Annotated in this window: 51 protein-coding genes, 4 tRNA genes and 1 other RNA gene (2 of these 56 running past the window's edge); 40 read left to right on the plus strand and 16 right to left on the minus strand. The window is 43.6% G+C overall.

What is annotated here, in order from left to right; translation table 11 throughout:
- The 28 genes from OCV57_RS04135 to OCV57_RS04270 all read left to right on the plus strand — a co-directional run.
- On the plus strand, positions 1-17 hold the end of the coding sequence (locus tag OCV57_RS04135; protein WP_046441495.1) for an NPXTG-anchored protein. It extends 862 nt beyond the left edge of the window; only the last 17 of its 879 coding nucleotides appear in the window; its start codon lies off the left edge, out of view; it ends in the stop codon at positions 15-17.
- A 176-nt stretch (positions 18-193) separates the two neighbouring features.
- Entirely contained in the window at positions 194-748 is a 555-nt protein-coding gene (gene rsmD / locus OCV57_RS04140) for a 16S rRNA (guanine(966)-N(2))-methyltransferase RsmD (protein ID WP_195519474.1), read from the plus strand.
- Positions 748-1251, plus strand: coding sequence for a pantetheine-phosphate adenylyltransferase (gene coaD / locus OCV57_RS04145; protein WP_046441497.1), 504 nt, complete (start codon positions 748-750; stop codon positions 1249-1251). The genes rsmD and coaD overlap by 1 nt, the downstream gene beginning before the upstream one ends.
- 16 nt (positions 1252-1267) lie before the next feature.
- Positions 1268-1759 (plus strand): cell envelope integrity TolA family protein, encoded by a 492-nt coding sequence (locus OCV57_RS04150; RefSeq protein WP_022288084.1) that lies wholly within the window; start codon positions 1268-1270, stop codon positions 1757-1759.
- A 197-nt stretch (positions 1760-1956) separates the two neighbouring features.
- Positions 1957-3315 carry a hemolysin family protein gene (locus tag OCV57_RS04155; protein ID WP_267300539.1) on the plus strand — a complete coding sequence of 453 codons (1359 nt, stop codon included), beginning with the start codon at positions 1957-1959 and terminating at the stop codon, positions 3313-3315.
- Between the two features lie 48 nt (positions 3316-3363).
- On the plus strand, positions 3364-4617 hold the full coding sequence (locus OCV57_RS04160; protein WP_267300540.1) for a transglutaminase domain-containing protein: 1254 nt from the start codon (positions 3364-3366) through the stop codon (positions 4615-4617).
- A 127-nt stretch (positions 4618-4744) separates the two neighbouring features.
- Entirely contained in the window at positions 4745-5767 is a 1023-nt protein-coding gene (locus OCV57_RS04165; RefSeq protein WP_267300541.1) for a hypothetical protein, read from the plus strand.
- Between the two features lie 273 nt (positions 5768-6040).
- A tRNA-Val gene (locus tag OCV57_RS04170) sits at positions 6041-6116 on the plus strand.
- Between the two features lie 101 nt (positions 6117-6217).
- Positions 6218-6294: transfer RNA gene (locus OCV57_RS04175), tRNA-Asp, on the plus strand.
- Between the two features lie 7 nt (positions 6295-6301).
- Positions 6302-6377 (plus strand) — tRNA-Phe (locus OCV57_RS04180).
- A gap of 3 nt (positions 6378-6380) precedes the next feature.
- Positions 6381-6456 (plus strand) — tRNA-Gly (locus OCV57_RS04185).
- Positions 6457-6776: 320 nt separating this feature from the next.
- A complete protein-coding gene (locus OCV57_RS04190) occupies positions 6777-7790 on the plus strand; it encodes a helix-turn-helix domain-containing protein (RefSeq protein ID WP_267300543.1) in 1014 nt (337 codons plus the stop codon).
- A gap of 270 nt (positions 7791-8060) precedes the next feature.
- Positions 8061-8729, plus strand: coding sequence for a M23 family metallopeptidase (locus tag OCV57_RS04195; RefSeq protein WP_267300544.1), 669 nt, complete (start codon positions 8061-8063; stop codon positions 8727-8729).
- A gap of 256 nt (positions 8730-8985) precedes the next feature.
- The gene (locus OCV57_RS04200) at positions 8986-10212 is read left to right on the plus strand and encodes a class I SAM-dependent rRNA methyltransferase (RefSeq protein ID WP_267300545.1); all 1227 of its coding nucleotides are present in this window, start codon (positions 8986-8988) and stop codon (positions 10210-10212) included.
- A 588-nt stretch (positions 10213-10800) separates the two neighbouring features.
- Complete coding sequence (gene ppdK, locus OCV57_RS04205; protein ID WP_022288531.1) at positions 10801-13431, plus strand: pyruvate, phosphate dikinase; 2631 nt, start codon at positions 10801-10803, stop codon at positions 13429-13431.
- A gap of 245 nt (positions 13432-13676) precedes the next feature.
- The gene (speB, locus tag OCV57_RS04210; protein WP_267300546.1) at positions 13677-14639 is read left to right on the plus strand and encodes an agmatinase; all 963 of its coding nucleotides are present in this window, start codon (positions 13677-13679) and stop codon (positions 14637-14639) included.
- Positions 14632-15594, plus strand: a complete 963-nt coding sequence (speB, locus tag OCV57_RS04215; RefSeq protein ID WP_267300547.1) for an agmatinase — start codon at positions 14632-14634, stop codon at positions 15592-15594. Before speB (OCV57_RS04210) ends, speB (OCV57_RS04215) begins: the two co-directional genes overlap by 8 nt.
- 21 nt (positions 15595-15615) lie before the next feature.
- Complete coding sequence (locus OCV57_RS04220) at positions 15616-16530, plus strand: arginase family protein (protein WP_267300548.1); 915 nt, start codon at positions 15616-15618, stop codon at positions 16528-16530.
- A gap of 32 nt (positions 16531-16562) precedes the next feature.
- The gene (locus OCV57_RS04225) at positions 16563-17960 is read left to right on the plus strand and encodes an MATE family efflux transporter (RefSeq protein ID WP_267300549.1); all 1398 of its coding nucleotides are present in this window, start codon (positions 16563-16565) and stop codon (positions 17958-17960) included.
- A 379-nt stretch (positions 17961-18339) separates the two neighbouring features.
- The gene (locus OCV57_RS04230) at positions 18340-19284 is read left to right on the plus strand and encodes an ABC transporter permease (protein ID WP_117864256.1); all 945 of its coding nucleotides are present in this window, start codon (positions 18340-18342) and stop codon (positions 19282-19284) included.
- Between the two features lie 13 nt (positions 19285-19297).
- A complete protein-coding gene (locus tag OCV57_RS04235) occupies positions 19298-20200 on the plus strand; it encodes an ABC transporter permease (RefSeq protein WP_267300551.1) in 903 nt (300 codons plus the stop codon).
- A gap of 19 nt (positions 20201-20219) precedes the next feature.
- Complete coding sequence (locus tag OCV57_RS04240; protein WP_117923398.1) at positions 20220-21221, plus strand: ABC transporter ATP-binding protein; 1002 nt, start codon at positions 20220-20222, stop codon at positions 21219-21221.
- The gene (locus OCV57_RS04245; RefSeq protein WP_117864262.1) at positions 21214-22209 is read left to right on the plus strand and encodes an ABC transporter ATP-binding protein; all 996 of its coding nucleotides are present in this window, start codon (positions 21214-21216) and stop codon (positions 22207-22209) included. Before OCV57_RS04240 ends, OCV57_RS04245 begins: the two co-directional genes overlap by 8 nt.
- A 32-nt stretch (positions 22210-22241) precedes the next feature.
- Entirely contained in the window at positions 22242-23414 is a 1173-nt protein-coding gene (locus OCV57_RS04250; RefSeq protein WP_267300554.1) for an ABC transporter substrate-binding protein, read from the plus strand.
- 3 nt (positions 23415-23417) lie between these two features.
- Positions 23418-23864 carry a periplasmic substrate-binding domain-containing protein gene (locus OCV57_RS04255; protein WP_267300555.1) on the plus strand — a complete coding sequence of 149 codons (447 nt, stop codon included), beginning with the start codon at positions 23418-23420 and terminating at the stop codon, positions 23862-23864.
- 78 nt (positions 23865-23942) lie between these two features.
- Positions 23943-25604: an ammonium transporter gene (locus tag OCV57_RS04260; protein ID WP_267300556.1), complete on the plus strand. Its 1662-nt coding sequence runs from the start codon at positions 23943-23945 to the stop codon at positions 25602-25604.
- 29 nt (positions 25605-25633) lie between these two features.
- Positions 25634-25831 (plus strand): MerR family DNA-binding transcriptional regulator, encoded by a 198-nt coding sequence (locus tag OCV57_RS04265; protein WP_267300557.1) that lies wholly within the window; start codon positions 25634-25636, stop codon positions 25829-25831.
- A complete protein-coding gene (locus OCV57_RS04270) occupies positions 25779-26387 on the plus strand; it encodes a hypothetical protein (protein WP_267300558.1) in 609 nt (202 codons plus the stop codon). The genes OCV57_RS04265 and OCV57_RS04270 overlap by 53 nt, the downstream gene beginning before the upstream one ends.
- Here the strand turns inward: OCV57_RS04270 and OCV57_RS04275 are convergent.
- The 4 genes from OCV57_RS04275 to OCV57_RS04290 form a co-directional block, all read right to left on the minus strand.
- Entirely contained in the window at positions 26362-26637 is a 276-nt protein-coding gene (locus OCV57_RS04275) for a hypothetical protein (RefSeq protein ID WP_117859521.1), read from the minus strand. The genes OCV57_RS04270 and OCV57_RS04275 overlap by 26 nt on opposite strands.
- Before the next feature lie 103 nt (positions 26638-26740).
- Entirely contained in the window at positions 26741-29470 is a 2730-nt protein-coding gene (locus OCV57_RS04280; protein WP_267300559.1) for a glycosyl hydrolase, read from the minus strand.
- A 138-nt stretch (positions 29471-29608) separates the two neighbouring features.
- Entirely contained in the window at positions 29609-30385 is a 777-nt protein-coding gene (locus OCV57_RS04285; RefSeq protein ID WP_267300560.1) for a hypothetical protein, read from the minus strand.
- A gap of 12 nt (positions 30386-30397) precedes the next feature.
- Positions 30398-30622, minus strand: coding sequence for a hypothetical protein (locus OCV57_RS04290; protein WP_267300561.1), 225 nt, complete (start codon positions 30620-30622; stop codon positions 30398-30400).
- 154 nt (positions 30623-30776) lie between these two features.
- On the opposite strand from OCV57_RS04290, the gene rnpB reads away from it, so the two are divergent.
- The 3 genes from rnpB (at position 30777) to OCV57_RS04305 (ending at position 35627) form a co-directional block, all read left to right on the plus strand.
- An RNA gene (rnpB, locus tag OCV57_RS04295) (RNase P RNA component class A) lies at positions 30777-31123 on the plus strand.
- A gap of 180 nt (positions 31124-31303) precedes the next feature.
- Positions 31304-33466: a putative bifunctional diguanylate cyclase/phosphodiesterase gene (locus OCV57_RS04300; protein ID WP_267300562.1), complete on the plus strand. Its 2163-nt coding sequence runs from the start codon at positions 31304-31306 to the stop codon at positions 33464-33466.
- 211 nt (positions 33467-33677) lie between these two features.
- Positions 33678-35627, plus strand: coding sequence for a cellulase family glycosylhydrolase (locus OCV57_RS04305; protein WP_267300563.1), 1950 nt, complete (start codon positions 33678-33680; stop codon positions 35625-35627).
- Positions 35628-35688: 61 nt separating this feature from the next.
- Here OCV57_RS04305 and OCV57_RS04310 read toward each other — a convergent pair whose 3' ends face one another.
- Together OCV57_RS04310 and OCV57_RS04315 are read right to left on the minus strand one after the other, a co-directional pair.
- A complete protein-coding gene (locus tag OCV57_RS04310; RefSeq protein ID WP_267300565.1) occupies positions 35689-36558 on the minus strand; it encodes a DegV family protein in 870 nt (289 codons plus the stop codon).
- Between the two features lie 99 nt (positions 36559-36657).
- On the minus strand, positions 36658-39012 hold the full coding sequence (locus OCV57_RS04315) for an ATP-dependent Clp protease ATP-binding subunit (protein WP_267300566.1): 2355 nt from the start codon (positions 39010-39012) through the stop codon (positions 36658-36660).
- A gap of 231 nt (positions 39013-39243) precedes the next feature.
- On the opposite strand from OCV57_RS04315, the gene OCV57_RS04320 reads away from it, so the two are divergent.
- Entirely contained in the window at positions 39244-39399 is a 156-nt protein-coding gene (locus tag OCV57_RS04320) for a hypothetical protein (RefSeq protein ID WP_181982793.1), read from the plus strand.
- A 49-nt stretch (positions 39400-39448) separates the two neighbouring features.
- On the opposite strand, the gene pap is transcribed toward OCV57_RS04320, so the two are convergent.
- On the minus strand, positions 39449-40960 hold the full coding sequence (gene pap / locus OCV57_RS04325; RefSeq protein ID WP_267300567.1) for a polyphosphate:AMP phosphotransferase: 1512 nt from the start codon (positions 40958-40960) through the stop codon (positions 39449-39451).
- Between the two features lie 197 nt (positions 40961-41157).
- On the opposite strand from pap, the gene OCV57_RS04330 reads away from it, so the two are divergent.
- The gene (locus tag OCV57_RS04330) at positions 41158-42192 is read left to right on the plus strand and encodes a hypothetical protein (protein ID WP_117923386.1); all 1035 of its coding nucleotides are present in this window, start codon (positions 41158-41160) and stop codon (positions 42190-42192) included.
- A gap of 101 nt (positions 42193-42293) precedes the next feature.
- On the opposite strand, the gene OCV57_RS04335 is transcribed toward OCV57_RS04330, so the two are convergent.
- The 3 genes from OCV57_RS04335 to OCV57_RS04345 all read right to left on the minus strand — a co-directional run bounded on the left by OCV57_RS04335 (position 42294) and on the right by OCV57_RS04345 (position 45108).
- Complete coding sequence (locus OCV57_RS04335; protein WP_243271198.1) at positions 42294-43274, minus strand: M15 family metallopeptidase; 981 nt, start codon at positions 43272-43274, stop codon at positions 42294-42296.
- 93 nt (positions 43275-43367) lie between these two features.
- Complete coding sequence (locus OCV57_RS04340; RefSeq protein WP_267300568.1) at positions 43368-44363, minus strand: zinc ribbon domain-containing protein; 996 nt, start codon at positions 44361-44363, stop codon at positions 43368-43370.
- Positions 44347-45108, minus strand: a complete 762-nt coding sequence (locus tag OCV57_RS04345; protein ID WP_267300569.1) for a serine/threonine-protein kinase — start codon at positions 45106-45108, stop codon at positions 44347-44349. Before OCV57_RS04345 ends, OCV57_RS04340 begins: the two co-directional genes overlap by 17 nt.
- 60 nt (positions 45109-45168) lie before the next feature.
- Between OCV57_RS04345 and OCV57_RS04350 the strand changes: the two genes are divergently transcribed.
- Positions 45169-45588 carry a hypothetical protein gene (locus tag OCV57_RS04350; RefSeq protein ID WP_022288517.1) on the plus strand — a complete coding sequence of 140 codons (420 nt, stop codon included), beginning with the start codon at positions 45169-45171 and terminating at the stop codon, positions 45586-45588.
- A gap of 155 nt (positions 45589-45743) precedes the next feature.
- Here the strand turns inward: OCV57_RS04350 and OCV57_RS04355 are convergent, their stop codons facing one another.
- The 3 genes from OCV57_RS04355 to OCV57_RS04365 form a co-directional block, all read right to left on the minus strand.
- Positions 45744-47783 carry a zinc ribbon domain-containing protein gene (locus tag OCV57_RS04355; protein ID WP_267300570.1) on the minus strand — a complete coding sequence of 680 codons (2040 nt, stop codon included), beginning with the start codon at positions 47781-47783 and terminating at the stop codon, positions 45744-45746.
- A 203-nt stretch (positions 47784-47986) separates the two neighbouring features.
- Positions 47987-48361 (minus strand): DUF4363 family protein, encoded by a 375-nt coding sequence (locus OCV57_RS04360; RefSeq protein ID WP_267300571.1) that lies wholly within the window; start codon positions 48359-48361, stop codon positions 47987-47989.
- Positions 48362-48374: 13 nt separating this feature from the next.
- Complete coding sequence (locus OCV57_RS04365; RefSeq protein ID WP_038670770.1) at positions 48375-49061, minus strand: DUF421 domain-containing protein; 687 nt, start codon at positions 49059-49061, stop codon at positions 48375-48377.
- Between the two features lie 110 nt (positions 49062-49171).
- On the opposite strand from OCV57_RS04365, the gene OCV57_RS04370 reads away from it, so the two are divergent.
- From OCV57_RS04370 to OCV57_RS04380, 3 genes are read left to right on the plus strand one after another with little or no spacing between them, the layout of a single operon-like run.
- Entirely contained in the window at positions 49172-50671 is a 1500-nt protein-coding gene (locus tag OCV57_RS04370; protein WP_267300572.1) for a spore germination protein, read from the plus strand.
- On the plus strand, positions 50668-51735 hold the full coding sequence (locus OCV57_RS04375; RefSeq protein ID WP_267300573.1) for a spore germination protein: 1068 nt from the start codon (positions 50668-50670) through the stop codon (positions 51733-51735). Before OCV57_RS04370 ends, OCV57_RS04375 begins: the two co-directional genes overlap by 4 nt.
- Positions 51722-52867, plus strand: a complete 1146-nt coding sequence (locus OCV57_RS04380) for a Ger(x)C family spore germination protein (RefSeq protein ID WP_267300574.1) — start codon at positions 51722-51724, stop codon at positions 52865-52867. The genes OCV57_RS04375 and OCV57_RS04380 overlap by 14 nt, the downstream gene beginning before the upstream one ends.
- Here the strand turns inward: OCV57_RS04380 and OCV57_RS04385 are convergent.
- From OCV57_RS04385 to OCV57_RS04395, 3 genes are read right to left on the minus strand one after another with little or no spacing between them, the layout of a single operon-like run.
- Entirely contained in the window at positions 52848-53693 is an 846-nt protein-coding gene (locus OCV57_RS04385; protein WP_242989477.1) for an RluA family pseudouridine synthase, read from the minus strand. The two genes, OCV57_RS04380 and OCV57_RS04385, sit on opposite strands and share 20 nt — an antisense overlap.
- Positions 53690-54523, minus strand: coding sequence for a DUF975 family protein (locus tag OCV57_RS04390; protein WP_117923377.1), 834 nt, complete (start codon positions 54521-54523; stop codon positions 53690-53692). The genes OCV57_RS04385 and OCV57_RS04390 overlap by 4 nt, the downstream gene beginning before the upstream one ends.
- Positions 54524-54567: 44 nt before the next feature.
- Positions 54568-55227, minus strand: a complete 660-nt coding sequence (locus OCV57_RS04395) for a histidine phosphatase family protein (RefSeq protein ID WP_267300575.1) — start codon at positions 55225-55227, stop codon at positions 54568-54570.
- A gap of 173 nt (positions 55228-55400) precedes the next feature.
- On the opposite strand from OCV57_RS04395, the gene OCV57_RS04400 reads away from it, so the two are divergent.
- The 3 genes from OCV57_RS04400 to rsxC all read left to right on the plus strand — a co-directional run.
- Positions 55401-55994 carry a helix-turn-helix transcriptional regulator gene (locus tag OCV57_RS04400; protein WP_117927711.1) on the plus strand — a complete coding sequence of 198 codons (594 nt, stop codon included), beginning with the start codon at positions 55401-55403 and terminating at the stop codon, positions 55992-55994.
- Positions 55995-56069: 75 nt separating this feature from the next.
- Positions 56070-57068, plus strand: coding sequence for an FAD:protein FMN transferase (locus tag OCV57_RS04405; RefSeq protein ID WP_267300576.1), 999 nt, complete (start codon positions 56070-56072; stop codon positions 57066-57068).
- A gap of 27 nt (positions 57069-57095) precedes the next feature.
- On the plus strand, positions 57096-57671 hold the beginning of the coding sequence (gene rsxC / locus OCV57_RS04410; protein WP_117891283.1) for an electron transport complex subunit RsxC. The gene runs 729 nt beyond the window's last position; only the first 576 of its 1305 coding nucleotides appear in the window; its start codon is at positions 57096-57098; its stop codon lies beyond the right edge, outside the window.

The following is a 57671-nucleotide window of genomic DNA, read 5'->3' on the forward strand; positions in this document are numbered from 1 at the left end:
TTTCTAAGAGAAAGTAATCTTAACTGAGGACTTGTTTCTTAAAGTACGTAATTAAAATAACTAAAGGGACTTCCACTGTGAAGTCCCTTTTTGTGTGTGGTATAAAAAATAAAAAAATATCGGCGAATAGTCTAGACAAATGGTAATTAATATAGTATAATGATTGTATACTTTTATTTTGGAGTTATTTTTTATGAGAGTTATTACAGGTTCATGCAGAGGAAAAAAGCTTAAAACTTTGGAGTCGTTGGATACAAGACCAACTACAGATATGGTAAAAGAGGCTGTTTTTTCCATTATTCAGTTTGATGTACCAGCAAGCTCGGTGCTTGACCTTTTTGCAGGCAGCGGTCAAATGGGTATAGAGGCTCTCAGCCGTGGGGCTAGTCACTGCGTTTTCGTGGACAGCAATCCTGAGGCTGTGGCTATCGTCAAGGATAATGTGGATTCATGCGGTTTCAATAAGGAATCCCGTGTGCTTTGCATGGATAGTCTGGAATATCTTAAAGTTGCCAAAGCCGGGCTTGATATAGTTTTTATCGACCCGCCTTACAGAATGGGCATAGTTGAAAAGGCTTTGGAGCTTGTGGAGAGCAAGCTCAATGATGGTGCTATCGTTGTGTGCGAGCATGAAAAGGAGCTTGAGCTTGGAGAAAGCTACGGCAGACTTAAGCTTCATAAGAGATATAAATACGGTAAGACCGCTCTTACGGTCTATAAGATACCAATGAAAGAAGTGGACTATTGATGCGTATCGCTGTTTGCCCGGGAAGCTTTGACCCTGTTACGCTGGGTCATCTGGATATAATCGACAGAGCTTCAAAGCTTTTCGATAAGGTGATAGTACTGGTGTCCTTTAATGCTAATAAATCAAGGGCTGCTTTCACACCTACAGAAAGAATGGAAATGATAATTGAAGCCACGAAGCACCTTGATAATGTGGTGGTGGATTGTTATAACGGTCTGCTGGCGGATTATCTGCAAAAAACAGGAGCTAATGCTATCGTAAAGGGACTTAGGGCTGTGTCTGACTTTGAGTATGAGTTCCAAATGGCTCTTGCAAATAAAAAGCTTTACAATGACGCTGAAACGGTGTTTCTAACCACTACGGGAGAGAATATGTTCCTTTCGTCAAGCGTTGTAAAGGAGATCGCAAGCTTCGGTGGAGATATCACAGGCTTCGTGCCGAAACAGATACAGAGCAAGATCACTGACAGGCTCTATAAGCCTGCCAATAATATAGATCAGTAATGAAAGGGTGTTTAAAATGACGGTAGAGGAAATACTTGAACTTATGGACGAACTGCTTGACAAGTCTTCAAGCGTACCGTTTTCACAGAAAAAAATGATCGATGTTGAGCAGATGCGTGAATACATCGACAGCATAAGACTTAACCTTCCGGGTGAGATAAAGCGTGCAAAGGATATGACAAGAGATAAGAAAAATATCCTTACTGAAGCCAACAAGGAAGCCGAGGAGATCGTAAAGAAGGCTAAGGACGAGGCTAAGAAGCTTGTGGCTCAGGAGGAGATCATCAAGCAGGCGGCTGACTATGCAAAGCAGATAGCTGCAGAGGCTAACAAGCAGGCGGCTGATATCGTTGAGCAGGCTAAGGCTAAGGACAAGGCTATCCGTGAGGCACTTTCTGAAAATCTTAACAAGTCGCTTTCTGAGGCGGCTGAGGTGCTTACAAAGAGCCTTAAGGACGTAAACACTACTAGGGACGCAGTTTCCAAGATAGGTGCGGCAGAGAAATAATATTGTTTGATGTAAGCAGATGGGCTTTGCGGCTCGTCTGCTTTTTTCATAACTAAAATTGTCCATATGAAATTCAGGCAGAATGTGAAAAATTGTGACAATATCTATTGACAAAGGAGCATATGTTGCCTATAATAAATAGTATATGATAAAAAGGCGAGCTTTTTCGCCTATGTGAAAGGGACGGTATTTTTTTTATGGACGATGTCGGGCGACTGTGGACGGGAATAGGTGTTTGTGCGGCGGTAATATTGCTTATGGCTTTTCTTACCTTGTGCGAAAATGCGGCTGTGGAGTTCAATGACGCAAAGCTAAAGAAAATGGCTGAGGAGGACAAAGACCCGAAGGCAATAAGGCTTGCGGCTTTGCTTGGCAGAACGGGCAGGGTAGTTGCGACAAACCTCATTGCACGTTCTATTATGATAATCGCAGTTTCTGTGGTGGGAGCGATCTACTTTTATGCACCGCTTTCAAATAAGCTTCACAAGCTTTTTGATGTATATACTCAGGCTTCGTATTATATTATCGGCATATGTTCATTTGTTATAATAAGCTGTCTGCTTGCCCTTGTTATATGCACTTTTGGCGTAGGCATACCAAAAAAACTATGCATTTCAGGCAAGGTGGGCGAGAGATTTATTCTAAATAGCTGTGTGGCTTACAAGGCACTTTTGGCGGTGTTCAGCCCATTGGCGATAGTGAGCGGAGCGGTATCCGCAGGGATATTAAGGCTGTTTGGTGTTAAGTCAACAAACAAGGCGGATGCTGTCACTGAGGAAGAGATCCTCATGATGGTGGACGCTGTAAACGAAACTGGCGGTATCGAGGAAAGTCAGGCGGAAATGATAAGCAACATTTTTGATTTTGACGATATCGAAGTTCGTGAAGTTATGACACACCGCACAGAAATGGTTGCCATAGAAGAAAATTCCACGCTTTCGGAGGCTGTGAAGCTTGTTATAGGCGAGGGCTTTTCGAGAATACCTGTTTACTGCGACAATGCCGACAACATAAGCGGTGTTATATTCGCAAAGGACTTGCTCAGGCTGGTGTTTGAAGAGGATAAAAAAGAACGTCCTGTAAAGGAGTTCATGAGAGATATAACCTTTGTGCCTGAAAGCAACAAGTGTGGTGAGCTTTTCAAAGAGTTCACTGAAGATAAGACACAGATAGCAGTTGTGGTGGACGATTACGGCGGAACAGCCGGTATCATTACTATGGAGGATCTGCTTGAAACTATTGTGGGTAGTATTCAGGACGAATATGATGATGAAACGGAGGAGATACAGAAAGTATCTTCTGATTGCTATGATATGGTAGGCACAGCAGCGTTTGACGACGTTATGGAGGCTCTTGGCAAGGAGTATCACGGCGAGGTGGATTATGACACTATAGGCGGATTCGTTATGGACCTGCTGGGCCATGTGCCTGAGGATAACGAAAAGGTGACAGTGCATTGGGAAAACGTGGAGTTCAAGGTGCTGTCAATACATGAAAAGAAAATAGAACGGCTCAGGGCTGTGATAAAAAGAGATAATGAAGAGATCGCGGACTAAGGGCTGAAAGATACAGACAGAATTTTGTGTAAAAATCGAGGACAAAAATTGAAAAAAAAGAAAATGGTCGCCGCACTCACAGCGGCAGTGCTTATCTGCACATCGGGGTGCAGTTTAGGCGGAACGGGAGAGAAAAATAAAAACCGTTCAAAAAATACTTTTGTGAACACTCATGCGTATGTTGAAGCCAGTTCGGAAAGACATACTGAAACAGGGCTTGACAGCAGAAACGAGAGCTTTACAGCACTTGAGATACCTGACACGGCAGAGTATATCGCCGATTTTCTTTGTACTGACGAAAAACGTGTGTTTTCACAGCTTTACAAAGGGCTGAGCGAATTTGAAAGCTCTGTGGAGCTGGCTGAGGGAGTTATAAGCAAGGACGATATCGGTGCGTTTATCTCCATGCTTACTTCGGCATGTCCTTATATCGACTATATGGGTTCACAGTATACTATCTGTATTGACGGAGATGGATATGTGACATCTGTGGAGGTCACATATGACAAGACCGCTGAGGAAGCGCAGGCTGAGAAAGAAAAGCTGGATAAAAAGGTCGGGGAGATACTTGCAGGCATTGAGCAGGGCTGGTCGGATTATGACAAGGTGCTGTATTTCCATGACAGCATAATTCTTGAGTGTAACTATGACGATACAGCAAAAAATTGCTATTCTGCATATGGCTGTCTTGTAGAGGGTAAGGCTGTGTGCGAGGGGTATGCAAAGGCAATGCAGATACTTTGCACTAAGGCAGGTATAAAGTGTATACCAGTGGCAGGCAAAGCCTATGACGGCGGAGCTGTTCAGCCACATTTGTGGAACAAGGTCATGATAGACGGTGAATGGACGAACGTTGACCTCACTTGGGACGATCCTGTGACAGATGCAGGGGAGGACTATATCCGCTATGACTATTTTGGCATCACTGACGCCGAGTGTGCAAAAGACCATACAGCGGACGATAACAAGTTTTTGAACTATCCTGAGGCATTTTCCTCGGGGGCAAATTATTACAGAAGAAACGGTCTGTATGCTCAAAGCGGTGATGATGTCGTTCAGATGATGTGCCGTTCTGTGGCGGAAGCAATGGCTGACCGTGGATATGCAAGGCTAAAATGTGCTGACAGTGAAATGTATGACAAGGCTGTGGATACTCTCTTTGATGAGAATAGCGGTGTTATCTTTGATGTGCTGAGGCGTGCATACAGTCAGGCTGGGGGAGATTGGTCTACCTCGAAATATGCGGTCATAAAAAATGACGAACTGTGTACTGTCACGATAATACTTTACAAAAATGAATAATTTTCTCAAAAGCAAAAAATATGCTCAAATGTGTTGAAATTTGCGGTACTTTGTGATATAATAAATGTATTAGTGCGATAAAATATGATATTTTGGATATATCTTGGAAAGGAATGTTATTTTTAGTATGAGCAGTGCTACTAAGCAGAAGTCATCAGCAGGCAAGAACGTGCTGATATTCTTTATTGTTTTTATTATTCTGGAAATGCTTATAGTTGTGGGAGTGGGACGTGTTTTCAAAAACAAGAACGTTACACCGAGCATTGCAGGCTACAGCCTGTACATAATGAATGGTGACGGCATGGGTGACAGAGTTCCTGACGGCGCACTTGTTATCACATCGAACATGACCCCTAGCACAGACAAGATAGGTGAGGCAGTTGTGTGCGAGAACGTGCCTGATATTGGAACAAGCGTGTTCTGGCTTTATGACATCACTTCAACTGACGATAACAACGGCGTTGTTTACACTGTTTATCAGGAAAAAGACCCTGCAAAGCTTTATGAGATAAGCTCAAAGAACGTTGTGGGCGTAGCTTCTACATATTATATGACAGCAGGCAAGGTGCTTACGTTCATGTCGTCAACATTCGGCATGATAGTGTGCGCTGTTGTTCCTATATTCCTGCTCGTTGTTATCGAGCTTATTATTGCTATCGCTACTCATTCTTCAGATGATGAGGAAGAGGACGATGACGAGGAAGAACCTGCAGAGAGCGTTACTCTTGACGATTTCCTGTTCGGCGGCGAGAACGAGGGCGAGCAGATCGCAAAACATCGCAAGCACGTTGACGACGAGATAGCTTCTCACCACAAGGCTGAGCCTGAGGGCAAAAAGAAGGCTGAAACGGAGGAAGTTATCGAGGAAGTAGAAGAGGTCGAGGAAACTATATTTGAAAGACCTGCGGAAAAGGAAGAGCGTGCTGAGATAGACCGTTCTTACTACGAGAGAGCGTCACAGCTTCTTGACGAGGCGACTTCAACTGAGGGTACTGTAGCCCCTGAGCCTGAGAAGAAGCCTGCGCCAAAGGCAAGACCTGCGGCAAAGCCTGCACAGCAGACAAAGACGGCTTCGGCTTCTTTGGAGGATCTTATGAAGCTTATGGAGCAGGAGCAGGAAAAGCTCAAAAAACAGCTTGATAAGAAATAATATTTGAAAAATTTTATCCGTCGGGCGTGTGGCTCGGCGGATTTTTTTGGGGGGGAAGTCTGATGAAAAAAGCCCATTTCAAGGCAAAAAGTGCGGTTTTGATGTGGCAAATGCACATAAGTTTTTAAAAATATTGGGCAAGCATTGTAAAATGATACAAAACATAAAAAATATCAAAAAAAGTGTTGACAAACAGGGTGGGATAGTGTATAATAGATACTGTTGTGAGGGACACAACAAAACATAGTCCTGAAGACAACAAACCAGCTAAAAGGGAGCATAGCTCAGCTGGGAGAGCATCTGCCTTACAAGCAGAGGGTCACAGGTTCGAGCCCTGTTGTTCCCACCAATTATTTCGTGACAGGTAAAGAGATTTGCCTGTCAACGATAATAATTATTCTTCATTCTCGGAGAGCTGAACTCGAAAAGTTTGAAGTTATTTTTTTCAATGGCCGGGTAGTTCAGCTGGTTAGAACGCTAGCCTGTCACGCTAGAGGTCGTGGGTTCGAGCCCCATTCCGGTCGCCATTGTTTTGCTTCTGTAGCTCAGTCGGTAGAGCAGAGGACTGAAAATCCTCGTGTCGATGGTTCGATTCCGTCCGGAAGCACCAAATGCGGATTTAGCTCATCTGGTAGAGCGCCACCTTGCCAAGGTGGAGGTAGCGAGTTCGAGCCTCGTAATCCGCTCCAAAAAAGTCCTTACGATGAGTAAGGACTTCATATTTTTTGCGGGTTTATTTCAATTACTAGAATACTTTTCTTCCTGAAAGGAGATGGAGGTGCGATCCCTCTGACCCGCTCCAGCAACGCCTTGCTTTTTAGCAGGGCGATTTTTTATGCTGTTTTGTGTGCGTGGATAGGGCAGTGATAAGATGAAAAAGATGCGAAAAAGTGCGTAAATAGGCGGCTTGACTGACAGTCCAGCTCGATTTTGTTGACTTTTTCAAAGCCGTGGGCTATAATGTTGACCATAGAGAGTGCACTCCGAACAAATTGAAAGGTGATATGCTATGGAAGATAAAATTACTCTTGGAAAATTCATTCAATCAAAAAGAAAAGAACTGGGGCTTTCTCAAAAAGACCTTGCTAAGGAGCTTTATGTTACTGAGTCGGCAGTGAGCAAGTGGGAGAGAGGGGTATCATATCCTGATATAACGATGATATCGGGACTTTGCAGGGTGCTGGGCATTTCTGAGCACGAGCTTTGCACGGCGAGCGAGGACAATCAGCAGAGAGAGGCTGAGTTTATGGCGCGAAGTTATAAAAGCTTTGTTCGGGGGTACACTATCATAACTGGGATAGGCTATCTTGCGGCGATAATACCGAGCTTTATTTATAATGTGGCTCATGGCGGTATAGGTTGGTTCATGGTGCTTATCACGTCGCTGATGCTAACGTTTTCTTTCATCAATGTGCCTGTGCTTGTGAAGAAAAACAGGGCGTTATGGACATTAGGTTCTGCGACGGTCTCGCTTATGCTTCTTTACGCCGCAGGGTGCGTTTATTCACACGGGGATTGGTTTGTAATGGCGGTGCTTGGAACGCTCCTTGGGGAGGCTATCGTATTTTTGCCTTTTGTGCTGAGAAGTGAACAGTTTGAAAAGTATGTGAGAAACAGCAAGGGGCTTGTGTGCATGGCGGCGGATTCGGTACTGACTTTTGCCTGCGTTGTTTATGGTACGCTGAAATACGGTGACGTGGTAGACCTTCGTGACGGCATGCTTGCAACGGTGACTTGTGTGGCATTGGTGTGGGCTGTGTTCCTTATTATAAGGTATCTAAAGGTGAACGGCTTTTTCAAGGGTGCACTTTGCTTTGTGGCATCTGCGGTATGGGTAGTGGCAATGACTGTGCTGAGTAATGCGTGGAACGGAATGAAACTGTCTGACATAATTTCACTGAAGGGTGCTGATAACGATCGCTATGATGTTATAGTCTGCCTTTGTCTGGCAGGAGTTGCGGCGGTGCTTGCTATTGCAGGGGTTGTGTATAAGTTTGTGAGGAAAAAACCGCAGGATAGGTAAGGCTGAGAGGACAAAAGAAAGATACCAAACGGATAGGGACAATTTGGACTTTGTGGGACGTCGAGGACACCGTCTCCTACATAAATGTGATCGGAAATAGGAAATACTGCACTTGGGTGAAAGCTTGGGTGCGGTATTTTTATTTTGCTGTGAATATTTTACCCGTATATGTCAAAAATAATGCCAGAGGACTTATGCCGCCGATAGCATAAGACTGCCGTGGGCGCAACAGTGGCTGCGGAAATCATATCGGAGAAAGGTTTTGTGTGTATGAAAAAATTCAGTATCAGAAATTCACACGCAGGCAAGGCTCTGGGAGCGAAGGGTGTTTACATTACACTTGCGGCGTGTCTGCTGGCTCTTGGCGGTGCGGGTATAGCTGCATATAACAAGGCTATGGAGGATATCACCGACAATCTGACTATTTCGAGCGTTGACAGCACTGCACCAAAGCAGGCTGATAACAAGAAAACGGACGTTAAAAAGGACGAAAGCTCCAAGCCGGATGTGGACATTCAGACGCAGCCAAATGTTATGCCTGTGAACGGTGAGATATTAGAGCCGTTTTCTAATGGCGAGCTTGTGAAGTCGGAAACTCTCGGCTATTGGAAAACCCATGACGGCGTTGATATCAAAGCTGACCTTGGCGAGCCTGTCAAGGCGATGAACAAGGGCACTGTTACAAAGATATGGGACGACCCTCTGTGGGGCAACTGCATGACTATCGACCATGGAAACGGCATTGTAGGACATTACTATAATCTGTCAAATGAAATGTCCGTCAAGGAGGGTGACGAGGTGAATGCAGGGGAGGTCATAGGTGCTGTGGGTGACACTGCTCAGGCGGAAGTGGCAGAGCTTTCTCATCTGCACTTTGGCTTGAAAAAGAACGGTCAGTGGATAGACCCTATCGAGTTTATTGACCCTGCGGACAAATAAGCTTTCTTCATTTTGGCGCTTTGTAATACAAAGTGCTGATGTTATAATCCCCCATATAACGCCGCATCTGAAAATTTTCGGGTGCGGCGATACATATGTATTGCAGAATAGAGAGAATTGTGCTATAATTATACTTTAAGGCAATATTGCTGATGTTTTTACACAGAACATAGAGTGGTGGGACGCCGAGGGCGTCGTCCCCTACGGTCTGTTTTATATTGTGTGGATAATGTATAAATTATTGTGAGGTATAATAATGAAAAGCAAAAGAATCTATCCTGCGTTCACTATATCGAAAAAAGGGGAAATGTCCCTGAAAAACGGTCACCCATGGGTGTATTGTGACGAACTGAGAAACGAGCCTGAGGGCTTGAAAAACGGTGAGCTTTGCGATGTTTTCTCTGAAAAAGGCTCTTATCTTGGAACGGGTTTTCTCAGCCTTAACAGCAAGATAAGGATAAGGATCTTATCTGACAACGCAAACGAAAATTTCTCGGAAAACTTTTTCCGCAGACGTATCCGCTATGCTATAGATTACAGAAAAACTGTTATGGGGGACGATTTTTCGGCTTGCAGGCTTATTTTTGGTGAGGCTGACGGCATGCCGGGGCTTACTATCGACAAGTATGGAGATATACTTGTTTCGCAGGTGCTTTCCTACGGCATGGATATGATAAAGGATATGATATTCAGGCTTCTTGTTGAAGAGCTTGAAAAGGACGGAGTTAAAGTTTCGGGCATAATGGAGCGTAACGATGTCGCTATCAGAAAGCTGGAGGGATTGGAGCAGTACAAGGGCTGGTATAGGGCTGAATTTCTCCCTGAGCCACCGCCAAATATCACTGAGATAACGGAGAATGGCATACGCTATGAGGTCGATGTTGAGAACGGTCAGAAAACTGGATTTTTCCTCGACCAGAAATATAACCGCCTTGCGGTGTCGAAGATAGCAAAGGGCAAGAAGGTCCTTGACTGCTTTACCCACACAGGTTCGTTCGCACTCAATGCGGCAATGGGCGGTGCAAGGCATGTTACGGCGGTGGATGTTTCACAGTTCGCTGTTGATACGGCTAGGGAGAATGCTGAGAGAAACGGTCTGACTGACAGAATGGATTTTCTTTGTGCAGACGTTTTTGACCTGCTACCTAAACTTCTTGAGGAAAAGGCGGATTACGACATGATAATCCTTGACCCGCCTGCGTTCACGAAAAGCAGAAAGACCGTGGGCAGTGCAGAGAGAGGCTACAAGGAGATAAATTATAGAGCCATGAGGCTGCTGCCTAGGGGCGGATATCTTGCGACCTGCTCATGCTCACATTTTATGGAGAACAGGCTGTTCGTGAAAATGGTCATGAGTGCGGCAAAGGACGCAGGCGTTCAGCTCAAGCTTATTGAAGCAAGACAGCAAGCCCCTGACCACCCGATACTTCTCAATGTGCCTGAAACGGATTATCTGAAATTTTATCTTTTTCAGGTGGTATAGGGTTGACAAATGCTTGCGGATATGCTATAATATAACTGTCGAAAGACCCAATATATTTCAGCGAGTCTGCTGAGTTCGGACATAAGTAGCTTATTTTTCCGCAGTTATGCGGCTGCTTCCAGCCGACGAAATAGACGTTTCAGCCCTGTTGTTTTTCAGCAGGGCTTTTTATTTGCATTTTGGTGTTGACAAATGCTTGCGGATATGGTATGATATAGGTGGCTTAGAGATAAGCGTGGCGCACCCCGTTCAGCGCATTATAAATGTACGGCATATCGTATATTGCCGTTTGTCTGCGGTATCGGACATAAGTAGGTATTTTCTGCAGAGGCAGCTGCTTCCACCGACAAAATAGACGTTTTAGCCCTGTTGTTTTTCAGCAGGGCTTTTTTATGTGTTGATATTTAAAAACTGTCATATTGCACATAAAAAGCGAGCAAATATTGTATAAGATTTTATGTATAAAAGTGAGAAAAACCTATGGTAATTTGGCTTTAAATCTGTTATAATATATATGTAACCGTGGGCGACGGGATAATTGTGTCCGCACGCTTCGGAATTCAAAAAATTTTTGGAGGTAAAAAACCAATGGCAAAGAAGTATTGTTATCTTTTCTCTGAGGGTAATGCCAACATGAGAGAGCTTCTCGGCGGTAAGGGTGCTAACCTTGCTGAGATGACAAATATCGGTCTCCCTGTTCCTCAGGGCTTTACGATCACAACGGAAGCTTGTACTCAGTATTATGAGGACAACCGTGAGATCAATCCTGAGATCATGGCAGAGATCAACGAGTACATTGTAAAGATGGAAGAGATCACAGGCAAGAAGTTCGGTGACAAGGAGAACCCACTCCTCGTTTCTGTACGTTCAGGTGCTAGAGCATCAATGCCTGGTATGATGGATACAATCCTTAACCTCGGTCTTAACGAAGAAGTTGTTGAGACTATCGCTGCTCAGTCTGGTAACCCAAGATGGGCTTGGGACTGCTACAGAAGATTCATTCAGATGTATTCTGACGTAGTTATGGAAGTTGGTAAGAAGTATTTTGAAGAGCTTATCGACGAGATGAAGGCTAAGAAGGGCGTTAAGCAGGACGTTGAGCTGAACGCTGAGGATCTTAAGGAACTTGCTAACCAGTTCAAGGCTGAGTACAAGTCTAAGATCGGTTCTGACTTCCCAACTGATCCTAAGGAGCAGCTCATGGGCGCTATCAAGGCTGTATTCCGTTCATGGGATAACCCAAGAGCTAACGTATACAGAAGAGATAACGATATCCCTTATTCATGGGGTACAGCAGTAAACGTTCAGTCCATGGCATTCGGTAACATGGGTGACGACTGCGGTACAGGTGTTGCATTCACAAGAGACCCAGCTACAGGTGCTAAGGGTCTGTTCGGTGAGTTCCTTACAAACGCACAGGGCGAGGACGTTGTTGCTGGTGTTCGTACACCAATGCACATCTCTGAAATGGAGCAGAAGTTCCCAGAGGCATTCGCTGAGTTCAACAAGGTTTGTAAGACACTTGAAGATCACTACAGAGATATGCAGGATATGGAGTTCACTGTTGAGCACGGTAAGCTTTATATGCTTCAGACAAGAAATGGTAAGAGAACTGCACAGGCTGCTCTTAAGATCGCTTGTGACCTCGTTGATGAGGGCATGAGAACTGAGGAAGAGGCTGTTGCAATGATCGACCCAAGAAACCTCGATACACTTCTTCACCCACAGTTCGACGCAAAGGCACTCAAGGCTGCTACTCCTATGGGCAAGGGTCTTGGCGCTTCTCCAGGAGCTGCTTGTGGTAAGATCGTATTCACAGCTGATGACGCTGAGGCTTGGAACGAGAGAGGCGAGAAGGTCGTTCTCGTAAGACTTGAGACATCACCTGAGGACATCACAGGTATGAAGGCTTCACAGGGTATCCTTACAGTTAGAGGCGGTATGACATCACACGCTGCCGTTGTTGCTCGTGGTATGGGTACATGCTGCGTATCTGGCTGCTCAGATATCGTTATGGACGAGGCTAACAAGAAGTTCACACTCGCAGGCAAGGAGTTCCACGAGGGTGACTATATTTCAATCGACGGTTCAACAGGTAATATCTACGATGGTATTATCCCAACTGTTGACGCTACAATCGCTGGCGAGTTCGGCAGAATCATGGGCTGGGCTGACAAGTTCAGAACAATGAAGGTTAGAACAAACGCAGATACTCCTGCTGACGCTAAGAAGGCAAGAGAGCTGGGTGCTGAGGGTATCGGTCTTTGCCGTACAGAGCACATGTTCTTTGATCCTGAGAGAATCGCTGCATTCAGAGAGATGATCTGCTCAGACACAGTTGAAGAGAGAGAAGCTGCTCTTGCTAAGATCGAGCCAATGCAGCAGGCTGACTTCGAGGCTCTTTATGAGGCACTTGAGGGTAACCCTGTTACTATCAGATTCCTTGACCCACCACTTCACGAGTTCGTACCAACAGAAGAGGCTGATATCGAGGCTCTTGCTAAGGCACAGAACAAGCCTGTTGAGACTATCAAGGCTATCATCGCTTCACTCCACGAGTTCAACCCAATGATGGGTCACCGTGGCTGCCGTCTTGCAGTAACATATCCTGAGATCGCTAAGATGCAGACAAAGGCTGTTATCAAGGCTGCAATCAACGTTAAGAAGAATCACCCAGACTGGACAGTTAAGCCTGAGATCATGATCCCACTGGTAAATGATATCAAGGAGCTTAAGTATGTTAAGAAGTTCGTTGTTGAGACTGCTGACGCTGAGATCAAGGCTGCTGGTTCTGACCTTGAGTACGAGGTTGGTACAATGATCGAGATCCCAAGAGCTGCTCTTACAGCTGACGAGATCGCTAAGGAAGCTGACTTCTTCTGCTTCGGTACAAACGACCTTACACAGATGACATTCGGTTTCTCAAGAGATGACGCTGGTAAGTTCCTCAATGCTTACTATGATGCAAAGATCTACGAGAACGATCCATTTGCTAAGCTCGACCAGAACGGCGTAGGCAAGCTTATGGAAATGGCTCTTGAACTTGGTAAGCCAGTTAATCCAAAGCTCCACTGCGGTATCTGCGGTGAGCACGGCGGCGACCCGACATCTGTTGAGTTCTGCAACAAGATCGGTCTTGACTATGTATCTTGCTCACCATTCAGAGTTCCAATTGCTAGACTTGCTGCTGCACAGGCTGCTATTGCACAGAAGAAGTAATTCTTGCAAAGTTTAGGATATCTGAATAGATAACAAAAATTTCACCCCGTGTCTTATGATACGGGGTGTTTTTTGCCATTAATAATATGATATGTGCTTTAGACGTTTAGTTTGCAGAAAATAAAGAACGCTTTAGGATAATCTGTTGCCATAGAATTAATTTTTTCTTTACAAATGAGCATTGACTTTACTGTAACTGTATAGCGTAAAATGAAATCAACAAATTAAGAAAGGAAAGTGATTCTATGAACGCAATAAATACTGATAAAAAGGTGCAGCTTACATATGGAGGTTTGAAAAGTTCAACTGACACATCTGGGGCGGATTACACTATTATAGGTATTCCATTTGATATCCGAACAACATATCGTCCGGGAACGAGGTTTGGTCCTGATGGGATTCGCAGAGCCTTTTCCACAGACAGCGTGAACGAGGCTGTCGGCATTGATACGAGTAAATATGTAAAGGGCGTTGATTATGGAGATCTTGATATGTGGAACGCTGAGAAAGCTTATCTTGGTTCGATACCACAGGAAATGAAAGCTATTTTGGGAACAGGTACAATTCCAATCGTTCTGGGCGGTGATCATTCTATTACTTTTCCTGAACTGCTGGCTTATAAGGATGTTTACGGGCCTGTTTCGATAATACACTTTGATTCGCATACAGATACATGGGGCAGCGATACTGATAAAGAACATCACGACCACTCTACCCCTTTCAGAAGAGCGATCGAATATGACTGCATTGACCCGAAAACATCTATACAGGTAGGTATGAGAGGCGGACTTTTTGACGAGAGCGACTTCGATTTTGCAAATGATGCAGGCCTTGAGCATATCTATGCTGTTGATATACATCATATGGGCATTGAGAAAACCGCTGAACTTATTCGTAAAAAGGTCGGAAATAATAAGGTCATGGTCACGTTTGACATTGATTTTGTTGATCCTGCTTTTGCTCCCGGTACAGGCACTCCCGTTTCCTGTGGATTTACTTCAAGACAAGCTCTTAAACTTATTCGTCATGCGCTTATCGGTCTTGATATTGTTGGCTTTGACCTTGTTGAAGTCGCACCGAACTATGACGCAGGGGGAATAACTTCAATTCTTGCCAGCCGTATCGTAAAAGAATTTATTACCTGTGTGGCTTGCAAAAAGGCGGGCATCAAAGAATATGCTAAGAAAGGAATGATCGAAAATGTTTGATAAAAATATTTCAGAAGAGACACGAAGCAACATTGCAAAGCGCAGAGGAAATAATATCAAGACGCTTTTCGGGCTTCCATATAAGCCGGATATCGATGGCGAAGATTTTGTTGTTTTGGGCGTGCCCTATGATACCAGCGTGACAAACAGGACAGGCTGTCGTTTTGGCCCTAGAGCGATAAGAAATGCTTATGGTGCAGGCAGATTGTCATATGAACAGGATAACTCATATAAGGTCGCTAACCTAAAAGGCATGGATATGGGCGATATCGGCGTTGTGCTTGGTTATGTCGAAGAAACAATGGAGCTTATCAGGGAATCGGTCAGAAAGGTACTCGACGCAGGTGCAGTGCCTATCGTTCTGGGCGGCGATCACCTTATTGCATATGCTGAACTTAAAGCTTACAGCGAAAAGTATGGCAAGGTCGCAATGGTGCATTTCGATACCCACGAAGATACATGGGATTATGGCGACAGGATAAAATATAATCATGGAACGCCTTTCAGAAATGCTATTGAGGACGATATTCTTGATACTGAACATTCTATTCAGGTCGGTATAAGAAGCGGCGGAGATACTTATCGCATCAAGTACGCTCAAGATCACGGAATGAAGGTCATCACGGCGAGAGAGCTTCATAAGATCGGAATAAAGGAAACTTGCCGCAGAATAAAGGAACAGGTGGGAGACGCTAAGGTTTTCATCACTTTCGATATTGACTTTCTTGACCCTGTATATGCGCCGGGTACAGGCACTCCAATGCCGGGAGGATTTTCTACATATGAAGCCTGTGAGATAATCAGAAATGGTCTTGCGGGGCTGGATATCGTAGGTTTTGATCTGGTGGAGGTAATGGAAAATTACGATCCCGCAGGCATAACTGCGATAAATGCAGTGGCGATACTAAAGCAGTTTGTTATTTTGCTTTCAAAGAAAAAAGCGGAGCAGGAATAATAGGAAAGGTCGGTGTTAGATATGGTAAAATGTCCATTTAAACTAAACTTTGATGATCTGAGAGATCTGGGGCCAACAGGTTTTTTGGAAACGCCTATGGTCGATGATATAAATGGTTATGATATTCTTTTTGCAGCATTACCATATGAGTGTGATGAAACTGCAAAGCCTGGTTCAAGAAAAGGTTCTGCATATTTCAGACGTGATATTTTTGGCTTCGGTTTTTGCGATCAGGGACTTGACATTAATATGGCGCATAGCGTAAAGAGCGGAGATTGCGGTGACCTTATCATCGACGACTCTTCAAAGGCGGCAGCTGAGAAATGTATATATACGGCTGAAAAAGCGATAGCTTCCACGGGAGCTTGCAGCTTTATGATCGGCGGAGATGATAAGACATCTTATGGGCAGATAAAAGCTTGCTATGAAAAGTATGGCAAAATGGCTGTTATCCACTTCGGCGGTTCGGTAAGTTCTGCGCTTGTTAGAGTGGCAGAAGAGGATATGTGCGACAATGCTTCTTCTCTTGAAGTTGGAATAAGAAACGGAATGTCACAATACGGTGGCAGGCTAGAAAAGCTGGGTATAGATGTGCTGACAGCTTCTGACATGGATTATATGAAGTTTTCAGACGTGGGTTCTGCAATAAAAAAGAATGTATCAGGAAAACCTGTTTTTGTGATCTTTGATATGAACTTTTATGATCCTGCTTTTGTGACATCTGCGGCAAGACCTTATGCAGGAGGATTTGCTTCTCATGAGGTCGTTGAGATAATGGAAACGGGGCTTGTTGGTCTTGACATAAAGGGCATTTCAGTATGCGGTATGCTTGATTATAATGATCCTGGAGAAACTTCGCTCAATAATCTTGCGGAATGTGCGGGCAAGCTATATGCAGTTGCGGCATACAACATAGCATCTGAAAGGGAACTGTAACGGCTTTGTAAATGATGAGAGGGATGATTCATATGCTGTCGGAAAGCGTTGACCTTAAAGCTGAGAAGAAGGAGTTTAACAGGAAATTTCTCAGTATCATAATGCCGCTGCTTGTTTCTTCAATATTCAGCCAATGTCTCACTTTCATAGATCAGTGGATGGTCAGCACCTTAGGAAGCACAGCTATTGCGGCGGTAGGAGTATCTACAAATTTTTTCAGCGTTTATTTTACTTTCCTATATGGCTGTAATACTGGCGCAGGAATATATCTGACACGTTATTGGGGTCAAAAAAATATCAAAGATTTTCAGCGCATAATTTGGACAGCCGTAACGGTCACGTTTACTGTTGGTCTTGTGATGTGTTTGGCGGCAATGATATTTCCTGATATCATAATAAGGCTTTTTAACAGAGACCCTCTTGTTATAGAGAAGGCAAAGCCATATATGCGTATCGTGGCGGTATCATATTTGCTTGACGCCATATGCTATGCTGTGAGCTTTTGTTTTAGAAATATAGGCAATGTCAAGATACCGATGATACAGGGCATAGGAAGTATGATGTTCAATATGCTTTTTAACTATATGTTTATCTTTGGAAAGCTTGGTTCGCCGAAGCTTGGAGTGACAGGAGCTGCGCTTGGAACGCTTGCTGCAAGAATTGTTGAGTTGATAGGACTTTTGCTATATTTCTTTCTTTCAGATAATCCGATAAGGAAAAACCTTTTTAAGGCATTGAAAACATTAAATGTTGGATTATACAAAGAGTATCTTAAAACTTCGCTTCCGTTGTGTGCGAACGATATGCTTTGGTCTCTGGGTCTTTCGTTTTACTATATGGTATATGGAACAAGAGGCACGGAAGTATATGCAGGAATGAGTATACTGAACACCATGGAGATGTTTGCGAAGCTTGCGATAATGGGCTTTGCGGGGGCATGTACTATTATGCTGGGCATTGAGATGGGTTCTGCCGATATGCCAAAAGTTTATCGCTATGCTGATCGATTCAATAGGGTTTCTATCATAGCTGGTCTTTTATCATGTAGTATCATTGTTGCTCTTATGTTGCCTGTTCAGCATATTTATGGAATAAAGGGTACCCTTGAGGGCGAATGTGTTAGAAACTGCATGTGCGTACTTGCTATATACTGCATACCTAATGCGGTGAACTGTATTAAGGTAGAGGGCATTTTTAGAAGCGGCGGAGATGTAAAGTATCTTACGCTAATGGACGCAGGCAGCATATGGATGATAGGAATGCCGCTTACGCTAATTCTCGGGCTTATCTTTAAGGTCGATATTTGGTATGTTTATGCTGCTCACATAGCTATAGAGCTGTTTAAGCTTCCTCTCGGTCAAAGACGACTGAGATCACGCAAATGGTATCACAATGTTACTGAAGCTGTAAGCAGCGTTGAAAACAACTGATAAAAGCCGTCTGATATTCTTTTGGGCAAAGATGCCTGAAAGAATATCGATGATGAAAATAGGGTCATACAAGGACGTTTGATAAATCAGACGTCCTTTCTTATTATTGCTTTTTGCAATATTATATTAACAAAATTGCATTTTAGAAATGGTCGCATTCTTTTGCATGTGTATTGCTTGCCACGAATGCCATATTTTTAAGATGAAATAATATACAAAATCAACGATAAAGTGCTTATATCACAGCGAATTTTGTTGTTTTAAACAAAATTACTGCTAACATATTGACTTTACAGTAGCTGTAAAGTATATAATATAATCAAGATAAATTTGAAGGATTTAAAATTCAAAAATTCATTTTATGGAAAAGGGTGTTATTATGGCTTATGTAAAATACATTCTGAAAAAATTGATACAGATAGTTGTTATAACCTTTCTGGTTTCGTTGTTGGTGTTTTTTTCGTTAAGACTTAATCCAACATCTCCGCTGACTGTTATCATAGGTAACAAGCAGTCAACACCTGAACTTCAGCAACAGTATACAGAGCAGTTCGACCTTGATGAGCCGCTGCTGAAGCAGTATATTATTTGGCTCAAAGGCATTGCACATGGTGATCTTGGAATTGATTACGTTCAAAAGCAGCCGATACTCAACCAGATAATAGACAGGATACCGATAACAATAGGTCTTGTTCTTTTCTCAACGATATTAGGAACAGTGATAGCTATTCTGATAGGTGTTCTGGCGGCGATGAAGCGAGGAACATGGATAGATTCAGCGTTGTCGACTCTTATGCTGGTGATCTCAAGTATACCGACGTTTGTGCTAAGCATTCTTGCTATTCTGTTTCTTTCAAAATATGTACCTGGATACAGTTTCATAGGAACATATTCTAATACAGCGGAGTTTATATCAAGAATATCTGTTCCGGGTATCATAATGGCGGTTGGACTTGTTGCAACACTGGGAAGAGTTACACGAAGCAGCATGATATCCCAACTTCAAGCACCATATATGATAACCGCAAAGGCAAAGGGTCTCGGCAAGTTCAATAAAACATTCAAACATGCTTTTCATAACGCTGTGATACCTGTCCTTACAGTAGCAGGATATATGTTTGCTGGAGCTATAGGTTCAACTGTTCTTATTGAACAGATATTCTCGCTTCCTGGTATCGGTGGTATGCTGGTAACAGGTATCCAGCAAAACAACTATCCGATAGTACAGGTGCTTGTGCTTGTAATGCTTGTTTCATATCTTATAATGAGTTTTGTTGTAGATATTCTCTATGCAGTGGTTGACCCTCGTGTTGAGATGAAGTAGGGAGGAATGGATAATGGCTAAACGTTCAAAGGTGGGAAAGTTTTTTACTCCAAAAACGGTTATTTCAGACATAGTGATACTTATAGCAATAGCTGTTGCTATTGGTGCAAATGTCATTGTTCCTTATGATCCAAATGAAGTTGATCCACGATCCTGTTTTCTTCCTGCTTTCTCAAAAGGACATATTTTAGGAACGGACAAGCTTGGACGTGACCTTTTATCAAGGCTTATAATGGGTGCAAAAAGCTCTATGCTCAATGCTTTCCTCATAGTTGCCTTTGAGGTGGTCATCGGCGTACCTATCGGTCTTATATGCGGATATTACGGAGGAAAGATCGACGCAGTTATAATGAGAATCTGGGACGTTGTCTGTTCAATACCGTCTCTGCTTCTTTCATTCATACTTATCGCAATTTTCGGCAGAGGAAATTTCACAGGCGTTATGTCCATTGGTATCGCATTTATACCGCTGACAGCAAAAATGGCGCGTTCGCTTATCATAACGGAAAAGAAAGCGGTTTATGTTGAAGCCTGCAAGTCAATGGGATATTCGGATATGAAGATAATCTTTTTTCACATTCTTCCAAATGTTATCACCACAATGATCGCTCAGTTCACAATGGATATCGGTGCGGCTATAGTAGCGATGGCAACTCTCAGCTATTTAGGTCTTGGTATTCAGCCGCCTGACGCAGATTGGGGAACTCTTCTTGAAAATGGTATGCAGAATTTCTATAACAATTATGTGCTTCTTGCTGCCCCTGCAATAATTATAATGCTTGTGACCGTAGCGGTTAATATTTTCAGCGACTGTATTCAAGAGTATATCGATCCGTCGCAGAGAAAGCTTCCGACATTCAAACAGTATGAAAAGAGACTTATCCATATCCAGCGCCGTCAAAAGGCAGCAATATAAAAAGTAAGTAGGTGTTCTTATGAACGAGCATAATGTAATTGAAATAAAAGATCTGTCTGTAGATTTTATGACGGTCAGAGGTATAGTTTACGCTGTTCAGGGAGTAGACCTTAGCGTAAAGGAGGGCGAGATCCATGGCGTTGTGGGTGAAAGCGGCTGTGGAAAGAGCGTTTCCACTAAATCTATTATGCGGCTCCATGATGAAAAGCATACGAGATATTCGGGCCAGATCCTTTTCAAGAACGGCGAGGGCAAAGAAGTTGATGTGCTTTCGCTGTCGGAGAAGCAGATGCAGACTATTCAGGGAAAAGATATTGCAATGATATTTCAGGACCCTATGACATCTCTTGACCCAATAATGAAAGCAGGCGAGCAGATCGCTGAGCTTGTGCGCAAAAAGTTGAAAATGAAAAAGTCAGAGGCAAAGGAATATGTGCTTACTTTGTTTGAAAAAGTAGGAATACTTCCTGCTGAACAGCGGTATGAACAGTATCCATTTGAAATGAGTGGAGGAATGCTCCAAAGAGTAATGATAGCAATGGCGCTCTCCTGTAAACCTAGACTTCTTATAGCGGATGAGCCGACAACAGCTCTTGATGTTACGATACAAGCACAGATACTCAAACTTATCAAGGAACTTGCGGCAGAAAATAACACCTCGGTAATATTTATCACTCATAACCTTGGAGTTGTGGCTGAAATATGTGACAGCATTTCAGTAATGTATGCTGGAAGGATATGCGAAACGGGTTCTGTGCTTGATATTTTTGATAATGCGGCTCACCCATACACAAGGGCGCTTCTGAACAGCAATCCTAAAGAGGCTGATACAGGAAAGTATATGGCAACTATCCCTGGAGCGCCGCCGCTTTTGTATAACAAGTTCACTCATTGTCCGTTTGCGGAGAGATGTGATAAATGTATGGATAAATGCCGCAAAGAATTTCCAACGCTGAAAACTATCAGGGCAGGTCACGAAGCATCGTGCTTCCTGTCGGACGGAGGTGAAAAGAATGGCTGAAAATATTCTTGAGGTAAGACACTTGAAGAAATGGTTCAAGATCGGAAATCCCGCGATCAAAAAGGTTGGTGTAAGCTACCTCCATGCCTGCGATGATGTCAGCTTTGAAATAAGAAAAGGCGAGATATTTGGCATTATCGGAGAGAGCGGATCAGGAAAATCGACGATAGGCAAATGCGTTCTTAATCTGCAGAGCAGCGATTCTGGTGAGATAGTTTTCGACGGACAGGATATTTTCGGATATTCGCAGAAGAAAATGAAGCTACTGAGAAAGGATATGCAAATGGTCTTTCAAAATCCGCTTGCATCTTTCAACCCAAAGAAGCGGCTTGGAAAGACGTTTGCGGAATATGGAAAGTTTCTGGACATGACCGATGAACAGTATCAGAATAGGATGAAGGGGCTTTTAAAGTATATCAAGCTTTCTGATGATGTACTTTCAAGACTGCCAAAGGAACTCTCTGGAGGTCAGCTTCAGCGTCTTGCCATTGCAAGGGCGCTGATGTCAGAGCCAAAGTTTGTGTTGGCTGACGAGCCTGTTTCGGCACTTGATGTTTCTGTTCAAGCTCAGATACTTAATCTGATGATAGACCTTAAAGAAAATCTTGGTCAGACTATGCTTTTTATTTCACATGACTTGAATGTTGTCCGTCATCTTTGTGACAGAGTAGCTGTTGTGTATCTTGGCGTTATCGTTGAAATGGGTCCTATAGATGAGGTGTATTCAAACGTTATGCACCCATATACGCAGGCGCTTATTTCGGCAAAGCCAAAGGAACATCCGCTTCAGCAAAAGGAGCAGATAATCCTTAAAGGTGATATCCCTACTGCCATAGACGTGCCTGAGGGTTGTCGGTTTGCTTCAAGGTGCAGCCGTTACAAGCATGGTTTGTGCGACCACAGAACACCAAAACTCAAGGATATGGGCAACGGACACTTTGTTGCCTGCCATTATCCAAAAGGTCATAACTCTGATGAAGAGGATTGATATAGAAGTTTATATGAAAAGGAGAATTTATCATGAAAAACTACAGGAAACTTTTAGCAGGTTCGTTGGCGTTGTTTCTCGCTGTAGGTATCACAGGCTGTAGCAATACTTCAGGAGGCGGAACAGGTGTTGCAAATGAAGACGGACTTGTTGTTTTGAATGTTGCGTCAACAGGTCAGCCTGTATCCTTTGATCCTGCTGACGCAAACCTTGTTGTAAATGAATACACCGAGTATGATTGCTACGATACGCTCCTTGATTTTAATCAGGACGGCACAGATGTTGTACCTGCACTTGCAGAAAGCTGGGAACAGGTGGACGATCTTACATATACTTATAAGATCCGTGAGGGTGTAAAGTTCTCCGACGGCTCCGATCTTACAATGGACGATGTGTTGTATTCTCTAAATCGTGTGCGTGAGGACGCTTATGGAATGAGCTATCTTTTTGAGCACGTCGACAGCTTTGAGGTAGATGAGAAAACAAGAACGCTCACTGTTCACCTTACTCAGCCTGACAGCACATGGAAGTATGTTCCTGCAACAACGCCATGTCAGATCTTGAAGAAGTCTGTTGTGGAAGCTGAAGGTGACGCTTATGGAACAAATGAAGGCTCAGTAGTGGGTACAGGTCCATATAAGTTCGTATCATGGGCTGCTGACTCACAGATAGTTCTTGAGAAGAATGAATATTGGTGGGGCGGTGCAGATAATCTTGCTATCGACAAGATCAACTTCTATGTTATGAAAGACGCCAGCACTATCGCATTGGCAGTAAAGTCAGGAACTATCGATTTTGCACCTGGAATTACAAATGATGTTCTTCCGACTTACGAGTCGCTGAGTAATTATAATATCATTCACGATTTTGAGACTTCTACGGTTTTTGTCGCCTTAAACACACAGGTTGCACCGTTTGATGATGTTAACGCAAGAAAGGCGCTTGCTTACTGTATAGACTCTTCCCTTGTTCAGCAATCCATTGGCGGAGGGTATTCGGCAAAGCTTGATGTTACTTGTTTATCCGATAATATGTATTATATGGATCCTGACAAGTGGCACACTGCAGTGGGCGAAATTGAGGATTACACAGTTCAGGATTATGATAAGGCAAAGGAGTATCTTGCTAAGTCAAAGTATCCTGACGGATTTGAGTTCGATTTTTACACTTTATCTGCCAATGTTCCGGAAGCTGAGCTTATTTAATCTATGGTTGGTGAGATCGGTATCAAAATGAATATCAAGGAGATACTTTCAGCAGATATGTTCAGCTATTTGTACGGCTTTAATGAAGATGAAAACGGCAACAGACCATATCAGGCGTTTGGCTCTAGCTGGGTATCTGACTATCTCGACCCTGTGGGCAATCTGAAAACAATGTTCCACAGCTCAAATACAGTGCCTGGATGTGCAAATCAGGCAATGTGGAAGAATGCAGACTTTGACGCACTTATTGATAAATCTTACGAAACAACTGACGATAGTAAGAGAGTGGAATACTTTATTGAAGCTTCAAAGATAGCTGCTGATGATTGTGCTTATATCCCACTTTATGTGCCCGAGTCGGTTTACGCTGTCAGCGATAAGTTTACATTTACTCCAAGTCCTCAGTCATTCTGGAACTTCTCTTATACTGATTTTCAGGTAAACAAATGATCTGAACAATTAAAATAATACACGCTGCGGCATTTATAATACTATGCCGCAGTGATGTTATATGAAAGGATTGATCTTATGATTATGTCAGCGGATACGATCTGGATTGCCATATGCACCGTGCTTGTGTTTTTTATGCAGACGGGATTTGCAATGCTTGAAACAGGCTTTACAAGAAAGAAAAATTCCTGTAATGTTATCATGAAAAACATTATGGATTTTGCGGTCGGCTCGATCTTTTATTGGATCTTGGGATTTGGCATAATGTTTGGTGCAACAACAGGCGTTGTGGGCGTGATAGATCTTTTCTCTAATGGCGATTGTTCGGCTGCTTCACAAACTATTCCGCAGCCTGTATTTATGGCGTGGCAGTTAGTTTTCTGTGCAACGTCTGCTACTATAGTTTCAGGTGCTATGGCCGAAAGAACTGCATTCAAGTCATATCTTATTTATTCCGCAGTTATGAGTGCAGTTGTTTATCCTATAAGCGGCTGTTGGATATGGAACGCCAATGGCTGGCTTGCTCAGCTTGGTTTCCATGATTTTGCGGGCGGAACTGCCGTACATCTCTTGGGAGGTTCTGCTGCTTTTGCAGGCGCAGCCGTGCTAGGCGCACGAATCGGCAAATATGACAAAAAGAAAAAGTCAAGGGCTATACTGGGTCAGAACATACCTTTGGCGGCTCTTGGAGCGTTTATCCTGTGGGTAAGCTGGTTTGGCTTTAACGGCGGCTCGGTAGTGACTTCCGAAAGCGGATTTGACCTTGTAGCTATCGGCAGTGTGTTTATGAACACTATACTTTCTTCATCAGCATGTGCCGTATCTGCAATGATAATTACATGGGTAAGATACGGAAAATCAGACATAACGATGACCTTAAACGGCATTGTGGCAGGTCTTGTTGCCGTCACAGCCGGAGCAGATCAGCTTCCGCACTATGCAGCGCTTCTCGTGGGCGTAGGTGCAGCTTTTGTTATGATCTATGGCATTGAGTTTATTGACCATATCTGCAAGGTGGACGACCCTGTTGGCGCAATATCAGTTCATGGCCTTTGCGGAGCTTTTGGCACAATAATGACAGGAGTATTTTCAGTAGAAAAGGGCGTTATCTATACAGGTAGATTTAACTTTCTTGGCGTGCAGCTAATTGGCGTTTTGTCTGTTGCGGTATACGGATTAGCTGCAATGACGCTACTTTTCGTTATACTTAAGCATACGGTAGGTATCAGAGTTTCTGAAAAGGCTGAGATAATGGGTCTTGACCGCTCAGAGCATGGTTGGCAGAGCAATGTGACAGATGATCTTATTTCAGATCTGTCGGACGGAAATGCCAAGAGTGTTACACAGATAGATCTCTCAAAGCCTATAGATCGTTCAGCGTATAAAGCTGACGGAAAGATACGCAAGGTAGTTATACTTATGAACAGCTCGAAATTTGAGTCGCTGAAAGACGCACTTGACGAGATAGATATAACCGGTATGACCGTAACAAATGTCAATGGCTGCGGAATACAAAAGGGCAGCACCGATTATTATCGTGGCTCGGAAGCAAAGTCACATCTGCTCTCGAAGATAAAGGTCGAGATCGTTATCAGTACAGTTCCACTTGGACTTTTGGTAGACACGGTAAAGCGTGTGCTGTACAGCGGCAATATCGGAGACGGAAAGATCTTTGTATATGAGGTCGAAAATGTAATTAAGATCAGAACTGATGAAGAGGGCAAAATGGCGCTTGAATAGCAGTTTGCTGACGAAAAGGGGTATTCATTATGAACCAGGAACAAAAAAAGAAATATCTTTCCATAAAAGAAATGGGTCAAAAGCGAGGTGTTTCTTCAAAAACACTGCGGTATTACGATAGTATTGGGATCTTCAAGGCTGATTATGTTGACCCTGATACAGGGTACAGATACTATGATCCACAGCAATATGAAAAAATCTGTGGATATGCTGAAAGAACACTATAAGCTTCTTGAAGAGGAGATACGTAGCAAACAAAGGCTGGCGGAGACTATCAAAGAAAAAATAGATTTCGTTGATAAGGTTATCGACAATAATATCGAGCTGGAGAAGTTTTCTTTTGAGGATTTTCCAGAGCGATTTATCATATCACAGCTCAATAAATCTGATAAAAGTGGTGAATCCGTTGCACTTGAATTTATGCACCTTGAAAGTCATCTTCACGAAACTGCGCCGATCTTGGCTTCAGACCGAATAGGCTTTTATATGGATTTTGATGATATTTCCGAGATGGAAAATATGGATAATTGGCACACCATGATAATGTGCAGTGAAGAAATGAAGAATTCAAGACATTTCTGTGTGCTCCCTGCGGGAAAATATCTATGTGCGTATTTTAAGGATTATACCGCTGATAGGGATTTATTCATAAAAATGTTTTTGGAATACGTCAAGTTTAACGACATAAAATTGAAAGGAATAATGATACAGCAATTTAAAATAGATGTAACTGTTACTGACGATCCGAAAGAGACAATCATTGAATTTCAGGCACTTGTTTGAATTTGTCTGAAAATGTTCTTGATAGCTGTTTCGGCCAAATATAAAACAAAGCCTTCTGAGCATTGTGGCTCAGGGGGCTTTGTTTTTCTGCTATTTTATCTGCCTTATCATCAGTCTTCCTTAATATCGCAGGCAGTGAAGTACGAAACGTCAGACAAACATATTTTATTAGCTTTTCTCTGTGCATTGTTTCCACTACTTTGATTTTGAATTCCGGTGTGTATCTTTTGTTCGGCTTTCCTTTTGGCATAAAAATGCCCCTTTTGTTAGATCTTTTATTGGTATATTTCTATTATACCACATTGTCTAACAAAAGGGGAGCATTTCAAATTTCGCTAGGAGTGCTTTTGTGTTTATTTTTTGGTAGTCACGCTCTTTGAAACCGACCATGCACCGTAATATTTTGTGCCGTTCACTGCCGTGTAGGAACGGACACGAACGTAATATTTCTTGTTGCCTCTAAGTTTGGAAATTGTGGTCTTGTCGGTCTTGTTGTTTTTTATGGTGACTTTCTTTGCGTTTGTAAACTTGGAGTTAGTCGCATACTGTATCTCATAGCCCGTTGCAGAGCCTTTTTGCGCCCAATCCACGAAAAATGCTTTGGATTTAGACGTAAGCTTTTGTATCTCCTGTTTGGCAGGGTTTATGGTAAAAGTCTTTGTGATAATGCCACCATATTTGCCTTTGCCTGTTATCTTGACAATTGCCTTGCCGATTTTTTTGTTGTTTGAGTAGGAAGTTGTGTAATCAGTTCCGTTTTTCAGGGCAGTGCCGTTGTATTTCACAGTAATGTTCTGCGTTATAGCCTTGCCTGTGTATGCCTTGGTGGAAATGCCAGAAACGGAAGCTTTGGTGATATCATATTTTGCGGTCTTTATGCTTTTTATGTCAGACCATGGACCATAATAAGTCTTGCTTCCAACGTTTGTGTAGGAACGCACACGGACGTAGTATGTCTTATCGGCTGTCAGACCACTTATTGTCAGGTTATCTGGCTTGTTGGCAGTGAGGTGTTTGGAAGCCGCACCGCTCATGTTTACACTGGTGGAATACTGAATGTCATAGCCTGTAGCAGAGCCTTTCTGCGCCCAATCCACAAAGAAGCCTTTGTATCTTGTTTCAAGCTTTTGTATGGTCTGCTCGGCAGGGATAATGTCAAAGCCTGCGGAATAACTGCCGTAGTAGTTGCCCATGCCTGAGATAGTGATGTTAGCGTGACCGATTTTAACATTGTTCGTGACTATCACACGATAGTCGATGTTCTGACGGAGAATTTTGCTTCCGTCCTTAACAGTAACTGTCGGAATAATTGCACTGCCTGTATACTGTGCAGTGCTTGCATAGGAATAGCCTGATGTTGGAAGCTTTTTTGTGGTGACCTTTACAGTGCAGACGGCAGACCTTCCGTTAGGCAGGGAGGCTGTTATCTTTGCTGTGCCTTTGCCCGTGGCGGTCACAACACCGTCTTTTACTGTGGCAACGGCTGTGTTGGAGCTTTTCCATGTTACTGTCTGAGGGGTGCCTGAGGTCACGCTGGCTTTTAGGGTAATGCTGTCGCCGTATGTGACTTCTTTTGACGTGGAGTCAAGAGTTATCTGTGTATTGTCACTGCTGATAGGATAGCTTTTCAGGTCGGGCAGACTTGAAAGTGTCACAGCATAGTCGCTGTTATAGACCTTTTGCCACATACTTTTCTCGGTATATTTCTCAGAGCTTGATATGCAAAACTCACCGCTCCATGTGCCGAAATATGACCATGCGGTGTTTGCATCAAAGGCTTTGTCAAGGTCGAAAAGACAGCCGTTTTCTGTAAGGGCAACTATTTTTCCGTTTGGTGAATAGTCTGTGGCTTCAAGATATTTTGAGCTTTGGGCTGAATAATCTCTTGTGCCTGGGTAGATATCCTCTCCGATTATGTCAACATATTCGTCGCCAGGATACCAATTTGCCGCCTGACCATTCCATACCCATATGATATTGTCAAGCTTGTATTCATTCGTGAGCTTGTCATATATTGCCTGCCAAAGCTTTTTGTAGGCTTCCGAGCCATCTGCACCCCACCAGAACCAACCACCGCTTGCCTCGTGGAGCGGTCTGAACAGTACCGGAACGTCTGCGTCAGAAAGACGTTTGAGTTGTTTGGCAATCTCGTCAACGTCGCTCATAAGAGTGTTGTAGCCCTTAGGGTCTGAGCCGTTCATTATTTTGGTAAGCGAGAACTTTGAGCGGTCAACGTTTTTGGTGTAAAAACCACCCCACCAACGTGGATTTCCGCCGTCTGTACCTGAGAGAAGATATTTGTCAGGGACGTTCCAATGCCAGCAGAATGTTACTATTCCACCTGCCCGTGAGAACTCGATAGCCTTTTCGACAGCGTCGGAGGTGTCACCATTCTGGACACGGCATGGAGTATAGCGCATAAAGTCAAGACCCAACATAGCAGGGGTCTGACCAGTGGCGGACTTTATAGCTTTGAACTCAGTGCCGTTAAGACCACCGTCGCAATACTGTCCTGTTATGACCTTTTTGCCGTAAACGTCTTTCATATAGCTGTAAAGGCGCTGTGTGCTTTGTGAAGCGTATGGGTCAACGAGATTTTCAGCGGCGGTGTAGGCATTTGAAACGCTCATTTTTTCAATGGTTATGTAGTCGAGAGTAAAATATCCCCACGACATTGTTATTTTGACAGTGTTCTGACCCTTTTTGAGATAAATACCATTCACTGTGGACGCTTTATAGGCAGAGCCGTTTGCACTGCTGAAAGTGCCTGCATTTGAGCCGTTTACAGAAAGGTTGTTTATCTTATTCGAGCCTTCTCCGCGGCTGTAAAGCTTTATTTTGTAGTATCCGCTTTCGCTGACTGTAACAGTCTGTGACCATGTGCAGCTTGAGTCTGAAAAACGAACTGACCTAGAGCCTGATGCGGAGCTGTCTGTTTGGATATAGGCAGAGCCACCTAAAGTGCCGTTTTCGGCTTCGTATTTAAGCGTCTGCTGTGCAAAAACAGAAAGCTGAGCCGAGCCTGTGGTGAGCATTGCCACACTTAAAAATGCGGCTGCGACCTTTTTGATATTGAAATTCATAGATGTTTTTTCCTTGTTATATTATTTACTGATAAAGCTAAGAGCTTAAAAGCATACATTTATTTTAGCATAATTTTTGTGGATTGTAAACAATATATCAAGGCTAATTATAAGATGATTTGTAAACTTTAATTTTGCTTATTTCATCAGCCAAATTTCGCAGACGTATTCGGAAGTGGATGAATAATCACTGTTAGGTTTTAGCTGGCTACGACACATATCATATATTGCGCAGCCGAAATATTTGTAATCCAGTCTTTGGGAATAAACTGTAAGGTCGCCTTCGTCATCAGTGAAAAGCTCGTTTGAAAAATTTACTTTTTTGGCATACTCAAATACTTCATCATAGCTTTTACAGCAGTTCATTACATAGCTTACCCTTATAAATTCACTGTCTGAGGGAAGTCCAACGTCGCTGAGGTTGCTTTTTAGCTTATCCAATGTTATTTCATTGCAAGTATCGATCTCGCCTTCACTTTCCACATAAGTCAATGTTTCAAGACTTATTGACAGCAGACTGTCAAGCTGTCCGCAGACCCTCAGAGGTGCATAGCCTCTGCTTTCACGTTTTTTATTTATTTTGTCTACCAGTATTCTGCTCAGCTCATTTGCTCCGTCCTCGGAAAAATATGACGGCTCAGGCTCGGCTGGAGATGTGTTATCCTCCTGCTGTGCTTCATTTGGCTGATAGTCATTTTGCTCTTCGGGCTGTACTTGAATAACTTCTTGTTCTACGGGTAAAGCGGCTGCTGTGGTCGTGGTGCCTGCTGTGCCTGTGGAAGCCTGCCTAATACCGCCTGAAATTATGTCTATCTCATCTGCCGTTGGTGCAGGTGCGGTGGTGGTAGTAGGTACAGTTGTTGTGGCGGCAGTCGTTGTCTGCGGTATGGTCGTTACAGTGGCAGAAGTTGTCACAGCTTTTGCAGGCTAAGGTGTTTTAGTTTCTACGGCATTGTTTTTCTTGCTGACAACGGCAAGCACTGACGATGCGGCTATGATAGCGACTGCAACACAAACCATAGGTATGGCTCTTTTGCGTGACGTATTTACCTTTATAAGTATTTCTTTACGCTCGTTGACGATGGACATACAGGCAAAGCAGAAAGTAGAATCATCGTGAAGCTCGCTGCCACAGTGAGGACAAATTCTCATTTTTTACGCTCCCTTGATTTGGTTATTTTAATTCTATCACATTTTTTGTAAATTGTAAATATGTTTGAGACGTTTTGCATGATTTTTAAGAATGCTCACTGTCTATGCAGGCTTTTATTTGACATTTCGTCATTCATGTGATATAATCATACTGTGAGCGAGCTATGCGATAGCGTAAACGTTCTAGGTTTATGAGGAAAGTCCGAGCATCATAGAGCAGGATAGCTGATAACGTCAGCCGAGGGTGACCTTAGAGCCAGTGCAACAGAAATATACCGCCAACTTTTGTTGGTAAGGGTGGAAAGGTGGGGTAAAAGCCCACCAGAATGGCGGAGACGTCATTGCTATGTAAACCTTATCCGATGCAACACCAATGGTAGCTTGCAAGTCAATGGCTGCTCGTCAGACTTGGGGCTATAGGTGGCTAGAGCTGTGCGGCAACGTACAGTCCAGATAGATTATCGCACTCGACAAAACTCGGCTTATCGGTTCGGTCACATTTGCTCCGTCAGTTAAACTTTTTTTAAGCTTAACTACGGGGCTTGTTTTTTAATAATATATAAATTTGGTCATTTGTTTTGTGCATTATAAATAAATTTCTATAATTCCCCTTGTGATTTTACAGAAAATATGTTATAATAATGCTAGACGTATTTATATAAGCAGAGGAGGGCTGTTTGTATGGAAATACCAGCTAAGACCTATAACGAAAAGTTCGAGAGCTTTTTGAAAATACTTGAAAGCGATGACAGATTTGATAATGTGTGCAAGAATTTTCTCGAAAGTATTTGCTCTGCACTTTATGTCAATGCGGCTACGGTAACAGTTTCAGGCTATGAAAATTCAGAACCTTTGAGTTATGAATTGATCGCTGATACACATAAATATACTGTATTTGCTTTTGATAAAGAATTTAATAGAAATAGATACAATGCAATGAAAAAAGCACTTATGCAAACTGGTATCCACGTTGCGGATAAGGCTCATCCGAATGGAGATGCGGAGGAAATATCCCTGCGTGGTGTGGTGTATCCTTGTTCACTCACTTGTGCTGTCAAGGATACCAATAAGTATGTTGCATATTTCAATCTTTTGTCCTTTGATCCTGAGAGAGTATGGTCCCCTGAGGAAATACAGCTAGCCTCACGTCTGACATATATACTTTCCGGCATGCTCCATACTAGGAGAGCGGCTGAACATGCTGAAAGCACTACTCGCACGCTTACTGACGTTATGGATAATATGAATTCCTATGTGCTTGCAGTGGCACAGGACAGTGGTGAGATAGTTTTTGCCAGCAAGAGCTTTGAACAGTATTTGGGGAAACTGGTCGGCAAAAAGGAAAGTGACGTTTTCAGCAAGACTTGGTGTGAGCTTCCTACTCATAAGGAAGGAATGCTTTTTGGAGGAGATTATTATTCCGAGATCATGAACAAATGGTTCAATGTGTCGGAAAAACTCATAAAATGGCATGACGGCAGAACTATCAGACTTTGCACACTTAATGATATCTCAGAAAAAATAAATTATGAGAGGGTCATCGAAAAGCAGGTCTTTTACGATAATCTCACAGGTCTTCCTAACAGATTAAGTCTTGATAAGAGTATACAGGGCATTATTGAAAGCGATGAGAACAGTACTGTTATGCTCATTGACCTTGATAATTTCAAAAACATAAATGACAGCTATGGTCACAATAATGGTGACCGACTTCTTAAAGAGATAGGTAATTTTTTTGAGGATTTTGCCCAGAAGAATAAAAAGCTGAGCGTTTTTAGATTTGGCAGCGATGAGTTCGTTGTGCTTCTGAGAGATCAGGATCAGGCCGAGATCGACGAGATATGCAAGATCATACATGATAAGTTCAACACAGAGTGGCAGATAGCTAACAGCACTTGCTATTGCACTTGTTCAATGGGCGTTGCGAAGTTCCCAAAGCTTGACGATACTGTAAACACGGTTCTTAAAAGGATCGACCTTGCCATTTCATATGCGAAAAAGCAGGGCAAGAATTGCACTATAAATTATAACGAAACTATCGGCAGGATACTTTCAAGGCAGATCGACCTTGAAAGGCTCATGCACAGGGATATCACAAACGGCTTTGCACATTTCACGGCGTACTATCAGCCTATATTCAGCAGCTCCGAAAAGAAGCTTGTGGGCTGTGAAGCGCTTATGAGGTGGAATCCACCTGAGTTCGGTCAGGTTTCCCCTGCCGAATTTATCCCTATGGCGGAAAGGCTTGGCTATATCAATCTATTGGGCGAGAACATAATAAGGATCACTGGCAGACAGTGCAAAAAGTGGGCTGACGCAGGGCTTGATTTGAGAATGAACATCAATCTGTCTGTAGGTCAGATAATTGAGCCTGATTTCCTTGACAAGATAGACACACTTTTTGACGAAACAGGCGCACCCCCTGAGAAGATATGTTTTGAGGTCACAGAAAGTCTTGCTATCCATGATATGGAAAAGATGAAGGAGCTTTTGAAGCATATAACAGACAAGGGCGTTAAGATAGCACTGGACGATTTCGGAACGGGATATTCTTCGCTTAACTGCATAAAGGAAATGCCGCTGAATACCATTAAAATAGACAAGTCGTTTATTGATGATATTGCAAAAAATCCTGACACTGCGGTGTTTGTTAAAATGATAGTTAATCTTTCTCACGACCTGCATATAGCAGTTTGTGCAGAGGGCGTTGAGGAACAGGTGCAGTTCGATATCCTGAGAGATCTGGAAACTGACGTTATACAAGGCTATTATTTCGGCAGACCTATGCCGTCAGACAAGTTTGAGGAGAAGTTCCTTAGCGAGAAACTGAAAATAAACAAATAGATATCGTTATCATTGCTACATTTACTGAAAATAATGTATTTTTTATGGGGTGGTAATATGTATTTGATTATTGCTATATTGGCATTACCTGTTTTGGTGATATTAAAAACGGCAAAGAAATCGAAGTGACACTGACCGTCGGGCGTGTAACCCGACGGTTTTATGTAATATGGTAAGATGATAATATTAAAAAGTAAAAAGGGGAAAGCTTATGAGTGATGAGAAAAAAGACGTAAACAGCCAGCAGGAGAATGTGGGCAAAAAGGGCATAAATAAAAAGCTTATTATCGCTTTTGCAGGCATGGGCGCTGTTATAGTGGGGCTTGTTATTGCACTGATACTGGTGGCAACATCAGGTAAAAAAGACGTGGACAGCTCGGCTTCAAAGGCGGAGAGCAGTTCTGCGGTGGCTTCAGAAACCGATGACACCAGTGAGGAGGACTCTGTGGCTGATGAAAACGAGGACGAGCCTGATGGTGAGGAGGAGGAAAGCAAGGACGATAAAAAGGAAAAGGGCTTTATCATCTCCTATTCAGGGGACAACAGTTGGCAGGACGGCGACAAGGTCATGACGGGCATGGAGATAGGCATTGAGAACAACTCCGATGAAGCCCTCAAGGAGTGGACGCTGGAGCTTGAAATAGACCAGCTCAAAAGCTGTGACGGCTGGAACGGCAACTTTAAGGTCAAGGGCAACAAACTCACGGTCACGAATGTTGATTACAATGGCGAGATCGCAAAGGGCGGTTCGACCTCTATCGGCTGTAATATCGGAACTGGAACAAAGCTCAATGTTAAGTCTGCAAAGCTAAACGGTGTGGAGTGTACTGTTAAAAAGGGCAAGGTATCACAGAATAATAACAATAACAACAATAATCAGAATAATGACAAAAAGACCACGGAAAAGGACGTTAAAAAGCTTCTAAAGCGTACCTCAAAGGCTAAACAGGGTGATGATTGGCTTCACACAGACGGAAGCAAGATACTTGATAAGGACGGCAAAGAGGTTTGGCTCACGGGCGTGAACTGGTTTGGCTACAACACAGGCACTAACACATTTGACGGACTTTGGAACAGCGAGCTTGTGACATCGGTGGAGGCTATTGCAGACCACGGTTTCAATCTTATAAGAGTGCCTATGTCAGCGGAGCTTATCAACCAGTGGTCGGAGGGCGAATATCCAAAGGCGAACTACAATAACGCATACAATGAAGAGCTGAACTCTATGAACAGCCTTGAGATATTTGATTATTTTCTCAAGCTTGCGGAGGAAAACGGTCTTAAAGTAATGCCTGATATCCATTCCGCGGAAACCAATGCCAGCGGTCATACTGTAAATCTGTGGTATACTGACAAGGTCACTGTAAAGGACTATTACCATGCTTTGGAGTGGCTTGCCGACAGATATAAGGACAATGACACTATCGTTGCATTTGACCTGAAAAACGAGCCTCACGGCAAGCCTAACGAGGGTGACGCTGCGGCAATATGGAATGATTCAAAGGACGCAAACAACTGGAAGTATGTGGCTGAAACGGCAGCGAGCAAGGTGCTTGCGAAAAATCCTAATGTGCTTATAATGGTCGAGGGTATCGAAATATACCCTAAGAACATCAAGAAAAACGGGGATTATTCCTCCACCAACAGTGATGATTACTATTTCAACTGGTGGGGCGGAAATCTCAGGGGCGTAAAGGACTATCCTATCGACCTTGGCAAATATCAGGATAAGCTTGTTTACTCGCCGCACGACTATGGTCCGACAGTTTATCAGCAGCCTTGGTTCGAGGGGGACTACACATACAAGAGCCTTATGAAAGATTGCTGGAAAGACAACTGGTTCTACATTCAGGAGCAGGATATCGCACCGCTTCTTATAGGCGAGTGGGGCGGCTTTATGACAGAGCCTAACCTAACTTGGATGACTTACATGAGAAAGCTCATAAAGGACAATCATGTAAATCACACTTTCTGGTGCTTCAATGCAAACTCAGGTGACACGGGCGGACTTGTAAAGGACGATTTTGTTACATGGGACGAGGAAAAGTATGATTTTGTCAAGGAAGTTCTTTGGCAGGAGGGAGGCAAGTTCGTTGGACTTGACCACGCTATCCCGCTTGGAGATAATGGTATAACTTTGAAAAAGGCAAAGGGTCTTTGATGTCACATATAAAAATAGCGGACGAAGTTTTCGGGCTTCGTCCGCTTTTGTATTGTATTTTTTATCGCTGGTCGCCCATAAAGAACAGAGCGAGAGTTCCAGGTCCTGAGTGTGAGCCTATAACAGCACCTGTGTAGCAGATATGCACAGTGGTCTTCTTGCCAAGCTTTTTTCGCATAAGGTCGGCTGCATATTCTGCGTCTGAAAGGCAGTCGCCATGGCAGACGGCTACTGTGGAATTATCCCAATTTCCCATGCGTTCGCACATCATATCCGCAAGCTTTTCAATGGATTGCTTTCTGCCTCGTATCTTTCCAACTGGGATAAGATGTCCCTCGTTGTCAACGTGGAGAAGCGGTTTAATGCCAAGAATAGAGCCTGCTATGGCGGCAGTCTTTGATACTCTGCCACCTCGGTGGAGATATTTCAGGTCATCAACTGTGAAAACATGGCACAGGTGAAGCCTGTTGTCAGTGATCCACTGGGCAAGCTCGTCAATGGAAAGACCCTGCTTTTTCTTTTCGTCAGCCTTTATGAGCAAAAGACCCTCGCCTGTTGAAGCACAGAGGGAGTCTATGCAGATTATCTTGCCTTCTGGGTATTTTTCCATTACGCTATCTCTTGCAATGCAGGAAGTGTTGAAGCTGCCGCTAAGACCTGACGAAAATCCAAGATAAAGCACGTCATAGCCTGCGGCAAGTTCCTTTTCAAAAGCCTGTTCATAGTCGGAGATACCTATTTGCGATGTTTTCGTTACTGCTCCGTTTCGCATTTGGGAATAAAATTCAGGCAGCGTCATGTCATTCTTGCTCTTTACAACACCGTTTACTTCAAAAGATAAGTCCAGAAGCGTCACGTCCATATTTTTTAATATATCCTCCGACAGATCGCAGGTGGAGTCGGAATATAGCTTGTATTTTCTGTCAGACATTTTTATCCTCCTTTTGCCGCTTGGGCAACAATATATAAAACATTATAACATATGGGCGGGCTTTTGTAAAATATCCCTCAACTATACTTTGTAAAATTTCTATGAACACAGTTGCCTGCGGCGCTGTGCGACAGTTAATGTGTTTTCAGATACGCAAACAGAAAAGTCACGGCAGGCGGAGGAGATAAGCATATCGCTTATGCGATTTTCTATGAGGGCGGTAATTATGTGGCGTATCTCTCGTGCAGAGCCGCTTTTTGAAAGTGCCTGCTTTGCGATAAAAGGGTAGACCTCTGGCTGACAGGCGAGTGTACAGCCAAGTTCAGAGAGCCTTTTTTCAAGAGCGTATATTTCAAGGCGTGTAATGTTTTCCATATCGGAAAGGGTAAGATCGTTAAAAACAATCACCTCATCTATCCTGCCTAAAAGCTCGGGAGACATAAAGCTTTTAAGTTCTGAGAGCATGGCTTTTTTCTTGGCTTCGCCATTTGACTTGCTGTTTGAAAAGCCCACGGTCTTGGTTTCGGCAAGTTTTTTCACGCCGATATTCGAGGTCATTATTATAAGGACATTGGAGAAAGAAACTGTCCTGCCAGCGGAGTCGGTAAGACAGCCGTCCTCTAGTATCTGCAAAAGCAGATTGTAGATGTCAGGGTGAGCCTTTTCTATTTCGTCAAGAAGAAGCACACAGTAGGGCTTGCGTCGAATTTGTTCGGTGAGCCTGCCACCCTCGTCAAAGCCTACATATCCAGGGGGCGAGCCTATGAGCTTTGAAACGCTGTGGCGTTCCATGTATTCTGACATATCAAGCTTTACAATGGCATTATCTCTGCCAAAAAGCGTTTTGGCAAGATCTTTTGCAAGCTGGCTCTTGCCCACTCCCGTTGACCCCAAGAAAATAAAGCTTCCCATGGGTCGGTCGCTGCCCTTTAGTCCTGCACGACAGCGGCGGACGGCAGAGCAGAGTGACTTTATAGCCGTCTGCTGTCCCACAATGCTTTCGCTTAGCTTATCTTCAAGCCCTGTGAGCCTTGCGGCTTCGTCCTGTCCGATATCAGCGCAGTTTATGCCAGTGAGCGATGAAATAACGCTGTCAATGTGCCTTTTTTCAAGTGGTATGCGCTTTGGGCGGCACTCTGTTATGGCGGTGAGATATTCGTCACGGGTGAGCTTGCCTTTCACATAATCGTTGAAAGCGTCTGATATTTTCTCACCAGAATTGTTTTCGCTTTGCTCTATGACCGCACAGGCACAGGCTTCGTCAAGGATATCAATTGCTTTGTCAGGAAAAAATCTGTCGGTGACATACCTTGCGGCAAGCTTAACTGCATATGGGATAAGGTCAGGGGAGATGTCAACGCTGTGGTGCTGTTCATATTTGTCTATAAGACCGCTGAGGATACGGCAGGTCTGGCTTTGATTAGGCTCATCTATCTTCACTTTCTGAAAGCGTCGCTCCATAGCTGAGTCTTTTTCAATATTTTTGCGGTATTCCTCAAAAGTCGTTGCGCCTATGAGCTGTAGACCGCCCCTTGCAAGCTGTGGCTTCAGGATATTTGCCGCGTCTATTGCACCCTCTGCCGCTCCTGCACCCATTATGTTGTGAAGCTCATCAATGAAAAGTATCACATTTCCAGCTTTTGCGGCTTCGTCCATACAGCTTTTCAATCGCTCCTCGAAGTCACCACGATATTTTGCTCCTGCAAGGAGGGCAGTTATATCAAGGGAGAAGATTCGCTTTGAGGATAACGCAGACGGCACTTCTCCAAGCATGATCTTTCTCGCAAGCCCCTCCACAACAGCGGTCTTTCCCACACCTGCCTCACCTACAAGGCAGGGATTGTTCTTTGTGCGGCGGCAGAGTATCTCCATGATACGTTCTGTTTCAGCTTCTCTGCCTATGCAGGGGTCGAATTTTTCGCACTCGCTTTTGCGTGTAAGCTCTCTGCCGTAGCGTTCAAGGGTCTTTAGCTTGGGATAATTTCTGTCTGAAAAAATATTAGGCTCGTTGCCTGACAATGAGCAATCGTTGTACATCTTGTTGCAGTTCACCCCTAACTGCTGCAATATCTCAAAGGCACAGCAATCACTGCGGCGGAGTATCATAGCAAGAATGTATTCCGTTCCTGCGATACCGCCACCCATGCTCTCGCACAGCCTTTTTGCGCCTTTTAAAACAGCGGCAGCGTTAGGAGTGATGTCATTTTTCGTAAGACGGCATGGCGTGCCTCTGCCTATGATGTATTCTATCTGCTCCTCTATCCTTTGAGCCGTGACCTCGTGGCGCAGAAGCACTGCACAGGCTGTGGAGTCCTCCTCATAGGCGGCAGAGAGCAGGATATGCTCAGTGCCGATATAAGTATGCCCCCAGCTTCCTGCCAGAGTGACGGCATTTTTCACAAGCTCTCTTGCTCTTGGTGTAAAGCTGTTGCTATCAAAAAACTGTTCGTTCATAAAATTCACCCCTTAAAATGTTTAAGACAAAGCTTTGTCTTAGCTACATTCTTGACAGTTTTGCGTCTTGTTATTCTCGCATTTTTATCGCTTTTATATTCTTATGCACAGGACAAATTCTCCTTGCAGATTTTTTTGTAACACATTTTTCTCTGCGTCATAAACTGTAATATAAAGCAACGGAGCAAAGCTTCAGCTTTATAAATCTTAATAAAAAAGGAGATTTCATTTATGAACGGTTGTGGATTTGGCGGTTGTTGGTGGATCATTATCCTTATTCTCATATTCTGCTGTGGCTGCGGCGGTTACGGAAATGGCTGTGGCGGTTGTGGAAACGGCTGCGGTGGTTGTGGCTGCGACAATGGTTGCGGCGGCTGCGGATGCTGATCTGACGGCAAATAAAAGACGGCGGAGCATTACGCTTCGCCGCTTTTTTTTATTTATCTTCTTTTTCCAAACGCTTTTCAAGGCGTTTCACAATAGTTTTCAGTGCTTTTATGCGGGCATATTTTTTATCGTTGCCCTCAAGTATCGTCCATGGTGCTATATCTGTGGAGGTAAGTGTTATCATGCGGTCAACATATTTCTCATAGGTGTCCCACTTTTCACGGTTGCGCCAATCCTCATCGGTTATCTTCCAACGCTTTTCAGGTGTGTTCTCACGCTCGTTAAAACGGCGGAGCTGTTCGTCTTTATCTACATTGACCCAGAATTTTATTATCTCTGCGCCCCAAGCATGAAGCTGGCTTTCAAACTCGTTTATCTCACGATAAGCCATGTTCACACGTTCTTCGGGGGTGAGCTTTTCGATAGGCTCGACCATTACTCTGCCATACCATGTGCGGTCAAAGATAGTAAAGTGACCATTCTTTTCAAGACGTGTCCAGAAACGCCACAGATAGTGCCTTGCAAGCTCTGACGGTTCGGGTGCAGCGATAGGGTGAACTTCATAGCCCCTTGGATCAAGGGCAGCCGCAATGCGCTTGATATTTCCGCCTTTTCCTGCTGCATCCCAGCCTTCATAGCATATTATAACAGGTATCTTCTTCTGATAGCAGAGATTTTGCAGCTTGAAAAGCTTGTCCTGATATTTTTTCAGCTTTTTCTCATATTCCGCTTCGTCAAGGGACTTGTTCATATCCACTTCTGCAAGAGCAGGCATTTCAATAGTTTTATATTCAGGATAATTGTATCCGCAGGTGTCGAACTGTGGTTCGGGAATATAATGTTCGCCCTTCTCCTTGGCGGAAACTGCAGTGCTTACTGCCTTTGTGACCGCTGTCAGCACTTCAAGCTCAGCAGAAGCACGTTCATTTGCCCCAACGCAAGTCCACGGAGCAAATGCCGTGTTTGTGCTTTCAAGCATTTTGTCATATCTGCGGAAAAACTTATCGTATTTTTCCATGTTCTTTATATCGTGGCTTTCCACACGCCAGCTTGTAACAGAGGAGTTCTCCAGCTTTTCGATACGCTTTTTCTGCTCGTCTTCGGTAATGTGCAGGAAAATTTTCACGATAACATATCCGTCATCTGTAAGCTGCCTTTCAAAGGTGCAGATATCTTCAAGGCGTGTGTCCCTTGTTTCCTTGTCTATCTCACCGTACATAAAGGCGTTCACAGTGTCACGATACCAGCTTCGGTCGAGGATAAGAAACTCACCCTTTTTTGGCAGGCTTTGCCAATAACGCCACAGCCATGGCATACGCTTTTCCTGCTCATTTGGCGCACGAAATGACACCACCTTGTAAAAACGTGGGTCAAGAGAGCGTATGAGCTTTGCTATCATTGAGCCTTTTCCTGCGGCAGACCAGCCGTCAAATGTGATTATAACAGGCACTCCTGCGGTTTTTATTTTGTTTTCAAGCAGGGTGAGCTGTTCTCTCAGCCCTTTTAGCTGTTCGGATATCTCTGATTTTTCTGTGTTTTTCTGTATGATCTTTTCAAGCATTGCTATCTCTCCTCTTTTCACTAAATTGTTATTATCACAACTTAATTTATTTGATTTATGTATATTATACACAATTTATCTTTAATTGTATATAGACATTTTTCATGAAAATGCTATCTCTTTTTTGTTAATACGGAGTTAATATTATTGGTTTATACTAATATGATATAAAATATCTCGCAAAGGACGGCAGTGATATGTCAAAAAAAGACGAAAAGGACATTAATATATCAAAGCTCGACAAAAGTCTGGAGGGTCAGGGTCTGTTGGAGGACGCTGATGACGCAGAGTATGAGCGCACGCTGGCTCAGCAAAGGCGTGAGGCTGAGGAGCGTGAAAGGCAGGTTTTAGAGCAGGCGGAAGCTGAAAGACGTGAGCGTGAACGTCAGGAAGAAAAGGAACGTGAACGCAGGCTTGCTCAGGAGCGTATCGAGCTTATGAAGCTCAAAAGCGGAGTTATTGACGAAAGCGAGTCTTCCATAAAGGAAGAGCATGACCAGATAAGAGAGCTTCATGGCTTTGAAAAGGTGCAGAATTTCTTTTATCACAACAAGGTGTGGATAATCTTTACAATATTTATCATAGCGGTGGCGGCATTTATTTTTATTGACGCTGCAAGGCGTGAAAAGGCTGACCTGACAGTGCTTATGATCGCAAACAACGGCTTGGAAACACGTCAGGAGGAACTGGAGGAGTTCTTTGAAAAATACACGGACGATCTTGACGGCAATGGTTATGTCCATGTTGAGGTCATTATGATTCCGCTAAATTCTCACAGCGACGATTATCAGCAACAGAACGTGAACAGCACTAAGTTCTTGGCACAGCTTCAGGGGGGCGAGTCTATACTTGTTATAACAGATTCAAACACTGACGAGGAGTTCAAGTCAATAATGACTCCTGAGTTGCCAAAGGAATTTCCAAACAACAAGTATGTTGATGATATGGGCATGAGCTGGAACATGGAGGTCATGGCAAAGGAGCTTAACTTCGAGAATATGCCGAATGATATCCACCTTTCAATGAGAGTGCCAGTTAAGACTTTGGGCGATTCTAAGGAAACTATGCAGGAGAATTATGATAAGGCGTTCAAAGTTTTCAAACGCATAGTTGACGATATGACTGAGAAAGCTGTAGAGGCAGGAGATAAGGGTCTTACAACTGAGCCTGTCCACTATGATGACAGCAGTTTGGAAAGCTCTGATAGCACAGAAAGCTCAGAAAATAAGTAACGGATATTTGGCTGTAGGGGACGGCGTTCTCGACGTCCCGTATGACAAAGTAAAGAATAGCGGACAACCACTTTCCTGTGGCTGTCCGCTTTGTGTTTGTATCAGTATTGATAATCATAATTTGTGTTGTCCTGATAATAGCCGTCCGCCTGACTTGATTGTGTGTCAGAAGTGTTCAGGCTTGAACAGTTCTGATCTTCGGCATATTTGTAATCAGAGGTGACACCAAGATATTCTTCAAGGCAAAGACCGCTCTTTGTTACCGCCTGGGCTTTTTCCTTGCCGAGATAACGGATATGCCACGGCTCATACACATATCCTGTTTTATCCTCTTTTCCCTCAGGGTATCGGATAATAAAGCCGTACTCTGCACAGTGTTCAGCCAGCCAGTTTGCCTCAGGAGTGCCTGCAAAGCTGTCCTCGGTGGTGTTAACATCAAAGGTCAGACCCGTCTGATGTTCTGAATGTCCCGGACGGGAAGATACCTCGTCTGCGGCTTCTGTGCCACGCTCTGCGGCATAGGAGTTATAAAGAGATTCCTGATCCTGATATGAGCGATAGCTTGAATTCACAAAGAGTGTTATGCCGTCCTGAGCCGCTGCAGCTGCCATTTCGTCAAAGGCGTTCTGTGCAATTGTGCTTACGCCCGGTGCATAATCTGATGGCAGGGAGTAGGTCTTGTTTACGATAAGAATGCCGTCAACAAAGGTCATGCCGTTTGACTGCTCTATCTTATGCTTTGTTTCTTCTGCTTTGCTGTTGTCGGAGGTTTTCTTTTTGGTGGTGGTCTTTGCTTCCGCCTGCTTTGTGCTTTCGGTCTGTGATGATGAATCAGCAGCAGGCTTGTTGTCTGACTTTCCACCACAGGCTTTCACTATCACAAAAATTATCACCAAAAGAATTGCTATGGCAATGATACGGTTTTTCATAACACGCCTGTGTTCTCTTGCGCGCCTTTCGGCACGGCGTTTTTCCATTTCAATGCGCATTCTTTCGTATTCTTCATCACGATAAGCGCTGTATTCGTCAGGCTGGCCATTAGTGCCTTGGGATAAATTCTCGTTATTAGTCTGATTATTCATAAATATCCTCTTTTTTGTAATTCGCTTTTTACGTTTTGTGTTGCCTTTATTATATCACAATCGCATAAAATATTCAAGTCGGATATTGTCGGCTTATTTCATAACATAAACATAGCATTGATATAGCGGCATAGATTCGTATTCACCATTATCTGGGTCATTCCACATATGGTCTTTTCTTTCCTGAACTATATCATCATGGAAAAAGCAAACACCAAGATATGTGTAATCTTCCAAGCCGTTGATCAGATTGTCACCGTAAGAGAGACCGAAGTTTGCATTATTTTTTAACCAAGTAAAAAGCTCTGTGTATGCCTCGTCATAGTCTGAAACACAGCTGTTGTTTGCTGTGAATTGTCGTATTTTGCTGTTGTTAGGCAGACCGACCTCAGAGAGATGTTCGTATACGTTGCCAATGCCTTGGCAGTAGTCGTCCATTTGATACAGGCTCTTTTGCAGACATTCATCAAGCTGTCCGCTTGCACGGAGTGGTTTCAGACCATATTTCTCACGGAGAGGATTTACATAATCGAGAAGGTCAAGGGTCATCTGACTTGCACCATCAGGGGAGTAATATTCAGGCTCGTCCTGCTGAGTATCTTCTGTGTTTTCCTGGGGTATATCCTGCTGTATCTCAGGCTCTGTCACAGGCTCAGTCACTTTTTCTGTAGTGGTAGTGGTGGTGACTGCGGCGGCTTTTGACTCTGCTAATGCCGCCCCTTCTGCAATATCTGACGCAAGGGCAGCCTTGTCAGGCTCACGCTTTTTTGTGGTAGTAGTCATGACAGTGGTGACGGGAGGCAGAGTAGTTGTCACAGGTGTATTTGTGGTGACAGTGGCAGTAGATCGAGGTGTGCTTTTTTTCACAGCCGTGGTCTTATCACTATTGTTATTATAAGTATACACCCCGAACACAGCTGCGGATACTAATGCCACAGCGATTATTGGTGTGGTTATTTTTGCTTTTAAAAACACTTTTTTTGGGGTAGCGAGAACTATTTCTTGCCTCTTGTTTATTTCGCTCATGCAGCCAAAGCAGAAAATGGAATCGTCATGAAGAATTCTTCCGCAATTAGGACATTTTTTCATATTTTAGTTTTCTCCTGATCTTATTAAGCACATTGTACAGCTCTTCCGCAGTGCTATATCTGTCGTCTGGATTGATAGAAAGGCATTTCTTTATGACTTTCAGAATTTTCTTGTTTTCACACATTTTGACCGACGGGTGTTCACCTGTCAAAAGAACGTTCAGAAGCACTGCCAGAGAATAGAGATCTGTTCTTGCGTCAGATTGCTGCATACCGAATTGTTCAGGTGCGGCAAAGCCTACAGTTCCCAAAGTCTGGGTGTCAGAGCGTTGATTAGATTTATAAATTTTAGAAATATCAAAATCTATAATCTTGACATTATTGTCGTCACATATTATAATATTATCAGGCTTTATATCACGGTGAACGATGCCGCTGTTGTGAAGAGCATACAATCCCTGGCATATGGAGCAGGTAATGTTCAGGGCGTCGTGTTCTGCCAGTGTTTCGCCGTTTGCATAATCCGTAAGAGTCATGCCGTCGCAGAATTCTTCATAGATAGTATACGCTTCAGTGCTTTCGGAGATCTCGTAGATACGGCAAAGATATGGATTATTTATCGATGCGAGCCTTTGATATACAGAAACGTCAGCAGGCTTATAGATAATGTGCCGCACCATTTTTACACCTGTGTCACTCTCTAAAATGACTTTTTCGTGCTTGCTGTTTTTAAATAGATAGTTTTTGCAGTCGAACATTTTGTCGATCTGTTCTGTTTCAAAATCATATAAGCTTTTTTGTGACATATTTCTCATCTCCAATGTAAAAATGTAAAAAATAAATTATTATAGGAAGGAACTGGTGACATGAAAAAAACAACACAGCTTATGGAGGAGCTAAATGGAAGCGATGATATCAACAGTTTTCTAAGCAACAATAAGGATTCTCTTGACAGACAGGATTTTGCACGTTATCTTTGTGAGCTTGTAAAAAAGAAAAAGATGACAAAGATAGAGGTCATAAGAATATCCCAGCTAAATCAAATATATGGATATCAGATATTTGCAGGAGCAAGACTTCCAAGCAAGGATAAGATAATCGCTATCGCACTTGCTATGAAGCTTGATGTTGATACCGTTCAGCGACTTCTGACCCTTGCGGGTGAAGCTCAGCTTTATCCTAAAAACACCCGTGATTGCATACTCATTGACGCAATAAATAAAGGCTATGATGTGGCAAAGCTCAACAAAGTGCTTTTTGAAAATGGTTCACAGTGCCTTAAATAACGATCGTTTCATAAAGCAGCTCCGGCTCTTCGGAGCTGCTTTTTTATTATCGTAACAAATATTATATCACATTTTGACAAGGTTTTCAAGAGTTGTCAGGACATAAAAACACGCCGCGGAAAAATTTCCGCGGCGTGTTTCTCACTATTTAACTCTTATGGAACGAGAGTTGTAGTTGTTGCCTTATCCTTTGCAGATGTAGTTGTTTCTGCTACAGAAGAATCGGTCTTTGCTGTTGTTGTGGTCGTAGTTGTTGCTTCGCTTGCTGCAGCCGATGAAGAATCGTCAGTTGCAGGCTTTGAAGCCGCACCAGCCTTAGTTGTTGTGTACCCCTCGGCTTCAATTACCTTTTTCTTGAAATCTGCTTCTTTGTTGTAGTAAGATGTTGAGAAGTAAGGCTCTTCAGTAAATGTTTCACCTGTTGCAACGATATTTGAGCAGTAGATCGAAGCATAGAATGAAACTGCCTTTTTCTCCTTATCTGTCTTTACAGTTATCTTGTAAAGATTGTAGAGTGCATTTGTGTTCTCCCAAGAATCATAATTCTTCTTGTTTGTGAACGCAACATAAGTGTCAACGTAATCAAAAGACTCGATAGATGTTACCTTGCCGTCAAAGTCAGCAGGATATGGAGCGTAATGACCCTTTATATCCTTTCTCATATCTTCGATCTTGTCGTCGAGATATGACTGATAGCTGTCCATAGCAGCCTTACCGTTGTCAGCTGTTACATATGCAGGGAATGTTTCGTCAACTGTTATTTCCTTAACATAAACAGTGTCGCCCCAATCGTTTGTTTCAGTTTTGCCGGAAAGTGTGATACCATTTCTTGCAAGTGAGGAATAAGGGCTGCAAGTTACCTTGAATGTGCCGCCGATGCCAATATAATCATCGCATGATACTGAATAAGAAACATTGTCCTTAAGAGCAGCAGGGATAGACTCGTCCTTTACTGAGTAAGGCTTAACAAATGGAACACCGCCTGAGCATTCAAATTCAAGTCCCTCGAACGGGTCGATCTCCTGAGTTTTTTCAAGACCCTCAACAGTGAAATCCTTTGTTACCTTGCCGTCCTTAACGTCGGCTGTCTTGTATGTATAATACTTGTCGTCATATTCAAACCAAGTCATGTCACCGCTTTCTTCTGCGCCATAAACGTCTATGTTAGCTGTAACAGTGTACTTGTCGCCGTTTTTCAGATCTGACTTGTAGTCATAATCATAGTAGATAAATGGATATGCTGAGTCATATGAAACGTCAGCAGAGCCGTTGCCGTCAAAGCCTGAGAACTTGACCTCAACGCCCTTGAAGAAGTCGATCTCCTCACCATTTTTAAGATCCTTTACAGTTACCTCAAATTCAGTGTTCTTTAGCTTTATGTTCTTGTCCTTGAGAGAATCCTCGTTGTACTTTACGGTGCATTTTACCTTGTCACCGTTTTTAAGATTCTTGTTTGCTTTCTTATCAAAAGTGATCTTCAGCTTATACTCACCATCGCTATTTGTTTTGAGAAGGGCATTTCTCATCTTCTTAGCTTCTGTAAAATCATCAGCTTTGTTAAATGCTTTTGTAAGAGTTTTCTTGTCAAGTGCAAAATACTTGCTTACCTTTGATGACTTGTCAGATGAGCTTGCATAGTCGGAAAGATCATCAAGGTCGCCAAGGTCAAGATCTGTCTCGTCAGCAAGGTCGCCGAGAGCGCTTGTAGCGTCTGCCATTGAATAGTAGCTCTTGTCATAGCAGTTAAGTTCTGCCTCAACATAGCCACAGCCGTCAATGCCCTTAAATTCAAACTTGAAAAGATCCTTTGCGTCGATCACCTGATATTTAAGAATGTTGCACAGAATGATGATCGCAACGATAACAACGATAAGAGCTGCAGCGGCGATAAGTGTTATCTTCTTGTGACCCTTTACCCATTCGCCAAGCTTAGCAAAAGGATTTGGCTTTGCAGCCGCAGGAGCTGCTGCCTGAGCGTAGTTGTTTGCTGGTTGTGCATACTGCTGGTCATACTGAGGAGCCTGCTGCTGTACAGGCTGAGCCTGCTGAACGGGTGCCTGAGCAGGTGCTGCCTGCTGTGTGGAAATGCCTGCTTCGGCTTCCATTTCGGCGACGGACGCACCACAGCTGCCACAGAATTTTTCTTCTGGACCTATTGGTGCTCCGCACTTAGCACAAAACTTGATAGTGTTCATTTCATACCTCCATTGATACTTCTTTTCTAAACAGGATAAAATTTTTTATCCTATTCATACATTCTAAGTATAATATTAGCAGAAAGAAAAGTCAAGAAAAACTCATTGAAACCGCCTTGTTCTGTATGATTTTTGTAGATTTGTACAATAACGCAAGAAAAAATCATACACTTTGATAACGTTTTAGACACAATTTTTCTACATTAAAAAACCGAATATAAATGGGGATACTGAGTGTGGTATATCTTCTCTGTCCATGAGCGTATGCTCTCGCACTCTGACAATAATTCCTCAGAGCCCTTTTCCAATAGGGCTGGGAGCTTTGCCACTGCATAGGAGATATCATCAAGTGTGCAGGATTGTGCTATATATGATATTCTTACATAATATTTATTCCAGGCATTTTCGAGTTCTTCGAGCCGTTGGGCTGTGTCGCTGTCATCATTTCTGTAGCTGTTTTCAGCGGCGTTCACAAGGCTTATGAATTTATCGTTTTCTTTTTTTACCGCAAATACGGAGAACACTGACATGGCGGCTATGACAGTGAGGATAATAATGCAGGCGGTCAATCTTTTCATTGAGCTTGCTCCTTTATACTTTTTTCTTGCCCTTGTCTTTTCTTATGGCAACTATCTGCCCTGAGGGGTCAGCGGTGCAGATGTAAACATCTTTCAGTGGCATACCCTTTTCTCCTAGCTTTTTCATGAGCCACTTTTCGTCCTTGCCAATAAGACCAAGGGCGGAGTATATTATCCTTCCATTGTCGACAACGAGCTGTGGAGGGTCGGTCTGAGATCCTTTTATGCCCATTCCGCCATTGTTCACAGGTCTAAACTGTGCTTTCTGATAGACAGATATCTTGCCTGTTGTTTCCACCACCGCAAGCTGTACTTCGTTTATATCGAATATACCCATGCTTCTTAGGGACTCCAAAAGATCGTCTGCAGAAAAACGCAGGTCTTTGAGCTGTTTTTGATCTATGATCCCACGGGACACGACTATTTTCGGAGAGCCGCATATGAGCTTTCTAAGCCCTCTGAATTTAAGCGAGCAGTGAGAGAGTATAACGTCAAGGCACACCAGCGTGAATATAGGCACTATGCCCATTGACATCGGTATAGTCATATCCTCGATAGGCAGGGTGGCGATGTTTGAAAGCAGAAGCGTTATAACAAGCTCCGAGGGCTGTAATTCGCCTATCTGCCTTTTGCCCATAAGTCGTATGCTTATGACAATGAGTATATAAAGTATAACGGCTCTGAAAAAAACTATAAGCATTTTGTTTTCCTCCAATATGGTCAAAGCTATTTTTTGCAGCTTTAATGCAGAATATTCTGATAACAGCCGCAGATAATAAATACAACAAAATTTCATGTAGGAGAAACAAAATGAATACACCCGATTTCAGAAACTATAAAAACGCTGAGATAGATAAGACCATTGACGCCGCCATGACTTCCCTTCGCACCATAACAGGCAATTCAATGGATCTTAACATAATGAATGTGAAGATATGCTCCGTAAGCTGTGCGGTGGTATCCATAGAGGGAATGATCTCAACGAGCGCAATGTCAGAGCTTATTTTCAGACCTATAATGGAGCTTTCTGCACAAAAGTCAAAGGGCAATGCAGAGCAGGTATTCGACTTCCTGACAAAAGAAAGCCTGCTTGCCGCCGAGAGAAAAACGGTCTTTAATTATGGTGACGTCATACAGTTTTTGTTTTCGGGCTTTGCGGTCATATTTGTGGAGGGGCTTTCAAAGGCTGTTGTTTACGGTATCCAGGGTTACGACAAGCGGTCAGTTTCTGAGCCTGCAAGCGAGCAGACTATAATGTGCGCACAGGATTCTTTTACGGAAACAATAAGAACTAATATTTCTCTTGTGCGCCGACGAATGAAAACACCATCGCTGCGGTTTGAGATGATGCAGATAGGAAAGCGTTCTTCCACCGACGTGTGCATGGTCTACATGAGCGACCGGGCAAGCTCAGACGCTGTGGACAGGCTGAGAAAACAGCTCAAAGGCATAAAGCTCGACACTGTTCTCACAAGCGGATATATCGAACCTTTTATCGACGAAGGCTTCGGTTCGTCAGTGTTTTCACAAATGGCTTATTCCGAAAGACCTGATATGATATGCACAAGGCTAAATCAGGGCAGGATATGTGTTTTTGTGGACGGCACGCCATTTGTGCTTATCTGCCCATCGCTTTTTGCGGAAAATTTTCAGACCATGGACGATTTTACGGAAAAGCCTTTTTACGTCACCTTTATGCGGTGGCTGAAATATATTGCGTTCTTTCTAGCGGTGGCGTTTCCGGGTCTGTATGTTGCACTGGCGAGCTTTCACCCTGAGGTCTTCACATTGAAGCTTCTTCTGAATCTTGCAGTTTCAGAGGAGTCAACGCCTTATCCGTTGACAGTGGAGGTGCTTGTGCTAATGCTTCTATTTGAGATAATGAAAGAAGCAGGCTTGCGGCTTCCAAAGCCTGTGGGAAGCACTGTTTCTATAGTGGGCGGTCTTATCATAGGCGACGCTGCCGTAAAAAGCGGACTTGTGTCCGCCCCTCTGCTTATAGTGGTGGGGATAACCACAACATCATCGTTCGTTATACCGAGCCTTTATCAGCAGACGGCTATATTAAGGTTAGTGTATATCCTGGTGGGCGGTGGCTCGGGGCTTTATGGCATTGCACTTTGCACTGTGCTTTTGATGATAAATATAAACTCCATGGACGACCTTGCAGTATCTTACACCGCGCCTGTTACGCCATTTTTCTCAAAAGGTATAAAGGACGTTATTTCAAGGCGGAGCTTTCGGTCATATGAGAAAACTCACAGCACCATTAAAGAATACAAGCTTGACGAAAAGGGGGGAAGCCAATGAAAAAGCTTACGCCAATGCAGTTTTTTGCAATGCTTATTTGTACAAGAGCCTTTTCAATGATGACATTTCTCCCTGAAAGCACCGCAAACGCTTTGGAGCTTATGCTTGGAACAGTGCTGTCTACAGTTTTTCAGATAGTTATGATATGCGGTATGGCGGCTTTCCACAAGCGCTTTCCTAATGATGACCCATGCACCCTTGTGGTGAGCCGTTCAAAGTGGGCAGGCAGGGGAGTTTGTACAATGTATCTTGCATATTTTCTTACAGTGTCATTTTATGTTATCGGCACCTTCACATATTATATGGATTATTATTTTTCTGATTATATTCCACGGCTCATGATAGTTCTCAGCGTTGCCGCCTGCGGGATATATGTTGCAATGTCAGGCCTTGGGGTCATAGGAAAAACGGGGACAGTGCTTTTTGTACTTTTTCTCTTTGTGACATCTATCCTTGTTATAAGCTCTCTTGAAGATTTCACATTCGTTGATTTTCACCTTGCGGAAAGAAACGTTGGAAAAGGCATTTTTCATTCTGCTGTCAGCGAGCTTGCAAGAAGCTCTTATCTTGCAGTGATAGTTTTTCTTTTACCCTCAACAAAGGGCAATGCAGCAAAAACGTCTGTGTATTTTCTGCTCACAAGGCTTGCCCTTGTTGAAATAGTCTTAGGCTTTATCACAATGATACTTGGAGATTACACTCTTCTTGCAAAACTGCCATTCTTCGCACTTGCGGCATTTTCACGCACTGCCATAATAGAACGCTATGACGCCGCTGTTATGGGCGTGTGGGTAATGCTCTCGGTATATAAGCTGGGAGTATATTTCCATTGTTCAGGCAGATGCCTGAGATATGTTTTTCCTAAGCTCGGTTCTGGATCGGGCGTGATAATAACAGCGGCGATTCCTGCGGTGGCAACGCTTTTCTGGCTTTTGCCTCACAAGTGGGAGAGCATCGCATACGCAGGGCTCAGCCCTATCCCACTCATATTTCTCGGAGGCGTAATACCGCTTCTATGCCTGACATTTGTGAAAAAGGGGGCGAGATCTGATGAAAAAGCGTAAGATACAGGTAGCTGTTGTGCTTTTTATCGCAGCAGTGACGCTGTTGTCTTCTTCTTTCGGCAGGCAGGTGGATATCGAGGAGCGTGTTCTTTGCCACGCCATGGGCGTTGACTATGAAAACGGGGAATACAATGTGTCATTGCAGGTCTTTAAGACCCAGAGCATGGGTTCTGACACTCCTCTTGATGTGAGCCAGTCCAATATACAGACTGTCAATTGCAAAGGCAGGAGTATCCGAGACGCCATTGAGGGCTGTCAGTATCAGCTAGGCAGGGAGATCTTTTTTGGCCATCTTCAAATAATATGCTTTAATAAAAATATAGATCTTTCCTCTCCGGAGGAGCTGTTCTCTTTTGCTATAAAGGACAAAAATGTTTTTCTTGGAGTGGAGCTTTGCTTGGCGGAAAATACCGCAGAGGAGCTTATGAACGTTCAGCTAACAAGGGGAACGATGTCCTCAGAAAACTTCACACAGGTCATAAAAATGGGTGTGAAAAACGGCATAACGGTGGAGTGCCGCCTTATTGATCTGCTTTCCTGCATAAGATCACCGCAGTATATCGCTATGCCAGTTATCTCTATCAAACAACCGCTGGGAGATTTTGCGGAGAGCCATGAGGAAAAGTCAGCGGAACAGCAGGAGCCGCTTTTGGAAATAAAAAAGACCGCCCTTATACGAAAAGGTACGGTGCTTGAGAGCTATCTTTCCCACGCTGACGCATCAGGCTGTCTGTGGCTCACGGGAAAGGCAGAGCAGTATTCTGATATTATCGAATATAATGGAAGCCCCATGGACGTTAGGATAACCTCTGACAGCCACAGCCTGAAGCTTGATAACGAGAACGGCAGGCTCGTATGCAGATTGAAGCTCTCTGTTCTTGCACACACTTCTCTTGATATCCGTGACGAGAAAAGCTCAGACCAGGTGGCGGCACTTGTGAAACAGCGCCTTGAAGAAAACATCACAGGGGTGTGGAACAAAGCCCTGTATGAGAACAGGACGGATATTTTTGATGTGTGGCGGCTTTTCCGTCACAAATATCCGCAAAGCTATCTAAAGTATGCCGACCGCCTTGATGAAGTGCTAGGCTCGGTGGAGCTTGAAACGGATATCACCTGTCGGGTGTCATAAGACAGAGCATATCCTCGGGAAGCGGTGCGGTAACAGTCACTATCCTGCCGTTTTCGGGGCTTTGAAAAGTCATTTTCTCGCAGTGGAGAGCCTGACGGCTTATAAGAGGGCTTGCCTCGCCATAAAGGTCATCACCCAGGAGAGGATAGCCCATAAAAGCCGAGTGTACTCTTATTTGGTGCGTTCTGCCGGTTTCAAGAAAGAAGTCCACAAGAGAAAGATCTCCCAGCCTTTTGCGTACAAGATAATCCGTTGCGGAATATTGTCCGTCAGCCCTCACACAGCGTTTTATTATAGTTTCCTGCTCCCTTGCGATAGGCGCACAGATACGCCCACCGCAGTGGGGCAGGTCTTTTATTATTCCAACATAGGTCTTTTCAAAGCTTTTTTGGAGCATTGCGGCGCTTCGCTGACTTTTTGCCACAAGCACACAGCCGCTCGTGTTGCGGTCAAGGCGGTTGACAGGCCTAAAAGCGAGGCTTGGATAAAGTGCGGCAAAAAGATTTCCCAGCGTATCGTCACGATGCTTTATTGACGGGTGGCAGGGCATAAAAGGCGGCTTTGAGAACACTACCACCTCGCTGTCCTCATAGAGGATATCAGCTTTCAGGTCAGGATTAGGGTCAAGAGATTCACCGTCACCCTCGTTTATCATGATGATGTCATTTTCATATACAAGGTCAACAGTGCGGATAAGGACGCCCTTTCTTGTCATGCCGTTTTCAGTGCGTTTGAGCCTTGTTATGAGCCTTTTTGAAAAGCCCCTTGAACGCAGTACACATTCAAGGGCTTTTTCATTTTCTTCTTTTGTTATTGTCACAGTCATTTGCTGTATTTCCTCCAGCGCTTTATCATTGACGGCATTTTGTCCTGCCAGTAGCTTCCCATTATATCCTGCAAAAACACTATATAGCTTAGTCTGAAATATGGATAGATGATAAAAACAGGATATACTAACAGAAGTGCGGGGATATACATAACAAAGCTCAGCAGGAACGAGATATATCTGCCGTGCTGACCGTCCATGAGCCTTACAGAAAGATCGCAGGCGTCAAAAATGTTGGTGCGTGGGTTTAGAGTCATTATATATGGCGCAAGGGCAAGGGATATCCAGTAATGCACCATAAGTCCGAAAAACACAACAGACAGACCGAGTGAGAACATGAAACAAAGAAGACCTGCGGAGGTAAGCTCACTGAGCTTGCATACCCAGCCCCAATAATACACGCTGTAGGTTGAGATAGCGAAAGGTACTGCGGAAAATAATTTCAGTGAATTAATTATAATGGAAGAAAACATGGTGTGGGAATAATATACATAAGAATGTGAGTTTATATACTGCCTCGATCCCACATAGCTGTCTGCTCTTGCAATATCAACAAAAAATCTGCGGACAGTCCACATTTCAAAAGATGCAAAAGGTATAATGACAATGAGGTCAAGAAACCAGAATAGCCTTACGGAAACATGATCTTTTATTCCCTGCCATGAGAAAAAGTACTCCCAGCCGATGCGTTTGAAAAGCATAAAAAGGGCAAGCTCGCACAGACCAAGAAATACAAACACCGCAAACAAAAATGCCGTGAGCGATACGCAGTTTCCCATGTTCTGGCTTATATTTTTTCTTGCCGACAGTTTTATCTCTTTGTTTGTCAAGTCTTTTCCCCCCTCGTTTCTGTTTTTACTGTTTACTTATCCTCTTATTCGGTATAATAATCCTCAACAGTGTAATCAGGCATTTCCTCATATTTTGGTGGATATGTTCCTATTACCTCGAAAGCGTTTGAACGCTGCCACATGGAAGCTGTCACCATGACTTCAAAGCCCTCGCCGAAATCACAGGCGTAGTCCATAGGCTTTCTTTTCGGCACGCCGAAGCCTGCCAGCATATTCATTATAAGACCTCCGTGGGTGCATACCGCAACATTTGTAAGACCCTCGTACATCATATCGGAAATGATGATGTTCAGAGCTTCATAACAGCGGTTTATGACATCTCTTGTTGATTCGCCGTCCGGCGGAGGATTGTCAAGTCCTCCTTTTATGAACTGCTCATAATCAGGGTCGTTCATAAGCTCATCAGCGGTCTTGTTCTCAAACTTGCCGAAGTCCATTTCACGAAGCTCGGGCATCTCAGCCACAAGCCTGTTAGGCTGGAGTATAGATATAGTCTGTTTGCACCTTTTTAAAGGCGAGGTGTAGACCTTCTGCACCGAAGGGTAATCATACTTTTCTATCTTTTCATAAAGCTGGTCAGCACCCTCTCTGCACAGCGGCAAGTCGGTAGTACCGATATAACGTCCGTCAAGATTTGCCTGCGTCATTCCGTGACGGATAAATGCTATTCTGTAGCCTTTCATATTTAAAATACCTGCTTTCTTTTTCTTTTATGATAAGTGCTTTAAAACCTGCACAAATTTTTTTCACTTAAATACGTCATTTTATAGATTTTATATTTACAAATACATAAATTTATAGTATAATAGAATAATGGTTGAAAAGCCAATATGATTTTATATATGGGAGATATTACATGAGCAATGACAGCAAAGATGAGCTGACTCTCAGGATAGGTGAGAAGCTTACCGCCGCGAGGATAGAAAGCGGCTATACACAAAGCCGTGCGGCCAGAGCAGTCGGCACCAGCCAGTCTTGCATATCAGCCGTTGAACACGGCAAAAAGCAGAACGTCAATATCATCATTGCTCTTATAAAGCTTTACGGTGCTTCCTATGAAGATGTGTTCGGTTTAGTCAAGGTCAGAGAAAAAAACTCTGCGTTAGGCTGTCCGGACGAGGGAAGCGAGCTGCTGAGGGAGCTTATAAAAGACAGCGGCATAAAGGGTCTTGAAACTCAGACGGACATGGCGGTGAAAATATGCACCTATATGCTTTTGAGAAAGCTTTACTCTGAAAATCCTCACAACTCCCACAAGCTTTTTGAGCTTGACACTGAGGAAACTATGGAACGCTGTGTAAAATATCTTTCCGCTCAGCCTGAAGACCTTGACAGGATCCTTGGTATGGCAGGAAAAAAGGTGAACAGGCTCGAGGTTTCAGTGGGGAAAAATCCCGAACTGAGGGCGTTTATCAAAGAGTGCGAACACATTTTGCTCGCTTGCACATAAAAATTTTGATACCGATGTTATCATACTTCGGATATTATAACACACTTTTCAACTAATTTCAAGTGAGGTATAAAAATGAAAAAGCCTGAAAGGCGGCTGTTTGTATCGGTAGCGTGTGCGGCGGCTCTTATGGTGTGCGGAGCGGTGTTGATGCACTTAGATAAAAAGCCTGACGAGGCGACATTTTTCGCCATGGACTGTCCCTGCACAGCCGCTGTTTACGGAGGTGAGGCAGAGAAGGTGAAGGACAGGATAAAGGCTTTGGAAAAGCTTTATTCGCCTTATGAGGAAGGCTCGGAGATATCACGGCTCAATGAGAGCGGCAGGCTTGAGCTTTCTGAGGAAACTGCACAGCTTATAGAAAAGAGCATAGAGCTTACAAAAAAATACGGCGGAGCGGATATTTCCGCAGGGGCAGTGACGGAACTTTGGAACGTTACTGGCGATGAGCCGAGAGTGCCTGAGCAAAGTGAGATACAGACTGCTCTTTCCGCTGTGGGATATGAGAATATAAAGCTTTCGGGGAGCGAATGTGTCCTTGAAAACGGCACACAGATAGACGTGGGATGTGACGGAAAGGGCTTTGCCCTTGACGAAGTGAAAAAGCTTTTGGATAGTGAAAAAGCCGATTGTGCGGTGGTGAGCTTTGGCTCGTCAACGCTTCTTTACGGGCAGAAGCCGGATAAAACAGATTTCAAGGTTGCGGTCACAGATCCTTTTGATGACGATAACATCTGCCTTAGCTTCACAAGCGGCGGCGGATTTGTTTCCACTTCTGGTGGATATGAGCGTTATTTTGAAGCACAGGGCAAAAAGTGGAGCCATATTTTTGACCTGACAACAGGCTATCCATGCGAAACAGACCTTGCTTCAGTCACTGTGATAGGGCAGGGCGGCATTGAAACCGATTTTCTGTCTACCTGCATTTTTATTGGCGGAAGCGGTGAGCTTGACAGGTGGCTCAGTGATGAAGATATAGAAGTTATTGCCATTGATGAAAATGGCGTAGTTTATTGCTCTGACAGTATAAAGAGCAGGATAAGTATAAGTGATGATAAATTCAGGTTTGAATAGTCATAAAGTATGATAAGGGGGAAATTTATGAAACTCAACAGCATTTTTCTTTCCCACAAAAAGGGGACGGAAAACAGCGAAACTATCGCCATGCCGCTGCCTGCAAGAGTGAAGATATCCATGTCACAGCACATGGGAGCACCTTGCGAGCCGACAGTTGCCAAGGGTGACAGAGTGCTTGTGGGACAGGTCATAGGCGAAAGCAACGCTTTTATGTCATGTCCTGTTCACTCGTCTGTGTCAGGCACAGTGGCGGCGATATCCGAACTGCTCACAGCAGGCGGAAAGGTGTGCAAAATGGTGGAGATCGACACCGACGGAGAGCAGGAGGTATCACCTGACGTAAAGCCGCCTGTTATAACAGACAAAGCGAGCCTTTGCGAAGCCGTAAGGCAGTCAGGCTGCTGCGGAATGGGCGGCGCAGGCTTCCCGACGCACATAAAGCTCAACTTTGACGAGAACAAATACAAGGTTGATACCCTTGTTATAAACGCCGCCGAATGTGAGCCTTATATAACAAGCGACTACCGTGAGATGATGGAGAACGCTGACGATGTTATGTGCGGAATAAAGCTCGTGCGTGATATGCTGGGGCTTAAAAAG

This window comes from Hominimerdicola aceti (genome assembly GCF_025567495.1).
GTDB classification, from domain to species: Bacteria; Bacillota; Clostridia; order Oscillospirales; family Ruminococcaceae; genus Hominimerdicola; species Hominimerdicola aceti.

Excerpts from the sequence above, each read along its gene's own strand:
- rsmD (WP_195519474.1), top strand. The coding sequence starts at position 194 with ATGAGAGTTATTACAGGTTCATGCAGAGGAAAAAAGCTTAAAACTTTG.
- coaD (WP_046441497.1), top strand. The coding sequence starts at position 748 with ATGCGTATCGCTGTTTGCCCGGGAAGCTTTGACCCTGTTACGCTGGGT.
- OCV57_RS04150 (WP_022288084.1), top strand. The coding sequence starts at position 1,268 with ATGACGGTAGAGGAAATACTTGAACTTATGGACGAACTGCTTGACAAG.
- OCV57_RS04155 (WP_267300539.1), top strand. The coding sequence starts at position 1,957 with ATGGACGATGTCGGGCGACTGTGGACGGGAATAGGTGTTTGTGCGGCG.
- OCV57_RS04165 (WP_267300541.1), top strand. The coding sequence starts at position 4,745 with ATGAGCAGTGCTACTAAGCAGAAGTCATCAGCAGGCAAGAACGTGCTG.
- OCV57_RS04190 (WP_267300543.1), top strand. The coding sequence starts at position 6,777 with ATGGAAGATAAAATTACTCTTGGAAAATTCATTCAATCAAAAAGAAAA.
- OCV57_RS04195 (WP_267300544.1), top strand. The coding sequence starts at position 8,061 with ATGAAAAAATTCAGTATCAGAAATTCACACGCAGGCAAGGCTCTGGGA.
- OCV57_RS04200 (WP_267300545.1), top strand. The coding sequence starts at position 8,986 with ATGAAAAGCAAAAGAATCTATCCTGCGTTCACTATATCGAAAAAAGGG.
- ppdK (WP_022288531.1), top strand. The coding sequence starts at position 10,801 with ATGGCAAAGAAGTATTGTTATCTTTTCTCTGAGGGTAATGCCAACATG.
- speB (WP_267300546.1), top strand. The coding sequence starts at position 13,677 with ATGAACGCAATAAATACTGATAAAAAGGTGCAGCTTACATATGGAGGT.
- speB (WP_267300547.1), top strand. The coding sequence starts at position 14,632 with ATGTTTGATAAAAATATTTCAGAAGAGACACGAAGCAACATTGCAAAG.
- OCV57_RS04220 (WP_267300548.1), top strand. The coding sequence starts at position 15,616 with ATGGTAAAATGTCCATTTAAACTAAACTTTGATGATCTGAGAGATCTG.
- OCV57_RS04225 (WP_267300549.1), top strand. The coding sequence starts at position 16,563 with ATGCTGTCGGAAAGCGTTGACCTTAAAGCTGAGAAGAAGGAGTTTAAC.
- OCV57_RS04230 (WP_117864256.1), top strand. The coding sequence starts at position 18,340 with ATGGCTTATGTAAAATACATTCTGAAAAAATTGATACAGATAGTTGTT.
- OCV57_RS04235 (WP_267300551.1), top strand. The coding sequence starts at position 19,298 with ATGGCTAAACGTTCAAAGGTGGGAAAGTTTTTTACTCCAAAAACGGTT.
- OCV57_RS04240 (WP_117923398.1), top strand. The coding sequence starts at position 20,220 with ATGAACGAGCATAATGTAATTGAAATAAAAGATCTGTCTGTAGATTTT.
- OCV57_RS04245 (WP_117864262.1), top strand. The coding sequence starts at position 21,214 with ATGGCTGAAAATATTCTTGAGGTAAGACACTTGAAGAAATGGTTCAAG.
- OCV57_RS04250 (WP_267300554.1), top strand. The coding sequence starts at position 22,242 with ATGAAAAACTACAGGAAACTTTTAGCAGGTTCGTTGGCGTTGTTTCTC.
- OCV57_RS04255 (WP_267300555.1), top strand. The coding sequence starts at position 23,418 with ATGGTTGGTGAGATCGGTATCAAAATGAATATCAAGGAGATACTTTCA.
- OCV57_RS04260 (WP_267300556.1), top strand. The coding sequence starts at position 23,943 with ATGATTATGTCAGCGGATACGATCTGGATTGCCATATGCACCGTGCTT.
- OCV57_RS04265 (WP_267300557.1), top strand. The coding sequence starts at position 25,634 with ATGAACCAGGAACAAAAAAAGAAATATCTTTCCATAAAAGAAATGGGT.
- OCV57_RS04270 (WP_267300558.1), top strand. The coding sequence starts at position 25,779 with ATGATCCACAGCAATATGAAAAAATCTGTGGATATGCTGAAAGAACAC.
- OCV57_RS04275 (WP_117859521.1), bottom strand. The coding sequence starts at position 26,637 with ATGCCAAAAGGAAAGCCGAACAAAAGATACACACCGGAATTCAAAATC.
- OCV57_RS04280 (WP_267300559.1), bottom strand. The coding sequence starts at position 29,470 with ATGAATTTCAATATCAAAAAGGTCGCAGCCGCATTTTTAAGTGTGGCA.
- OCV57_RS04290 (WP_267300561.1), bottom strand. The coding sequence starts at position 30,622 with ATGAGAATTTGTCCTCACTGTGGCAGCGAGCTTCACGATGATTCTACT.
- OCV57_RS04300 (WP_267300562.1), top strand. The coding sequence starts at position 31,304 with ATGGAAATACCAGCTAAGACCTATAACGAAAAGTTCGAGAGCTTTTTG.
- OCV57_RS04305 (WP_267300563.1), top strand. The coding sequence starts at position 33,678 with ATGAGTGATGAGAAAAAAGACGTAAACAGCCAGCAGGAGAATGTGGGC.
- OCV57_RS04310 (WP_267300565.1), bottom strand. The coding sequence starts at position 36,558 with ATGTCTGACAGAAAATACAAGCTATATTCCGACTCCACCTGCGATCTG.
- OCV57_RS04315 (WP_267300566.1), bottom strand. The coding sequence starts at position 39,012 with ATGAACGAACAGTTTTTTGATAGCAACAGCTTTACACCAAGAGCAAGA.
- OCV57_RS04320 (WP_181982793.1), top strand. The coding sequence starts at position 39,244 with ATGAACGGTTGTGGATTTGGCGGTTGTTGGTGGATCATTATCCTTATT.
- pap (WP_267300567.1), bottom strand. The coding sequence starts at position 40,960 with ATGCTTGAAAAGATCATACAGAAAAACACAGAAAAATCAGAGATATCC.
- OCV57_RS04330 (WP_117923386.1), top strand. The coding sequence starts at position 41,158 with ATGTCAAAAAAAGACGAAAAGGACATTAATATATCAAAGCTCGACAAA.
- OCV57_RS04335 (WP_243271198.1), bottom strand. The coding sequence starts at position 43,274 with ATGAATAATCAGACTAATAACGAGAATTTATCCCAAGGCACTAATGGC.
- OCV57_RS04340 (WP_267300568.1), bottom strand. The coding sequence starts at position 44,363 with ATGAAAAAATGTCCTAATTGCGGAAGAATTCTTCATGACGATTCCATT.
- OCV57_RS04345 (WP_267300569.1), bottom strand. The coding sequence starts at position 45,108 with ATGTCACAAAAAAGCTTATATGATTTTGAAACAGAACAGATCGACAAA.
- OCV57_RS04350 (WP_022288517.1), top strand. The coding sequence starts at position 45,169 with ATGAAAAAAACAACACAGCTTATGGAGGAGCTAAATGGAAGCGATGAT.
- OCV57_RS04355 (WP_267300570.1), bottom strand. The coding sequence starts at position 47,783 with ATGAACACTATCAAGTTTTGTGCTAAGTGCGGAGCACCAATAGGTCCA.
- OCV57_RS04360 (WP_267300571.1), bottom strand. The coding sequence starts at position 48,361 with ATGAAAAGATTGACCGCCTGCATTATTATCCTCACTGTCATAGCCGCC.
- OCV57_RS04365 (WP_038670770.1), bottom strand. The coding sequence starts at position 49,061 with ATGCTTATAGTTTTTTTCAGAGCCGTTATACTTTATATACTCATTGTC.
- OCV57_RS04370 (WP_267300572.1), top strand. The coding sequence starts at position 49,172 with ATGAATACACCCGATTTCAGAAACTATAAAAACGCTGAGATAGATAAG.
- OCV57_RS04375 (WP_267300573.1), top strand. The coding sequence starts at position 50,668 with ATGAAAAAGCTTACGCCAATGCAGTTTTTTGCAATGCTTATTTGTACA.
- OCV57_RS04380 (WP_267300574.1), top strand. The coding sequence starts at position 51,722 with ATGAAAAAGCGTAAGATACAGGTAGCTGTTGTGCTTTTTATCGCAGCA.
- OCV57_RS04385 (WP_242989477.1), bottom strand. The coding sequence starts at position 53,693 with ATGACTGTGACAATAACAAAAGAAGAAAATGAAAAAGCCCTTGAATGT.
- OCV57_RS04395 (WP_267300575.1), bottom strand. The coding sequence starts at position 55,227 with ATGAAAGGCTACAGAATAGCATTTATCCGTCACGGAATGACGCAGGCA.
- OCV57_RS04400 (WP_117927711.1), top strand. The coding sequence starts at position 55,401 with ATGAGCAATGACAGCAAAGATGAGCTGACTCTCAGGATAGGTGAGAAG.
- OCV57_RS04405 (WP_267300576.1), top strand. The coding sequence starts at position 56,070 with ATGAAAAAGCCTGAAAGGCGGCTGTTTGTATCGGTAGCGTGTGCGGCG.